Origin of the sequence: Geminicoccus sp. (genome assembly GCF_035556675.1) — a bacterium.
Classification (GTDB): Bacteria; Pseudomonadota; Alphaproteobacteria; order Geminicoccales; family Geminicoccaceae; genus Geminicoccus.
The window spans coordinates 1-50,905 of the sequence record NZ_DATMFZ010000378.1; the positions used below are offsets into that span (position 1 = coordinate 1).

The window sequence follows — 50,905 nt, forward strand, 5'->3', positions numbered from 1 at the left end:
GAAGCCCGCCGTGACCTGTTCGCTTACATCGAGGGCTACTACAATCGAAAGCGTATCCACTCGGCTCTCGGCTATATCACACCCGAGCAGGCCGAACGGAACACTAGCTAACCCCCTGTCCGCCAAATCGGGGGAAGATCATGACAACGCTGGCCGGCATCCTCCCGCACCAAGACCAGATACGGCGCTACCAGCGCCCATTCTTCATCAGACACATCAGAAGGGTAAGGCTTGCGGACATGGCTCATGCCCCCAAGCCTGACCACTACACCCCGTCAGGTCCATAACAGCCTCTAGGTCAGGCTTCAGCACCCGCCTGGAACCACCGCTACCCCGGCCACTCAACCCTTCTTGGACAGTTTCTGAGAAGAGGGCCCGCTCCTTCATGGGTGTCTTGTGCGTTGCCGCCACTCTCGGCTGGCTCAAGAACTACCGGGCCCTAAACGTCGTCGGCCGTGAAGCGGACAAAATGTTCGTAAAGTCCCGCCAGAAGCGTACAATCATTCTGTTGGTTGCCGACCCGGTCATGCCCGATTCTCCTTTCTAGTGCCCCAGATTGAAGGCTGAAGGGGTGCAATGCTGATCTCAATCGTTCGACCATCGTGTCGCGGGCAGACGGTTCAGCATGTGATGCAATAGCAGGATGAAGACTAACATCAGTGATATAGAGATGACCACGGATACGCCGCGGTACAGTGAGTTCTGGATCAAGTCATCTGACGGCTGGAGCTGACCAAACAGGATCGCCAACGCGGTAACGGCAGCGAATCCTTTTCCTGGCCCGGTTCGGCTTCGTGCGTGATCCGCGCTGAACCACAAGAGACCAATAAGGAACACGCAGGCGGTAAGAGGCCAGAAGCCTGAATGCCCAGAGATCGCCAGCTGCGCCAGCGTTGCGTGGACCGAGCCGACAACCGAACCGTGAAGCCGCGCATAGCCAGCGCTCCAAATGCCTTCGTGGCTGAGTCCGAGGAGTATCAGAACCGTCGCCATCTGAGCGCTCAGCGAGTCGCTTGCCTCGAAGATCTGGAAAAAGACGAACGATCCGGTTGCGCCCACGGCACAAAGCAGAACGAGATGATGCCGCTGCGCCGCCGACCGCGGAGGAGGTGCGCGAGGCGTGCGAGGTTCGACATCCGGAAAGACAGCAAAGGACAGGAGGTAAGATGCAACGCTGAAGACGAGGGAGCCGCCTACGGCCCAGAACAACTGTTGCCAGGATACTTCAGGATAGCTTCCATAATGAACCAGGGCGCTGCAAACGCTTAGTGAAATTGCTCCAAACATGAATAGTCTGCGGGGACTGGTCATCAGTCGAAAGCAGACGATGACGAAGGCCAAGTATGACGCCGTCATGAGGACCGGATGCACGGAGAACACTCCGAGCATGATGCCTGCCGCAATCATCCCAGTCGGTGCTGCGACGAGGAACTGCAAGGCAATGTGGCGGTCGAGTGCTGGCGAAAGACCGATCAGGACGAGGGGGTAGACGGCATAGAAGGCCGCATACGGCAGCGAAAGGAGCGTCGCCAAGGTCCAGCCAGCAAAAGCACCGGATGCCATACGGCAGGCGAGGCGCCAGTCGTTTGCGCTCAGTCCGGGAACGGGTTCAGTAGACATAGCGCGCCAGGGCAAACAGAACGATCTGAGCTTTGGCAAACAAGCGGAATACGCTCGGGCTGTCCGGGACGAGCTGGACCGTCGCGCGAGCACCACTGACAAGGTCCGGTGGGGCGTCCAGCTGTACGTTCACGCGCACGCGCTGGGCCCGACGGATCCAGCGATCGGTTTCAACCGGCTGGGCGAGTGTGCCGTCGGCATCGACCTGTCCTTGGGCGATGCCGGCATCAATGGACACAACGCGACCTGCGAACACGCGCCCGGGTAGCGCATCGAAGTTGACCAGCGCTTGATCGCCGATCCTGACCTGCGTCAGTGCTTTCTCCCGGAAATCGGCGGCGATCGTCGGTGTGCGGCCGACAACCGTCAAAACGGGAGTTCCTGCAGCGATGTAATGGCCCGGGCGGAGGCGCATGTTGACAACAATACCATCTTCCGCCGCGACAACCTTCGTCAGCGTGAGATCACGCTGCGCGACGGCTAGTTTGTTGCGAGCTTCCCGCAGGAAAAGATTGTCGGGCCCGTCATCTCCGCGCTTGACAAGGCTGGACCGCAACCGGGCTTCTGCGACTCGGACCAGAGCCAGAGCTTCGTCGCGTGTGGCGGCAGCGGATTCGGCCATGCTGATGGGAACAACTTTGCGTTCACTCAGTTGCGCCTTCCGTTCGGCTTCGCGTATCGCGTCATCCGCCGCCGCTCTTGCGCTGGCAACTGCGGCACGAGCTTCGGCAATGTCGGCATCCCACTGGCGAGTGGTCTGCTCGGCTTCTTCAAGCGCAAGTTGCGCCGCTTCGACGGCCAGCTTGTAACGAGTGGGGTCGAGCTCGAACAGAACTTGACCAGACTCAACCGGCTGGTCATTGGCTACGTTCACCCTGACTACGGTGCCAGAAACTTCCGGTGCAACACGGGTCGTGTCGTAGAGGACCCGCGCCTCCGGTGTGATGGGCATGAATCGATCGGCCACCACAGCATACAGAAGCAGCAGGGCAGCGGCAGATACCGACGCACAAACACTGCGACGGAAGCGTTGCTCGGGAGTAACTGAGGAACGTGTTGGAACGACTGTCATTGCGAAGCTGTCCTAGATCGTCCGGCGTCGCTACGCAGCACGCCGCGTACACCGGTGGCCGCGCATCTCCGTATCGCCCACCGATACAAGGCGCTCTCCGAGCACAGGTACCGACGTATGTACCCGCCGGGCTCCGGCCTTGATGACTAAATGGATTGCTCGAGCACCCATCCGGAAGGTGCGGATCATCGACATGTATGTTCACATGATGTGAACGTCGTTTCGGTTACTTTGCTTCTCCGGGTTGCCTGCCGGTGAGATGGCTTGCCCGCCCGGCAGCAGTCGAAGTCCAGCTCGGCGCCACCGCTTGGCCGGCCCAGAGACTGGTGAAGTCGGTCGAACCGCGCCCTTGTATTCATTGCTCAGCCGGCACGGCGAGGCCAATCCTGCCGGACGGTCCATAGTGCAAGGAGATCCAGCGTTGTGTAACCGCCAATCCCGCTGCCATGCACGGTCTGGCCGTTCCCACGGCACGTGCGGGCCTCGGTCCGCGTCATTTCGCGCAACTGTTCCGTGCGGAGATTGGAATGACGCCGGCGATCTAGGGCAAATCGATCCGTATCTAGGTGGCGAGGCGCATGCTGGGGGCAGGCGGACGTCCGAAGCAAGCGGCCGCCGCCAGCGGCTTTGCTGATGTGGATACGTTCCGGCGTGATTTGGCGCCAACTGGGCGTGACACCAGCCGAATGCCAACACCTTCATGCAGGCCCGATCTCGATTCCCGCCAGGATGGGAAGTGACCGATGGATCGACTCAAGGCGATGGAGACGTTCGTCCGCGTCGTGGACACCGGCAGCTTCTCCAGGGCGGCAAAGGCGCTCGGACTGCCGCGCTCCTCCGTCACGATGACGATGCAGCGCCTGGAGCATCACCTCGGGGTGCGGCTGCTGCATCGCAACACGCGGCAGCTTCGTCTGACCGACGAAGGGGAGCTCTATGTCGAGCGCTGCCGTGCCATCCTGCTCGACGTCCGGAGCGCGGAAGACAGCCTGCGTCCGGACGGGCGCGTCAGCGGGCGCCTGCGGGTCGACATGCCCCCGTCCATCGGGCGCTCCATCATCCTGCCGGCGCTGAGATCGTTTCGCGAGCGCCATCCTGACGTCGAGATGGCGATCGGTATGACCGACCGGCTGATCGACCTCGTTCAGGAGGGCGTCGACTGCGTCATCCGTGCAGGGGCGCTCCGCGATTCCAGCCTCATCGCCCGGCGCGTCGGCAGCTATCGTTGGGTGGTGTGCGCCTCGCCGGACTATCTGGCCCGCCACGGCGAGCCGCGGGACGTTGCGGCGCTCGCCGACCACGTGCTGCTCGGCTATTCGTCGGCGCGCAACGGCCGCCCCGACAGATGGATGATGGACGAGGGAGACGTCTCCCACGCGATCGAGCCGCAAAGGGGCCTGGTGGTCGACGAGACCTTCGCGCTGCTGGATCTGACCGTGGGAGGCTTCGGGCTGACGCGCCTGTCGGACTTCCTCGTGGCCGACCACATCGCACAAGGGCGCCTGCGCGAGGTGCTCGGCCATTGCCGCTCGGATCGGGTGCCGATTTCGGTGCTCTTTCCGCCGTCGCGGCAGGCGTCGCCTCCCGTCCGGGCGTTCATCGACTGGGTGACGGCGCTTTTTGCCAGCCGCGGCTCATGACACACGCGGACTGGTCACGGCTATGGCGCGGCTGACGGAGAGGCCAGCGCCTTCAGATAGGCAATGACGTCATGGCGATCGTCGGCCTTCGGCAGAGGCATGGTCATCCGCGTGCCAGGCACCAGCTTGGCCGGCGCCTCCAGGAACCGGTCGAGCGTGGCTTCATCCCAAGCAAGGCCGCTCGCGGCCAGGGCCGGCGAGTATTTGTAGCCGGCGACCGAGGCAGCCGGCTGCCCGAAGATGCCGGCGAGGCCGGGCCCGACCCGGTTCTGCGTCGTGGCCGTATGGCAGGCGGCGCAACGCTTGAACACGTTCTCTCCCTTGGCGGGGTCGCCATCGGCCCGCGTGGGTTGGATGGTCGAGGCAAGCAGAAGGGTGGCGGCGAGCATGCCGAAGATTGGTCGCATGGAACACCTATGGAATGAGAGGGAGGGACGATGCGCTATCCGCCGAGTGCTTCCGGCGTGATCGGCAGGTGCCGCAGACGCGTCCCGGTGGCCGCAAAGACCGCGTTGGCAACAGCCGGACCGATCCCGGACGTACCGGCTTCCCCGACGCCGAAGGGTTCCGTGCCGCTCTCGATGACGTGCACGGTGATCCGGGGGGCTTCGTCCATGCGCACCGCCTGGTAGCTGTCGAAATTCCCCTGTTCGACGCGTCCGTCTGCGAAGGTGATTTCGCCATAGAGGGCGGCGGAGATGCCGAAGATGGCGCCGCCCTGGATCTGCGCTGCGACGGTATCGGGGTTGATGACCTTGCCGCAGTCGATGACGGAGGTGACCTTTGTCACCCGCGTGAAGCCCTGCCGGTCGACGACCACCTCGGCGACGAGCACCAGGATGGTGCCGCCGAAATCCTGCAGGAGGCTGATGCCGCGGCCTGTCCGTTCGCCCGCTTCGCCTTCGGGCAACGGCGTTCCCCAGCCCGACCTCTCCGCCGCCAGGTCGAGCGCGGCGCGCAGCCGGGGATCATCGGCCAGGTGCATGCGGCGGAACGCCAGCGGATCGATGCCCGCGGTGGCCGCCAGCTCGTCCATGAAGCTCTCGACCACGAAGGCGTTGTGCGTGGTGCCCACGCCGCGCCAGAAGCCGGAGCGGTAGGCCGGGCTTTCCCGGCGCACGTAATCGACGTGGAGGTTCTCGAAGGCGTAGGGCCCGACCGCGCTGGTGACTGCGTCAGGATCGAGGCCGTCGCTGCCGATCGCGGCCGGCAGCCAGCGCGTCAGCGGCGATGGACCGACCACACGGTGCGACCAGCTGGTGACCCGCCCGGAGGCATCGAGACCCGCCTTCAGCAGGTTGAGATAGGCCGGGCGATAGAAGTCGTGCTGGGTGTCCTCCTCGCGGCTCCACACGATCTTCAGCGGATGATCGACCTGCCGGGCGAACAGCACCGCCTGGGTCACGTTGTCGGATTCGGCGCGCCGCCCGAAGGAGCCGCCGAGATACTGGTTGTGGACCACCACCTTATCGACAGGCAGGCCGGCGGCCCTGGCCGCGGCGGCCTGCGCGCGTGTCGCCGCCTGGGTGCCGACCCAGACCTCGCACCTCCCGTCGTGCAGATGGACCGTGCAGTTCAGTGGTTCCATCGGGGCATGGGCGACCATCGGCAGGCGGTAGGAGGCTTCGACGGTGCGCGCCGCGCGCGCGAAGCCGGACATCACGTCGCCGGCGGACGGGCCGGGAACGGCATCTCCCGCCGCGGCCGCCTCCAGATCGGCGAACAGCGCCTTGGTGGAGAACGTGGCGTTCGGACCATCGCCCCAGGCGACCACGAGAGCGTCGAGCCCCTTCTTTGCGGCGGCCCAGTGATCGGCCACGACGGCGACGGCATCGTCGATGCGCAGCACGCCGCGCACGCCGGCGACCGCGCGTGCCTCCGTATCGTCCACCGACACAAGGCGCCCGCCGAGTACCGGCGAAGCCATGACGGCCGCTACCTTCATGCCGGGGAGCTGCACGTCGATGCCGAACCGTGCGGTGCCCCGCACCTTCGCGGCGGCATCCAGCCGCCGGTGCGGCGTGCCGATGAGGCGAAAGCCCTCGCCCTTCAGCGGCACGTCACGCGGCACCGGCAGCGTTGCAGCATGCTCGACGAGATCGCCATAGCCGATCCGTCGTCCGCTGGCGGCGTGCAGCACGGCGCCGTCACGAGCCTGGCACGCGGCAGCATCCACGCCCCACACTGAGGCTGCGGCGGCAATCAGCATCTGGCGCGCGGTGGCGCCCGCCCGTCGCATCGGCTCCCAGGCCGCGCGCATGGAGAGCGAACCGTCGGTCTCCTGGTGGCCCATGATCGGATTGGCGTAGAGCGCGTTGTCGGCGGGCGCATGCTCCACCGTCACGGCGTCGAGGCCGATCTCGAGCTCCTCGGCGATCAGCATCGGCACCGAGGTGTAGGTTCCCTGGCCCATCTCGACATAGGGCACGATCAGCGTCACCGCGCCGTCGCGAGCGATACGCAGAAAGGCGTTGGGCGCGAAGTCCGGCGTCGTGCTGGACGCTGCGCCCGCGTCCAGCGGCACGCCGATCGTCAGTGCGCCCGCGGCCGCCGTTCCGGTTACCACGAAGGCCCGGCGGGAAAGCCTCGGATGCCCGTTCATGGTTGGCCCTCCGTGCCGGACCGGAGCCGCAGGGCCGCGTGCCTGATCGCATCCTTGATGCGGTTGTAGGTGCCGCATCGGCACAGATTGCCCGACATCGCGGCGTCGATGTCGTCGTCGGTAGGACTGGGATTCTCGCTGAGCAGCGCCGTCGCCGACATGATCTGCCCAGGCTGGCAATAGCCGCACTGGACCACTTCCAGGTCGAGCCAGGCCTGCTGGACGTGGCGGCCGGCATCGGATGTGGCCACACCCTCGATGGTGGTGATCTGGGAGGAGCCGATCGACTCGATCGGCAACTGGCAGGCGCGCATCGCCGTGCCGTCCACATGCACGGTGCAGCAGCCGCACAGGCCAGCACCGCAGCCGAACTTCGTGCCGCTCATTCCGAGTATGTCGCGCAGTACCCAGAGCAGGGGCGTGTCCGGATCCGCATCCACCTGGCGGATCGCGCCGTTGACGACGAGATCGAAGGTCATGTTGCTGTTCCGGCATGCATGAGTGTCGCCGCGTGCCTGCCAACGGATGCGCCGCATCGAACCGACGGGCATCTGTGGGTAGGCTCCGGCCTTGATCACTAATTTGTTCGAGCACCCATCCGGAAGGCGCGGATCATCGACATGTATGTTCACATGATGTGAACGTCGCTTCGGTTACTCTGCCTCTCTCCGGGCTGCCTCTCGGTGGGATGGCGTGCCAGCCCGACAGCAGTCGAAGTCCGGATTGGCGCCACCGCTTGGCCGGCCCAGAGACTGGTGAAGTCGGTCGAGCCGCACCCTTGTGTTCATTGCCGCAGCGGGGCAAGCACAGCACCGGCGGTTGGAAAGGCGGGTGCGAGATCGGACATCAGCCCCCCTCGCACCAGCGCGGCCGGCAACAGCTACCTGACCGGCTGGCTCGGCAAGGCGCGCGTCGTTGCCTTCTGGAGGGACGGTGAGGATCCGGACGGCAACCCGGTCGCCGATCCTGCAGGTCTGCGTCGCCAAGCCCGGCGATCGTCCGCAGGAGCGGCCGGTGCGGCTGGCCAGCGCGTTGACGGCGAGGCGGCGCCAGGAGCGGGCAATGCGCGGCGCCGTGACGCTCCAGGTCAGACAAGGAGGTTCAGAGGACACCTGATGGGCATCCTGGCGGCGCCGAGCGTGTTCCTGGGGCTGGCTGTTGTTCAGCCGGGTCGCCGAGCGATGTAGGTGACGAAGTTGGAGCCGGCGAAGAAGGCGCCGTTTTCCGAGGCCTGGAACTGGTCGTCGACGTAAGCCTGTACCTCGTCCGCCGTAGCCACACCGGCCCTTGTCAGGAAGACAGGAAAGGTGCGCAGGGAGCCCAGGAAGAAGTCACCCCTGCCGACCTCGTTGAGCACGTAGGTGCGCCAGTCGACGAGGTCGAGGCCAAGGTGGCGGAAGACGCGCGGCAGGGTCCGCATCACCCGCGGGTTGGCGATCATGGCGCGGATGATCCGCTCGTCCCACAGGCGGCCCTGTTCCGGGTCGAGGGTGCCGAAGGTGTAAGTGGCGTAGTCGCCGTCGAAGACGACCAGCGTGCCGCCCGGCCGCAGCACCCGCCGGGCCTCCGCCATCACCCGGTCCGGCGCATCGACATGGCTGATCACGGTGTGGGCGATGACGAGGTCGAAGCATGCATCGGCGGCATCGATCGCATGCGCGTCACCCACCTTCCAGACAATCCGGTCATCTACTCCCTCTTCCACGGCTTTGCGCTGTCCCACCGCGACGAGCTGCTTGCTGAGTTCCAGAGCGGTGATGACCCCGCCAAAGCCCGGACGCCGGATGATCTCGCGCACCTCGACCCCGGTTCCCGCCCCGATCACGAGCACCTTATCTGTTGCCTTGAGATCGAGCCGGTCGAGATAGTCGTGGAGCATGCTCATGTAGCGCGAGCTGGCGCGGCGTCCCTCCAGCCGAACCGCCATCGCCTCGACCACTTCCGGCTCGAGTTCATGAGTGCGGCCATAGATATCGATGTTCGGCATGATGGCTCCTGCGGATAGCAGACCGCCATCAGTCTTCTGGGCGCAGCGGCGGGTCCTGGTCTGCATGATCCATCGCATTTCCGGAACGCGCCAGTGTGGATTGATCATCGTCTAGGTGCTGCCGGGGCGTCCTGTGGGGCCACGAGGCTGAGGGCAGCTTTGCCCGTTAGCTCCTGATCATTCTTCCCATCTGGGTGGCGATGGGTACACCGGCCGTCGGCCTCGTCTACAGCCCGAAGTTCCATGGGGTGATGGCGCTGTTCGGCGAGCCCAGCGCCTGCACCGACGTCCCCGACTTGGTTCACCTGGAACGAGGCCAGTGCGCTCACGCCCCGTCTCCACGCTGCGGTCTGGGGCCTCTAGCACCCGACGCAGGCGATAGCGGTGATGGTGGCGCGCAACGTTTCGCTCCTGACCATGTTCGACGGCAAGCAGGAGAGCAGCTGCATCTTTCCGCAACGAGAGTTGCCCGCTAGAGAGGCCTGCAGCGCAAGACGGGAAGGTTGGGTGGGCAGGCGACCTTGACGATCGTGCGCTCGTTGCTGTCCGCAGGTGAACTTTGCCGCGCCCGGGGTCTCGGGCCGGAGGCGTTGCGGCATCTGCAGAGTGCCAAGCTGCGGCGCATCGTGGAGCATGCATTCGCGACTGTTCCCTTCTACCGGCGGCTCTGGACGCGCTATGGGCTTCGTCCTGACCATGTGCAAACCGTCGACGACCTCCACCGCCTTCCCGTGGTCGACAAGAGCGAGCTGCAGGCGACGCCCGTGCCGTCGCGCCTGAGCGCCAGCTTCGACCGTTCAAGCTTGCTCGAGCTGCGAACCAGCGGCTCGACCGGGCGGCCGATGACGCTGTTCCGCGACCGGGACTTCGCGAGCCACCAGAGGCTCGTGTTCCTGAGGGCACTGCTGGCGGCGGGCCTGCGCCCCTGGCACCGGCTGTTGCTGGTGACGGGTGAGAATGACAGCAAACGTGCGGGGCCGCCTGGCTGGCGCTACGTGTCGAGCGAGGCACCCGTTGAGACCGTGCTCGCCGCCATGCGGGCGCATCGCCCCCATATGGTCTATGGCTTCCTCACCCCGCTGCGGCATCTGGCCGAGGCGGTCCGCGAGCGTGGCCGCCCGTCTCCGCTGCGGGCAGTCGTAAGCACCGCCGAGACTTTGGACAACGCCACCCGCACCATGCTTGAGGAGGCCTTCGGAGCCGAAGTCTTCGACATCTACGGCTGCACCGAGGTCGGGCCCGTGGCCTGGGAGTGCAGCGCGCACGACGGCTACCACCTCGCGGCCGAGACGACGATCGTCGAGTGCCTTCCACAGGAGGCTGGTGAGCTCTGCGCCGTCGTGCTCACGAGCCTCGATCTGCGCGCGATGCCGCTGATCCGCTATGCCTTGGGCGACCTCGCATCGCTCAAGGTGGGACCACCCTGCCGTTGCGGCTGTCGGCTGCCCAGGCTGGACCGCATCGAGGGCAGGATCGCCGACTGCGTCCGGCTGCGCGACGGACGCGTACGCTCGCCTTATCACCTGACGCTGGCGCTCGAGCAGGTGGAAGGTCTGGTCCGTTACCAGGTCGTGCAGACTGATCTGGAACGGTTCCTGGTGCGGGCCCAGGGCGGGGCGGAGCCGCAGATCGGGCAGCGGATCGCGGCGGCGCTCCGCCGCGAGGTGGGTGCCGCTGCTAACATCGAGGTCCGCTGGGAGGCCAATCTGGAACCGCCGCGCGGCCACAAGTTCCGGGTCGTGGAGTGCCGCCTGCCGACAGGGGCCGTGTATGCATCCTGAACCTCACCTGCGAGCGGCGCCGCGGGCGTCAGTTCCTCGCCGAGGCGATGGTCCGGGAGCGTGCCCCATGTCGGCCGACGTGGGGGCTCGGGTCGAGATCCCGGCACAGGAGCAGCGGCTGGCTGAGCTGCGGGAGCGGCTCGCTTGGGAGCAGGGCACAGCCGAAGCTGAGCGCCAGCGCGACGAGGAGGCACGGCAGGAAGTCGTCAAGGGTCTGGTCGAGGCGCGGGTCGCTGCGGTGGCCAAGGTGGCGGCGGCGATCACGGCTCTAGTTGTCGTCGCTGACATCGATCTCCTGCATCCGTGCCTCAATCTCGGCGCGCAGCGCAGGGGCCTCTCCGTCCGGACAGTCGATGATGGCCAGCTCCAGCCCCGGCGCGATCCGGCCCCTGCGCAGCGCCGAGGCCACGCCAAACAGCAGCTCCGGCCGCGACAGGGCATCGATGCGCAGCACCTCCTGCAGGCGCGGCGGGGCGCGCCGGATTAAATTGGTGGCCCGTCGTCCTTGTGGACCAAGTGGCTCGCTAGCCCGACATGTCGTGACGCTATCAAGGCCGGTCAGAGTGATTCGGGCGGCCTTGTTCGTTGCCGCCATATGCCCGCCATTCTTGCTGGTGACGACATGGTGCCGACACGGCGAGAGCTGCGGGAAGGGGACCTGGGCTAAACCCTTGAGAAAGCTGGTGCCGCCTGGGTGACTCGAACACCCGACCTACGCATTACGAATGCGCCGCTCTACCAACTGAGCTAAGGCGGCCCCGGCACGGCGGTTGGTAGACGGCGGCGGGGGCAGCGTCAATCCTTCTGACGGCCTTCCGACAGGTGCCGGACGCGGTCAGGTGGCCGGCTGGATCCGGTCGGACTCGCTCAGGATCAGCATGGGGCCGGGCGGCTCGGACAGGCCGGCCAGGGCCGACACCTTGGGTGGGGTGGTCCAGCGCAGGGTGTCGAACTGGCCGTTCGGGCCGAACGCCTGCCACTGGGCCAGGACCGCACCGGTGCCCTCGCAGACCCAGGCCGGGTCGGGTGCTGCGTCGACCGCCCGGGTCAGCCATTCCTGGACCCGCTCGGCCGAGGCGCCGGAGGCGCGCTCGACCTCGGCCATCAGGCGGAACACCCGGGCAGTGGGCTCGAGCTGCAGGGCGCGCTCCAGGAGCTCGCGCGCCCGGTTCCAGTCCTGCGCGTTGATCGCCAGCTCGGCCAGCGAGACATGGGCCTCGACATGGTTGGGCTGCAGGTCGAGCAGGCGCTGGCAGCGGCTGAGCTTCTCCGCCGGCGTCTCGTTCGGGACCAGGCCGGCATAGGCCTGCGCGATCAGCGGGTGGGGGCCTGCCCCCCAGCTGCGCTCCAGGATCTTGCGCGCCTCCGCGGACTTGCCCAGCCGGCGCGCCACGTCGGAGGTGACCAGGGCCGCCGGCACGAAGCCAGGCTGTAGGTCGGTGGCCTTGCGGCCCTCGCGGATCGCCTCGCGCAGCTTGTCGTGCTCCACCGCGTCCACCGCCAGCATGTGCAGGAGCACGGCGCGGCGCCTTGTGATCAGCGCCGGCTCGAGCAGGCGCAGGCGCTGCATGTCCTCCAGCATGGTGATGGCGTCGCGCCAGCGCCCGGTGCGGGTGAACAGGTCGAAGGAGGTCTGGATCACCCAGGGAGCGGCGGCATGCTTGCGCCGGGCGAGGCCCAGATAGTCCAGCGCCTCGTCGTAGTTCTGCCGGCGCATGGCACTGGTCAGGAGGCCGCGGATCGCCAGCAGCTCGGTGGCCGGGTCGTCCAGCATCTCCTTGTACTGCTCCTCGGCCACGTCCTCGCGCCCTTCCAGGAGTGCTGTCTGCGCGGTGAGCACCCGTACCGCCGGGTTGGTCGGGATCAGCTTCATCGCTTGGCGGGCATGGCCGCGCAGCCCGGAAGGATCGCCGGCCGCCGCCGCGACCAGCCCCATGGACAGCTCCTGCCAGCCGCGCAGCTCGCGCGAGCGCCGGCGCCAGCCGCGATAGCGGCCGGGCGCATGGGTCAGCCAGCGATAGAGCTCGATCAGGATCGCCAGCACCAGTGCCGCGATGGCGATCCCCAGCACGAGCATGCCCAGCCGCATCTCGATCACGGCGTCGCCGATGTCGATCGTGGCGCTGCCGGGATGGTCGGCCAGCCAGGCGGCACCCGATGCGATCAGGAGGGCGACGACGAGAAAGATGAGCAGGCGGACCATGGGACGCTTTTTCTTCGGTGCGACGGAGGCGGCAAGGGGAAGGGCTGCCCGGATGGGCTGGTCAGCTCGGCCGCACCAGCAGCTCGCCCAGATGTTGGCGCAGCAGTTCCGCGGCCGCCTCGGCGTCGGCACGCGCCTTCGCCCGCTGCAGCCAGGCCGCCACCTCCGGCTGGTCCTTGTCGCCGCGCGCCTCGACCGCCGCGATGGCGCCGGCGAGGTCGCCGGCGGCCAGCTTCTGCTGGGCGCCGTTGTCCTGGCCGTCCTCGCCGCCGTTCATCACCGTGCCGTCGCGCCGCTTGACCGTGACCAGGCCCAGAATGTTGCTGCGGGTCTGCTCCACCCAGTCGTCCGAGCTGGCGGTGACCGCCACCCGGTCCAGTTCGCCCAGCTGCTCCAGGAGGGCAGCCCGGGTCGGCACGCCGGTGGCAGCGCTCGGGCGCAGCTTGTCGGCCGCCTGGGCGATGGTCGGGTCGGTGGCCGCGGTCTTCTCCAGCACCGCCTGGGCGGTCGGGAAGGCGGAGCCATCCGCCAGCGCGTCGTTCAGCTCGCTCAGCGCCAGCGCGGTCGCGGCGCCGCGCCCGTCCTGGGCCAGCCGCTCGTCCACCCGCTGCTCCAGGGCACCGATCTTGTCGCCGACCGCGGCGATGCCGAGCTGCGCCTTGCTCGCCAGGTCGCTGGCACCTGCCTCCAGCGCCGCGATCTGGCTGGCCTGACTGGCCAAGGTCGACTGCAGGGAGGACAGGGTCGCCTCGGCCTGATTCAGGTCGGCGAACTTGGCGCTCATCGCGGTCTCGGCCGCGGTCATCCGGTCGGCCAGCGCCTGGGCGCGCTCGGTGGCGCGTCGGTCGGCCTCGGCCTGGGCGGTGGTCAGCGTGTCGACCCGCCGCAAGGTGGCGTCCGTGGTGCTGGTCGCCTCGCTCACCCGCGCGGCCAGCTGCTCGCCGAACGCCCGCAGGTCCTGGACATCCTTGGTCGCGTTCTCGACCTGCGCCTGGAGCGGCCCCAGATCCGGCACCTCGGGCACCGGGCGCGCCTCCAGTTCCGCGACCTTGCTGGCCAGCTCCTGCTGGGCGCTCTGCAGCGTGCCGACGGTACCTTCCTGCTGCTGGGCCTGGCCGGTCGCCTGGTCCAGCCTGCCGCCAAGCTCGGCCACGCTCGCCTGCACCGCATCGATCTGCTGGGTCAGCTCCTGCGCCCGGTCGTCCAGGCCGGCCATGGTGTCAGTGCGCTGCTCCAGCGCCACGATGCGCTGCTCCACCTCATCCGATGGCCGCAGCTCCGCCACGGCGGCGTCGATCCGGCCCTGCACATAGTCCGGCAGGAACAGGAAGCCGCCCACCAGCACCAGCGCGCCGCCGATCACGCCGCCCACCAGCGCCGCCGTCAGCCGCCGGTAGCCGCCGGGCCTGGAGGCTGCCGCTCCGGGCTTCATCTCCTCGGCGGTGCTGTCGATCACGTCGGCCATGTTTCTTCCCGGGGCGTCGATAGTCGAAAGGCTGCTCGATCATGCGATGAACGGGCACTGGATGCATGCCGTTCCTGCCTCGAGGCGGCGGGGACGCCGCTCAAGGCAGGATGGGGCTATCACTCGGGGGCTGGGGCTTCAAGCAGGTCGAGCAGGGCCGCTTCCTCGGGCCGCGTGGCTACCCGGACACGCCGCAGCCGCCCGGCGGGCAGGGCGGCCGCGACATTGGCCGAAAGGCACAGCGCCTCGGTGCGGGACAGGTCCAGGTCCTGGCTGAGTGCCGCGAACAGGCTGGCGGTGCGCGGCGAGAACAGGAGCACGGCCTGGACCGCCCCTTGGGCCAGCGCCTGCCGGGTCTCCGCCATGAGGCCGGCTGCCGGCAAGGCGCGGTAGACGATCCGCTGGATCAGGGTGAAGCCGGCTGCCTCCAGCCCGGCCTTCAGCTCCGGGCGATGTTCCGCGCCGGCCAGGTGCAGGAGTGCCCCGTCCACCGGCCTGAGCGTGGCCGTGAGCTGCCGGGCCATGCCCACGGCATCTCCGGGCCCGGCGAACACGGGTGCCGTGGTCAGCGTGCAGGCCGCACGCGCAGTGGCCTCGCCCACACAATGGACCGGCAGCGGGCGCGGCAGGGCTGCCAGTGCCGGTGCGGCATGACGGCTGGTCAGCAGCACCGCCTGGACCCCCGCCAGGTCGGGCAGGCTGACCGGCAGTGGCCGGATCTCCAGCAGCGGGTCGATCAGGGTCCGCCAGCCTTCGGCCTGCAGGAGCGCTGCCAGCCGCACCGAATCCGCGCGCGGCCGGGTCAGCAGCAGGCAGGGACCGTTCATGCCTGCTGCCGGGCCAGGAGCTCCTGGCCGACCTCGTCGCCGAGCGTGAGGGGGTCGCTGCCTTCCGCACCCGCCCGCGCCACCCTTCTCCCGTCCGGCGAAGCGACCAGCCCGTCCAGCCGCAGCCGCCCGTCGGCCAGCTGCCGGGCCAGCCCCGCGATCGGCGTGCGGCAGGAGCCGTCCAGCACCTGGAGCATCGCCCGCTCGGCACGGATGCAGGCATGGGTGAGGGGATCATCCAGCTTCGCCAGCAGTTCCGCCACCCGCTGGTCGTCCAGGCGCGCCTCGATGCCGATCGCACCCTGGGCCACCGCCGGCAGCATGACGTCCGGCTCGAGCGGCACGGACGGGACGTCGTGCATCCCCATCCGGTCCAGCCCGGCCTTGGCCAGGAAGGTCGCGGCCACGTCGCCGCGCGCGAGCTTGGCCAGCCGGGTCTGCACGTTGCCGCGCAACGGCACGACCTGGAGGTCCGGGCGATGCGCCAGGAGCTGGGCCTGGCGGCGCAGGGAGGCCGTGCCGACCACCGCATCCGGCGGGATGCTTTCCAGGCCGCCATAGGGGCCGATCAGCAGGTCGCGCACGTCCGCGCGCGGCAGGACGGCCAGGATCGCCAGCCCGTCCGGCAGGACGGTCGGCATGTCCTTCATCGAGTGGACGGCGAGGTCGATCTCCTTGGCGTAGAGCGCCTCCTCGATCTCCTTGGTGAACAGGCCCTTGCCACCGAGCTCGGCCAGCGTGCGATCCTGGATCTTGTCGCCGGTGGTCTTGATCACCTTGATGGTGACGGCGTCCTCGATCGCCAGGTCCGGCCAGGCCTGGAACAGGGCAGCGCGCACGATCTCCGCCTGAGCGAGCGCCAGAGGCGAACCGCGCGTGCCGATATTGAGCCGGATCGGGCTGGTCATGATCTCTTCTAGGACGTAACGGACGGCGCCTGAAGGCGTGGCTGGAGTGCTTCTCTTTGGCAAGGGTCGTTCTCGGGATCGAGACATCGTGCGACGAGACCGGTGTGGCGCTGGTGGACGAGAACCGGCGGATCCTGGCCGAGGCCGTGCGCACCCAGGTCGAGGAGCATGCGCTCTATGGCGGGGTGGTGCCGGAGATCGCGGCGCGCGCCCATGTCGAGAGCCTGGACCGGCTGGTCCGCAAGGTGATGGACGAGGCCGGCCTGGGCTTTGGCGAGCTGGCCGCGGTGGCCGCCACCGCCGGGCCCGGCCTGATCGGCGGCCTGCTGGTGGGTCTCACCACCGCCAAGGCGATCTGCCTGGTCCACGGTCTGCCCCTGGTGGCGGTCAACCATCTGGAAGCCCATGCGCTCACCGCCAGGCTCACCGACGACGTGGCCTTCCCCTACCTCCTGCTGCTGGTCTCGGGCGGCCACTGCCAGCTGGTCGAGGTGAACGGGGTCGGCAGCTACCGGCGCCTCGGCAGCACGGTGGACGACGCGCTGGGCGAGGCGTTCGACAAGGTCGCCAAGATGCTGGGCCTGGGCTTTCCGGGCGGGCCGGCGGTGGAGCGGGCGGCAGAGGCCGGCGATCCCGGGCGGTTCGACTTCCCCCGGCCGATGCTGGGCCGGCCGGGCTGCGCCTTCTCGTTCAGCGGCCTCAAGACCGCGGTGCGCCAGACGATCCTGGCGCTGGGGCCCGAGGCGCGTGCAGCCGTGCCCGACATCTGCGCCAGCTTCCAGGCCGCGGTCGCGGCCAGCGTCGCCGATCGCACCCGGCATGCGCTGAAGCTGTTCCGCGCGCATCATCCGGGGACCCGGCCGACCCTGGTGGTGGCCGGTGGCGTGGCCGCGAATGCCGCCTTGCGCGCAGCCCTCCAGGCATTGGCCGCACGGACCGACAGCCGGCTGGTCGTCCCGCCGCCCCGGCTGTGCACCGACAACGGCACCATGATCGCCTGGGCGGGCATCGAGCGGCTGCGCCTGGGCCAGACCGACCCGCTGGATACGAGGGCGCGGGCCCGCTGGCCGCTCGATCCCGATGCCGAGCCGGCGCTGGGGGGAGGGGTGAAGGGGGCCAAGGCCTAACCGGCGGCGCCACGCTCCGCTGCCGGTCGTGGCATCACTCCAGCGCCTCGAACTGCTGCCGCAGCCGGTTCTTCCACAGCGCCCGGCCGCCGCGCTCCCACATCTCGTCATTGTTGCCGCGGATGTCGACGCTGCCGCCAGCCACGGGCTGGCCGGTGGCGACCTCCTGGCCGCGGGCATTGATGTTGAGGATCAGGTTCGAGACCTTCTGCACCGTGCCGGTGACGACGATGTCGGCGCCCAGCTCCCGCGCCAGCTCGATGGCGCACTTGGCGCAACTGTTGAGCGAGCGCTCGTTGGCCACCGCTTGGACCGGCGTCACGTCGATCAGGGTGAAGCCGGGCAGGCCCGCGATCGCGTCGCGCAGCTGCGGCGCCAGCCGGTTAAGCCTGACGGTCTCGGCGGGGTCGACCCCTTCGATCTCGCCATCCAGGCTCGTGTCGATCAGCTCGAAGTCGAACACCGCGACCGTGCGCTCGGCCGCTCCCGCCGGCAGCGCCAGCAGGAGGAGCAGGGCAGCCGGCAACCATCTCATTCATGTCTCCAAGGGCTCACGCCGCCGCCAGGCGCTCCTGCCTGGGGGTCTTGCCGTACATCTGCCGGTAGCAGGTCGAGAAATGCGAGGCGGACACGAAGCCGCAGGCGCAGGCGACGTTCATGATCGGCAGGTCGGTCTGGTAGAGCAGGTGGCGGGCGCGCTCCAGGCGCAGCTCCAGATAATACTGGGCCGGCGTGCGGCCGAGATGCTTCTTGAACAGCCGCTCCAGCTGCCGGCGCGACATGCCGACATATTTGGCGAGCTGGTCCTGGCCCAGCGGCTCCTCGACATTCGCCTCCATCAGCTCGATCGCCAGGATCAGCTTGGGATGATGGACGCCCAGCCGCACCCGGATCGGCATGCGCTGGCGGTCGTCCGCACTGCGCACCCGGTCCAGGATGCACTGCTCGGACACGCGCGCCGCCAGCTCGTCGCCATGCGCCGTGGTGATCTTCTGCAGCATCAGGTCGAGCGCCGCCGTGCCACCGGCACAGGTGAAGCGGTTGCGGTCGATCTCGAACAGGTCGGCGGTGACGTTGATGTCGGGGAAGGCCTCGACGAAGCCCGGGATGTTCTCCCAGTGGATGGTGCAGCGATAGCCTTCCAGCAGCCCGGCCCGGCCCAGGATGTGGGCGCCGGCACAGATCGAGCCGATCTGGGCGCCGCGCCGGTCGGCCCAGCGCAGCCAGGCCAGCACCTCCTTGTCCTGGTAGCGCTCGGAATGCAGCCCGCCGCAGACCACGATGGTGGGCGGCTGGCTGGCCGGGATCTCGAACTTGCCCATGGGCAGGTCGACCGCCGTCTCGATGCCCACGGAGGAGGCCACCGGCTGGCCGTCCTTGCTCAGGATCACCCAGCGGTACAGCTCTTTTCCCGACATCCGGTTGGCGATCCGCAACGGCTCCAGCGCTGCCGCGAACGCGATCATCGTGAAGCTCGGAACCAGCAGAAACGCCACGATCTCCGGTTGACTCCGGGTCTGCTCGCTCATCCTGACCCTTCTGGCGCAAGGGGAAGTCCGGCCGATCTCCCACGGTGGCAGTTTCGTGTTTGCGACACAAGCTTGCCTCGTACCGGAAGGTCACTTGAAGCCCGCCGGACCACCTGGATGCGACATCCTGCCGCGGACTTGCCAGCCGGTGTCGCTTTCGCGGCAACCACCGGCCGCGGTGCCGCTAGACGGAGGCCGATGCCTGCCGCTACTCCTCCGCGCTTAGCGGCCCCTTCACCGGCCGGACCACCAGCATGACCCGAGCATGACCCGCTTCTCGATCTTCTCGCTGGCGCGGAACGCCCTGTCCGGCCACGCCAACTGGCCGGCCTACTGGCGCAGCCCCGAGCCCAAGCGGGGTTATGACGTCGTGATCATCGGCGGCGGCGGCCATGGCCTGGCCACCGCCTACTACCTCGCCAAGGTCCACAAGGTGACCAATGTCGCGGTGCTGGAGCGCGGCTGGCTGGGCGGCGGCAATACCGGGCGCAACACCACGATCTGCCGCTCCAACTATCTCTACGACGAGAGCGCCGGCCTCTACGACCATGCGATGCAGCTCTGGGAAGGGCTCTCGGCCGAGCTGAACTACAACGTGATGTTCAGCCAGCGCGGCGTGCTCATGCTGGCGCACAACACCCACGACCTGCAGATCGCGCGGCGCACCGTCCATGCCAACCGGCTGAACGGCGTGGACAACGAGCTGCTGACCGCGGAGGAGGCCAAGGCCTTCTGCCCGCAGCTCAACCTGTCGAAGGACATCCGCTACCCCGTGATCGGCGCCGCCCTGCAGCGGCGCGGTGGCACCGCCCGGCACGATGCGGTCGCCTGGGGCTATGCACGTGGTGCGGATCGCCTGGGCGTCGACATCATCCAGAACTGCGAGGTGACCGGCATCCGGGTCGAGGGCGGCCGGGCCGTGGGTGTCGAGACCAGTCGCGGCTACATCGCGGCTGGCCGGATCGGCTGCGTGGCGGCCGGTCATTCCTCGGTGGTGGCGGGCATGGCCGGGATCGAGCTGCCGCTGGAGAGCTTCCCGCTCCAGGCGCTGGTGTCCGAGCCGGTCAAGCCGGCCTTCCCCTGCGTGGTGATGAGCAACACGATCCACGCCTATATCAGCCAGTCGGACAAGGGCGAGCTGGTGATCGGGGCCGGCACCGACCAGTACATCTCCTATGCCCAGCGCGGCGGGATGCAGATCATCGAGCATACGCTGGAGGCGATCCTGGAGCTGTTCCCGATCTTCTCCCGGATGCGGATGCTGCGCTCCTGGGCCGGCATCGTCGACGTCACGCCCGACCGCTCGCCGATCATCGGCAAGACCCCGGTCGGCAACTTCTTCATCAACTGCGGCTGGGGGACCGGCGGCTTCAAGGCCACGCCCGGCTCCGGCCACGTCTTCGCCCACACCCTGGCGCATGGCGAGCCGCACCCGATCAATGCGCCCTTCACCCTGGACCGGTTCGTCAACGGCCGGCTGATCGACGAGGCGGCGGCGGCGGCGGTGGCGCATTGATGCTTGGTCGTGCTCGCCTCTCATCGTCATGGCCGGCCTTGAGCCGGCCATCCAGTCCTTCACCGGACGATATCGTCCCAAAGGTCCCGCCAGTCGGGATTGATCTTCTCGATCAGTGCCAGCTTCCAGTCGCGCCGCCAGCGCTTCAGGCTGGTTCCCCGCTGGATCGCCGCAGCCATCTCGTCATGGACTTCGTACCAGACCAGCGACTTCACGCCGTACCTTTCGGTGAAGCCTGCAACTGCTCCAGTGCGGTGCTCGTGAACACGACGGACCAGATCTCCGGTCACGCCAATGTAGAGCGTGCCGTTGCGCTGGCTGGCCATGATGTAGACGAATGCCGCCATGCCTCACCATCCGGAAAACTGGATGGCCGGGTCAAGCCCGGCCATGACGATTATGGGTGGGGGCACCCCGTAGTTTCTTCGTCATCGCTGCCCCTGAGCCCGCCATCCAGCATCCCCAAGAGCCCCACCCCATGCTCCTGATCACCTGCCCCCATTGCGGCCCGCGCGCCGAGACCGAGTTCCGCAACGGCGGCGAGGCCGGCATCGTGCGGCCGGCCGACCCGGCGGCGCTGAGCGACGGCGCCTGGGCCGGCTATGTCTTCACCCGGCAGAACCCCAAGGGCCGCTTCCACGAGCGCTGGTGCCATGTGCAGGGCTGCGGGCGCTGGTTCACCGCGGTACGCGACACGGTGACCGATCGGTTCTCCAGCTTTCACGCGGTGGGCGAGCAGCCGGACGGGGCGGGCCGATGAGCCAGAAGGCGCGCATCGCGCAGGGCGGACGGGTCGACCGGAGCCGCACCATCCGCTTCACCTTCGACGGCAAGCGCTACGAAGGCCATCCCGGCGACACGCTGGCCTCGGCGCTGCTCGCCAACGGCGTCCATCTGGTCGGCCGGTCGTTCAAGTACCATCGGCCGCGCGGCTTCCTGTCGGCAGGCGCGGAGGAGCCGAACGGGCTGGTCCAGCTGGAGATGGGGGGCGGGCGCACCGACCCGAACTTCAAGGCAACCCAGGTCGAGCTGTTCGACGGGCTGGTGGCCGAGAGCCAGAACCGCAAGGGCTCGCTGCGCTACGACCGCAGCGCCGTGAACGACCGGCTCGCCAACTTCCTGCCGGCGGGCTTCTACTACAAGACCTTCAAGTGGCCGGCGGCCTTCTGGACCAAGGTGTACGAGCCGCGCATCCGGGCGGCGGCCGGCCTCGGCAAGGCGCCGACCGCCCCCGATCCCGACCGTTACCTGCACCGCCATGTCTGGACCGACGTGCTGGTGGTGGGGGCCGGCCCGGCCGGGCTGGCCGCAGCGCTGGCGGCGGCACGCACCGGGGCCAGGGTGATCCTGTGCGACGAGCAGCCGGAGGTAGGCGGCTCACTGTTGAGCGAGAGCGGCCGGGGCATCACGGTCGACGAGGTGGCGCCCGAAGCCTGGCTGGAGCGGGCGAGGGCCGAGCTCGCCCAGCACCCGGAGCTGACCGTGCTCACCCGCACGACCTGCTTTGGCTATTACGACCACAACTATCTGGGCCTGCTGGAAAAGGTCACCGACCACCTGGCCGACCCGCCGCCGGACCTGCCGCGCCAGCGTCTGTGGCGGGTGCGGGCGAAACAGGTGGTGCTGGCGACCGGCGCCATCGAGCGCCCGCTGGTGTTCCCGGACAACGACCGGCCGGGCATCATGCTGGCGGGCGCCGCGCGCACCTATCTGAACCGGTTCGGCGTGCTGGTCGGCCGCGAGGTCGTGGTCTGCACCAGCGACGACAGCGCCTATGACGCCGCCCTGGACCTCCATGAGGCGGGGGCGAAGGTCACGGTGGTCGACCAGCGCCATACGCCGATCGGCGAGCGGGTGGTGCAGGCGCAGACCGCCGGGATCACCATCCTGCGGGGTCAGGGCCCCGTGGGCAGCCAGGGCCGGTTCCGGGTTGCGCAACTCCATGTCCAGGCGCTGGACGAGGCCGGGCGGCCGATTATCGGCCGGGTCCAGGCCCTTGCCTGCGACGCCGTGCTGATGTGCGGCGGCTGGAACCCGACCGTGCATCTGTTCAGCCAGAGCCGCGGCAAGCTGCGCTGGGACGAGGGCCTGGCCGCCTTCGTGCCTGGCGAAGGCTCGCAGGAGGAGCGCTCGGCCGGTGCCTGCCGGGGCTCATGGACGCTGGCCGCGGCCCTGGACGAGGGGCTCGCCACCGGTACGGAAGCAGCCGCGGCGGCCGGCTTCGAGGCCCATCCCACGCCGGTACCTGCCGTGCGGGAGCCGGTTGCCGGCCCGCACCAGCCGGTCTGGCTGCTGGAGGGCGACCGGGCCGGGCAGCGCGCCTGGGTCGACTTCCAGAACGACGTGACGGCCAAGGACCTGAAGCTCGCCAACCGCGAGGGCTTCCGCTCGATCGAGCACGTCAAGCGCTACACCACCAACGGCATGGCGACCGACCAGGGCAAGACCAGCAACGTCACTGGCCTCGCCATCGTGGCGGAGAACCTGTCCCGGCCGATCCCGGAGGTCGGCACCACCACCTTCCGCCCGCCCTACACGCCCACGACCTTCGGCGCCTTCGCCGGGCCCAGCAGAGGTGACCTGTTCGACCCGGTCCGGCGCACGCCGATGCACGGCTGGGCCGAGCGGCAGGGTGCGGTGTTCGAGGACGTGGGCCTGTGGAAGCGGGCCTGGTACTTCCCGAAGGTGGGCGAGGACATGCACGCGGCGGTGGACCGCGAGTGCCGGGCGGTGCGCAGTGCCGTCGGCATGTTCGACGCCACCACGCTCGGCAAGATCGACATCCAGGGCCGGGACAGCGCGGAATTCCTGAACCGCATCTACACCAATGCCTGGAGCAAGCTCGGCATCGGCAAGTGCCGCTACGGCCTGATGCTGCGCGAGGACGGCATGGTGTTCGACGACGGCGTGACCACGCGGATCGGCGAACATCATTTCCACATGACCACCACGACTGGCGGGGCTGCCGGCGTGCTGTCCTGGCTGGAGAGCTGGCTGCAGACCGAGTGGCCGGAGCTCCAGGTCTACCTGACCTCCGTCACCGAGCAGTGGGCGGTGATCGCCTTGCAGGGGCCCAAGGCCCGCGACGTGCTCCAGGCGGTGCTGACCCGGGGCGACATCTCCAGGGAAGCCCTGCCGCATCTGTCGATGACCGAGGCGGAGGTCGCAGGCATCCCGGCCAGGATCTTCCGGATCAGCTTCACGGGCGAGCTCGGCTTCGAGGTGAACGTGCCGGCCTCCTATGGCGAGATCGTCACCGACGCGCTGTACCGCGCCGGCCAGCCGTTCGGCATCACCCCGTACGGCACCGAGGCGATGCACGTGCTGCGCGCCGAGAAAGGCTACATCATCGTCGGCCAGGAGACGGACGGCACCGTGACGCCGCAGGACCTGGGCATGGACTGGGCCGTGTCGAAGCAGAAGGATTTCCTGGGCAAGCGCTCGCTCAGCCGGCCCGACATGCTGCGTCCCGACCGCAAGCAGCTGGTGGGGCTCCTGCCGGCCGACCCGAAGCTGGTGCTGGGCGAGGGGGCGCAGATCGTCGAGAGCCCGAAGCCGAAGCTGCCGGCGAAGATGATCGGCCACGTCACCTCCAGCTACCATTCGGCCCATCTCGGCCGCTCCTTCGCGCTGGCCCTGCTCTCGGGCGGGCGGGCGCGCCACGGCCAGCGCCTGTGGGTCAGCCACGGCGACGGCACGGCGGAGGTCGAGGTGACGGCACCGGTATTCATCGATCCCGAGGGAGGCCGGCTCCATGCCTGAGCGGAACGCGGCGAGAGGGCCCGAGCGCATTGCCGGCACCACCCATCTCGACCTGAAGAACCGGCCGTCGACCAAGGGGGCGCCGCTCCGCATGCAGGAGCGCCCGTTCAAGGCCAAGGTCGGCCTGCGTGGCGGCGAGGACGTGGCCCGGGCGGTCGAACCCGTCCTGGGCTTCGCCCTGCCGCGCAGGGTGGGCGAGACCGGGTCGGGCTCGGGCGCGCATGCCTTCTGGATCGGGCCGGACGACTGGATCATCGTCTATGAGCCCGGTCGCGAGGCGCAGATCGCCCAGGCGCTGCGCGAGGCCTGCCGGGGCCTGCACCATGCTGTGATCGACCTGACGGAGCGGATGACCACGATCTGCCTGGAAGGCCAGCGCCTGCGCGACGTGCTGGCGGCCGGCTGCCCGCTCGACCTGCACCCCCGCGCGTTCCGGCCCGGCATGGTGCTGCAGAGCCATCTGGGCAAGGCCAACGTCATCCTGCACTACGTGGCAGGCAATGCCGAGCGGCCGTTCGTCGACCTGTACACCAACCGGTCCTTCGCGGACTATGTTTGGAAGTATCTGGAAAACGCCGCCCGCGAGTTCGGCTATGAGATCGTCGCGTGACCGGTCCAGGCAAGGGAGCGAGTTGAGGATGCAGACCCAGGCGCGGCTCGTCATCGTCGGCGCCGGCATCGTCGGCTGTGCCACGGCCTACCATCTGGCGAAGATGGGCTATACGGACGTGCTGGTGATCGACCAGGGCGACCTGCCGCACACCGGCGGCTCCACCAGCCATGCGCCGGGCGGGGTGTTCCAGACCAACCCGTCGCGGATGATGGCGACCTTCGCCAAGTACACGGTCGACCTGCTGAACGAGCTCGACCTGGACGGCCAGCCCTGCTTCCTCAAGGTGGGCGGGCTGGAGGTATCGACCAGCGAGGAGCGCGACACCTATATAGGGTGGCGCCACGGCATCGCCCGCTCCTGGGGCATCCCTGCCGAGATTATCGGCCCGGAGCAGTGCCGCGAGCTCTCGCCGCTGATGGACACGAGCAAGGTCCGCCTGGGCTTCTGGACGCCCACCGACGGCATCGCCAAGCCGCTGCGCGCCACCGAGGCGATGATCCGCTACGCAAGAGGCCGCGGGATCGCCTTCCAGGGGCGCGTCCAGGTCCTGGACGTGCTGACCGAAGAGGGCCGGGTGGTCGGGCTCGAGACCAGCCAGGGCCGGATCGCCTGCGAGCAGGTCCTGGTCTGCTGCGGCATCTGGGGCCCGCGGATCGGCCGGATGGCCGGGGTGCCGATCCCGCTCATGCCCTGCGAGCACCAGTACGCCTGGACCAACGACCTGCCGGAGCTGGCCGGTGTGACGGAGGAGGCGACCCACGTCCTGCTCCGCCACCAGGACAAGTCGATGTATTTCCGCCAGCACGGCAGCCAGTACGGCATCGGCAACTACCGGCATGCACCGCGGCTGGTGGAAGCGGACGACATCCGCCCCTTCGGCCAGACACCGGTCATGCCGTCGATGAACCCGTTCACGCCGGAGGACTTCAGGGAGGCGGAAGCGGCCACGCGCGAGCTCTTGCCGGCGGTGATGAAGGCCGGGGTGCGCGACGCGTTCAACGGCATGTTCAGCTTCACCCCCGACGGCGGCCCGGTGCTGGGCGAGAGCCTGCTGGTCAAGGGCTTCTGGGTCGCCGAGGCGGTCTGGATCACCCATGGCGGCGGAGTGGGCAAGACCATGGCGGAGTGGATCGCCACGGGCGAGCCGGAATGGGACGTCCACGAGGGCGACATCAACCGCTTCGCCTCCCACCAGCAGACCTCGAAATACGTGCGCCGGCGCGGCTGGCAGCAGTACAAGGAGGTCTACGACGTCGTTCACCCGCTGCAGCAGATGGAGGAGCCCAGGGGCCTGCGCCGCTCACCCTTCTATCCGCAGCAGAAGCAGGCAGACGCAGTGTTCTTCGACGCGGCCGGCTTCGAGCGGCCGCAATGGTACGAGAGCAACAAGAAGCTGCTGGAAGGCCGCAACTTCCCCACCCGCGACGAGTGGGGCAGCCGCTACTGGTCGCCGATCCAGGGGGCGGAGCACGCGCAGGTGCGCAAGGCCGCCGGCCTGTTCGACCTGACCGCCTTCACCAAGATCCGGGTGAGCGGCAAGGGTGCCGCCGCCTTTTTGCAGAAGCTCGCCGCCAACGACATCGACAAGCCGGTCGGTAAGGTCACCTACACGGCGATGCTGAACGGGCGGGGCGGGATCATGTGCGATCTGACGGTCGCCCGGCTGGCGCCCGACACGTTCCTGGTGCTGACCGGCGGCGGCGTGGGCATGCATGACCTGGGCTGGATCCGCTCCCATGCCCCGGCAGATGGCAGCGTCGCGATCGAGGACGTCACCTCGCAATATTGCGCGGTGGGGCTGTGGGGGCCGAAGGCGCGCGAGATCCTCCAGTCGCTGACCGAGGACGACGTCTCGCACCAGGGCCTGCCCTATTACGGCTGGAAGCAGGTGCTGGTCGGCTACGTCCCGGCCATGGCGCTGCGCCTGTCCTATGTCGGCGAGCTGGGCTTCGAGATCTACGCCCCCACCGAATTCGGCGCCGAGCTATGGGAGTTGCTGATGCAGGCCGGGGAGCCGCACGGCCTGATCCCGGCCGGTGCCGGGGCGATGGATTCCATGCGGCTCGAGAAGGGCTACCGGCTCTGGGGTGCCGACATCCTGCCGGACACCAACCCGCTGGAAGCCGGCCTCGCCTGGGCGGTGCGCTTCAAGAAGGGCGACTTCATCGGCCGGGCGCGGCTGCTCGAGCTGAAGATGCAGCCCATGGCGCGCCGGCTGTGCTGCCTGACGATCGACGACCCGGAGGCGACCCTGCTCGGCAAGGAGCCGATCTATGCCGACGGGCAGCTGGCGGGCTACGTCACCTCGGCGAACTACGGCTACTCGGTCGGCAAGTGGATCGCCTATGGCTACCTGCCGATGGGCAAGAGCGAGCCCGGCACGCGGCTGGAGATCGACTATCTGGGCCGGCGCTTTGCGGCAGTGGTCGCCAGCGAGCCGCTGTTCGATCCGGACGGCGCCCGGCTGAAGTCATAGGGCCGGTGGAACGATCCCGGCTGTTGCCGCCTTTAGCGGCCAGGCACCAGCCATGGGACGAACATCGATGTGGAACTTCAACCTGCGCAAGCTGCTGATGGTGGCCTTGCTTGCCGCGGCGGCAGGCCCGCTGGCGGCCTGCACCGACACCTCCAGCACCTCCTCCAACGACGATCTGGAGAACTGGGGTCCGCATGGCGGCCCGCAGGGCATGGGTGGGGCGGGCCCGGCCGCCCATCCGGGCGACTGAGGTCAGGGCCAGGCTAGAGCTTGCAGACCGGGCCGTTCTTGCTGCGCAGGAACGCCTTGGTCTGCGTCCACCATGGCGACTTCGGGTTCCAGGTGGCGCGGGACGCCTTGATCCCGGTCAGGGCGTCGGTCCGCGTACCCCAGATGCACAGGCTGTCGGCCAGCTGGTAGGCGGTTTCCAGCTGCTCGCGGAAGAAGTCGCCCGGCAGCAGCGTGTGGCGCAGCGCGGCCGGCGAGGTGCGCTCGTGATATTGCGGCCAGAGCCAGGGCATCACCGGCTTCTTGTACTGGCGCGCCTCGGCGATGATCACCTTGGCGAACTTGGCCCAGTGGACCCGGTTCGGCTGGTAGGTGTGGAACATCGGCATGATCCAGTCGCACTTGGCTGCGATCGGTGCCGCGATCCTGTTCTCGTTCTGCCGCTGCTTGAGGCGTATGCCGCCGGCCACATAGTCGTGGTAGCGCGGTCGCGGCAGGATCCCGTAGAGCGACAGTTTGGTGGAGGAGGGTACGCGCGCGCGTACGTACTCGATCAACCGGATGTACTTCTCGCGCTGCGGAATGGAGGCCGGGTTCCAGAGCTCGACGTCCAGGGTCACCATGGTCTGCTTGTTGGCCTTGATCTGGGCCACGACCTTGGCGACCTTCTGGGGGTCCATCTCGCCATTGGTGAGAAGCGAGTTCTGGTAGTAGATGGGCATCCGCCGCAGGCCGCAGCTCGCGAGGCTGCTAGGGCCCTTCTCCCAGCGCATGCACTCCCAGAACACGAAGTTCTTCTTGAGAGGCGTGGTCGCGGCCTGTGCCAGACCAGCGTCCGGCAGGAGGCCGGTCAGCAGCGGCGAAGCCGAGAATGCTGCCAAGCCGGCCAAAAGATCGCGTCGATGCATCGTGCTCCCCAGCAAGGATGAAATATGCCGACACCGGTCGAGCTGGGTCGGCCTGACCGGGTGCGACGCAGTTATGCGAGGAAAGTCGTGTTCTTGTCGGTGGACGTGGCATTATTACGGCAATCGTTGAATGCTTTGCAAGCGGCAGAAGACTATGTTGAATGCATTTGGAAATAGTTGGTTATTTATCTCGTCGACGCCAGTTGATTTGCATTATTGGTGATTTATATTCATGAGGCTGCCGAATTTATCAGCTGAATTTTGGAAACAACGTTCTGAAGCGGGCGGCGCGACTTGCCCCTGCGCCACAGAGAGGGCCGGATTGCTGTGCGACTTCGGAAACGGCCTGGAAGAAGGGGCCGACCCGCCAGCCGGAATCTCGCGTCGTTCCCTTTCGGTCGCGTTGCTCAGGCCTCGAAGGCCAGGGTCGTGTCCCGCAGCCGGGTGATGTCGCGCGTGGGCGGCGCACCGAACAGGCGGCGATACTCGCGGCTGAACTGGGAGGGGCTGTCATAGCCGACCTCGTGGCCGACATCCGCGGCATCGCGCGCCTGGGCCAGCAGCAGCCGCCGCGCCTCCTGCAGCCGCAACTGCTTTTGATACTGTAGCGGGCTCATGGCAGTGACCGCCTTGAAGTGCTGGTGGAGAGCGGAGGGGCTCATCCGCGCCTCGCGCGCCACCGCCTCGATGCTGAAGGGGGCGGTGAAGTTGCGCTTGATCCAGCTGATCGCCCGGTTGACCTGCTGCAGCCGGCTCTCCACCACCGCTATCTGCCGCAGCATCGCGGTCTGCTCGCCGCGCAGCAGCCGGTAGAGGATCTCCCGCTCGATCAAAGGCGCGAGGACCGGGATGTCCACGGGCTGGTCCAGGAGGCGCAGGAGCCGCACCAGGGCGCCCAGCAGGTTGGCGTCCAGCGTGCTCAGCAGCAGGCCTGGCCCCGGGTCGGGGGCAGGCGACGGGCCCGGCCCGAGCTCCAGCAGCAAAGCTGCGAGCATGGCCGGGTCCAGATGGAGCTGCAGGGCCAGATAGGGCCGGTCCGGCTCCGCCTGGATCACCTGGCCGACGATCGGCAGGTCGACCGACACCACCAGGAACTGGCCGGGAGCGTAGCGCAGCACCCGCTCGCCCAGCATCACCTGCTTGGCCCCCTGCGCCACGACACACAGGGAGGGCTGGTAGACCACGTGCACCGGCTCGGTCCGCTGCCGACTGCGAATCAGCGCCAGCCGCGGGATGGCGCATGGGTGAATGCCTTCGTCGGCCACATGCCGCCCGATCAGCCCTGCCAGTTCCTCAAGCCCATCCATGTCCGGACCTTCCCTGGCCGCCAGGCCATGCGCTCGGCCGGCCTCATGCGTCCCATTGCCGGCACCGGTCCAGCCCTTCTGGAGGATCGTGCAAGAATCCCGCAGCTCTCGTCTACCGGCACCGGCCCGACCTGCGCGAGATTCGGTCCTGCCGGCGGCGATCGTCCAACCGCTCCGGCCCAGGCCCTTCAACGGAGACCATCATGCAGGGAACGAAAAGGACGCTCGCCATGGCCGCCACCGCCGCCAGCCTCGCCGCCACGACCGGCCCCGCCGGCGCTGCCGAAACCGCGGATGCACGGGCACAGCGCGGCCAGGCGGTGGTGGACGCACTCAGCGGCGGGGCCGGGCAGCCGGTCCTGGACGGGCTGCGCCGCGACTTCCCGCCGCTCGGCGAGGCGACCCTGACCTATGCCTTGGGCGAGATTGTCGGCCGCACCGTGCTGGACCCGCAGACCCGCCAGCTCGCAACCGTGGCGATGCTGGCCGCCCAGGACCTCCAGCCGCAGCTGAAGATCCATGCCGGCTACGCCCTCAACCTCGGCACGGCACCGGCGGAGCTCAACGAGGTCGTCTACCTGGCCACGGTCTATGCCGGTTTTCCGCGCGCGCTGAACGCCGCGGCGACGCTGCGGGCACTCTATGGCGAGCGCGGCATCGCACTGCCCGTGGCCGATGCCGAATGACCCGAGCTGAGGAGACCGCCATGTCCGCCATCGAGAACAAGGTCGTCCTGATCACCGGCGCCAGCAGCGGGATCGGCGAGGCCACCGCGCGCGAGCTGGCCACAGCCGGTGCCGTCGTGGTGGCCGGCGCCCGCCGCGTCGACCGGCTGGAGCAGCTTGCTGCCACCATCGCCGCTGCTGGCGGCACCGTGCTGGCCAAAGAGGTCGACGTCACCGACCCGCGCCAGGTTCTGGCCTTCGTCGCCGCCGCCACCGAGCGGTTCGGCCGGGTCGACGTGCTGGTCAACAATGCCGGGATCATGCCGCTCTCACCGATGGCGGCACTCAAGGTCGACGAGTGGAACCGGATGGTCGACGTCAACATCAAGGGCGTGCTGAACGGCATCGCCGCGGTGCTGCCGGTGATGCAGCGCCAGGGCAGCGGCCAGATCGTCAACGTCTCCTCGATCGGCGGCCACCAGGTCTATCCGACCGCCGCGGTCTATTGCGCCACCAAGTTCGCGGTCCGGGCGATCTCCGAGGGCCTGCGCCAGGAATCCAGGGACATCCGGGTCACCACCATCTCGCCGGGCGTGGTCCGCTCCGAACTGGCCGACACGATCACCGACGAGACCGCCCGTGCCGGCATGGCCGAGTTCCGCGCCATCGCGCTCGAGCCCGGCGCCATCGCCCGCGCGATCCGCTTCGTGGTGGAGCAGCCGGACGATGTCGACGTGAGCGAGATCATCGTCCGCCCGACCGCGAGCCCGCACTGAGCCGACCCGCTGACTTTGACAGGAAGTGATGCCTGCTGCATGCCGACTGATACGGGAGACAGCGGCATGCGCGACGCGGACATCGAGCAACTCTGCCAGTGGCTGACCGGCGCCGGCCTGGAGGGCATGGCCGAGGCCGCACTGCTGCAGCAACTGTGCGAGCGCTGCGCGGCACACGGCCTGCGTCTGGCCGGCGTCCTGGTCATCATCGACACGCTCCATCCGATCCACGAAGGCCGCGCCTTCGTCTGGCGGCGCGACCGGGCGGAGTCGGTGGAGGTCGTCGAGTACGGGCGCACCGATCGCGGCGACGACGCCACCGAGCGCTGGCAGCGCAGCGCCTCCTTTCGCATGGTCGCCGACGACGCTACCGAGATCCGCAGCCGGCTCCTGGCCGGCGAGGGGCTGAACTTCACCGAAGTGGAGGCTCTGGCGGAATATGCCCTGACGGACTTCCTCGCCCTGCGCCATTGCTTCGCGGCCGACGCGGTGATCGGCGAGATGGATTCGGTCTATGTGAACTGGCTGACCGATGCACCGGGCGGCTTCGATGACGCCGATCTCGCAGCACTGCGGCGCCTGACCCTGCCCCTGGCGCTGGCGATCAAGTCGGCGGCGCTGGCCCGCATCGTCGCTACCCTGGCCGAGGTCTATCTCGGCACCGACGCCGCGCAGCTCGTGCTGCAGGGGCGGATCCGGCGCGGTGTCGCCGAGCGGATCCACGCGGTCCTGTGGTTCTCCGACCTGCGTGGCTACACCACGATCACCGATACGGCCCCACCGGACGAGATCATCCCGCTCCTGAACGATTATGCCGACCAGGTGATCTCGGCCATCTGCGAGGCCGGCGGCGACGTGCTCAAGCTGATCGGCGATGGCACGCTGGCCGTCTTCAAGGCGGCCGACCCTGCCGAGGCCTGCCGGGCGGCACTGCAGGCGGAACGTACGCTGCGCAGCCGCCTCCGCGCGCTCGATGCTGAGCGCGGCGCTGCGGGACGCCCGGTCACCTCGGTCTATCTGGGGCTGCATGTCGGCGAGGTGTTCTTCGGCAATATCGGCAGCGAGAGCCGGCTCGACTTCACCGTGGTCGGCCCGGCGGTGAACGAGGTCGCGCGGATCGCTTCGATGTGCCGTTCGGTGGACCGGCACATGCTGCTTTCCTCCGAGTTCGTCGCCGCCACGCCGGCGGAGGAGCGTGCCGACCTGGTGTCGCTCGGACGGTTCGCCCTGCGAGGGGTCGGCCGCCCCCGCGAACTGTTCACGCTCGACCCCGAACTCGTCGCCGCCGGCGCGGCTACGGAGGGTTGACGACGGGCGGCCCCCCACTATCCCGTGGCGGTCATGATGAAGCTTGCGGAACGACCGGCGATGGCGGGGGACGATGCGGTCCAGGAGGCGTTCCGTGCCGGGGTGCGCGGGGCGCCGGTGGGGCTGGCCGCCTATGGGCTCGCCGAGGATCATGCGAGCTTTGCCGGCGGCCCGAACGAATCGGTGATGGCGGAAACCAGACGGCTGCCCGGGCTGACCGATGCCGCGGGCGCCTATGGCACCGGGCGGGTGCTGCGCCGCCTTGCCCAGCTGCTCGACCGGGTGGGAGCCCCGGCCTCGATCGGCCGGCAGTTCCGCGACAACCTCGCCGCCGCGGTGGTCACCCACCGGATGCGGCGCACCCGTCGCCCCTGGAGCGAGGACGACACGGTGCAGATGGTCCTGGAGATGTGGGACCGGGTGTTCGGCGAGTCCGATGCGGCTCGCAGCCGCCTGGCCGATCTGCTCACTGCGGATGACCCTCGCAAGGGAACGCCCAAGAAGCGCACCCTGTTCAACCTCGCATGGAAGCGCTGAGCCCTGCCGGCAACCGGATGGAGTGCCCGATGCGTCTGACGGATTTCAAGGTCATCACCTTCGACGTGGTCGGTACGCTGATCGATTTCGAGGCCGGCGTCCTGAACTACCTGCGCCCGCTCGCCCAGCAAGCGGCGCTCGATGTGGGCGACGACGTCCTCCTGGAGGCCTATGGCCGAGGCGAGGTCGTGGCGCAGGGTGAGCAGCCCGACGCGTCGTTCCCGCCGCTCCTGGAGCGGATCTACGAGGTCGCGGCCGGTGTCCTCGGTCTGCCCGCCGGCGAGGGGGAAGGGGCGGGGCTGCACGATTCGATCCCGGACTGGCCGGCCTTCCCGGATTCGGTGGCGGCACTGCAGCGCCTGCGCCGCCGCTTCCGCCTGGTGGCCCTGACCAACTCGGACCGCTGGGCGATGTCCTGTTTCGCGAAGACGCTGGGCGAGCCGTTCGACGAGCAGATCACCGCCGAGGATGTCGGCGCCAGCAAGCCCGACCCGCGCGTGTTCCACTACATGCTGGAACGGCAGAAGGCGGCCGGCTTCAGCCAGGACGACATCCTGCACACCGCCCAGAGCCAGTACCACGACATCGGCGTGGCCCATCTTCTGGGGCTGCGCACCTGCTGGATCGAGCGGCGCATGGGCCAGAACGGCTCCGGCGGCACGCCGGCCGTGGAGAAGGCCACCCGGCCGGACTGGCATTTCCCGACGCTGCAGGAGCTTGCCGACGCGGTGGATGCCGAGGCGGCGTGACGGCTCCTCAGTCTATCCAGACTACACCCGGCGGCCCTGGGGCAATGGTGGGATCGTAGCCGGGTATCCGGTAACGCAGGAAGTGGCCGGTCCGCAGAACTTGGCGCTTTCTCGCATGCGGCCGTTCTACTTATTGATCGAAGACCAGGGGCGCGTGATGCGCCTGAACATTTCGAGAACAGCGCATGATCAATCGAGCAGTCGACGAGCGGGTCCTGATCGAGATGCGGGTGGCCAATGACGGCCCGAGCGTCGCGGTGGCCTATCTGCTCTGGTTCTTCCTCGGCATCTTCGCCGCGCACCGCTTCTACCTGGGCCGGCCGGGCACGGCGATCCTGCAGATCCTGAGCATGTTCGTGCTGGTCGGTCTGGTCTGGCTGGTCGTCGACCTGTTCCTGATTCCGGGCATGGTCAGGGACAAGCAGGAGGAACTCCGCCGCAGCCTGGGGATGCACGCCCGCTGAGGAGGGTCGGGACCGTCCTCAGAACTGGCTGAGCACCTGCTTGAGCGGCTCGGTCGCCGGGTTCATCACGCTGCCCTGCAGGATCTCGCTCACGGCGACGTCGCGGCCATAGAGTTCCTTGTTCCAGGACGGCATCGGCACGGTGACCGTCCCGTCCACCGCGAACCCGCCGAACAGGCCGGCATTGAGCGCGAACAGGTAGATGTCCTCGCCGAAATTGGGCGTGGTGCCGGCGCCGACGCCGGCACCGATCGGACCCAGCGCACCGCTGGCATCGGCGCCCATCTTGAAGGATGTGGACGCGACCAGCCGGTCGAGCGCCGGCTTGTTCATGATCGTATAGATCGCGTCGGAGGCCTGGCCGCCCAGCTGCAGCCCGACGCTGGCACCGTAGATGCCGTAGACCGCGGGATCCGACCATACCCCCGTCGTGGTATCGCGGGCCAGGAGCAGGCCGCGGCCGGCCGAGCCGCCCAGGATGAAGCCGAGCTTCACCTGATTGGGCACGATCAACACGCCATAGGCGTTCTGCACATAGAGGCTGACCGAGGGGAAGATCTCTCGATCGTTCTGGAACTCGAGCAGGGCGACCCGCGTCCGTTCCACCAGGATCTCGGCATCGTTGGTGGCGGCCAGGGCCGAGCGCCCGGCGCAGAGCAGGGGTAAGGCCGACGTGGCTGCCAATAACCCTCTGCGACGCATGCGCTGCTCCAAGGAAAAACCCATATCCCTCGACGGTTGCGTACGGCATCGCAAGTGCGGTGGCAAGGTGGCGGCACGGTGCTCCAACGCGTTGCGCTGAACATGTTGCATCGCACAAGAACCTCGGCACACTGGGCCCGGCAGTGGCAGGGGAACGGGTGGGCATGTTGGAGATCGAGGCGGACCATGGCAGCATCGGCGCGGCCCCGGCGGCGCCGGCGGAGGATCGTGCCGCGGCCGCCCTGGCAGTGGCCCGCGAGCGTCTGAGCGCGCACCGCACCCGGGTCGACACGGACCCGTTCACCAGCCCGATCCGGCTGATGGCGCTCGACCTCAAGCGCGCCATGGACCACGGCGAGATCGACATGTCGATCTCGGACGCGATGATCGGGCGGCTGTCGACTGCGGCGTTCATCGGCCGGGCCGAGCAACTGTCCGCCTATCTCGGCGAGGTGGACATGAGCGCGAACGCCGCGAGCATCGAGCGGCTGCTCCGCCAGCTGGCCGAAGCGGACGGCGATCGCGTGGGGGCCGAGGAGTTCGGCCGGAGGGTCAGCCGGGTACTCTACGGCTTCGTGTTCACTGCGCACCCGACCTTCAGCCTGTCCAACAAGCTCCAGCAGGCCCTGGTCGAGTTGGCGCTGGCCCGGGACGAGGCGGCGCGGGCACCGGTCCTCCACGAGGTCGAGCGGCTGCCGCACGGACCCGAGGCGCAGCTCGATCTGGCCGAGGAGTTCCGCCAGTCGGTATTCGCGATCAGCCAGGTGCGCGCCGCGCTGATGCGGGTCTATGCCATCGTCCAGGCGGTCGCCGAGGAGCTTTATCCCGACCAGTGGCGCGGCATCGTGCCCAGGCTCGCCTCGGTCGCGAGCTGGGTCGGCTACGACATGGACGGGCGCTCGGACATCCCCTGGACCGCGACGCTCGCTCATCGCCTGATGATCCAGGAACGGCAGCTCTCCGCTTGGCACGAGGAGATCCGTGCGCTCACCCGGATCCTGGATGGTGACGAGACGCTGGCGGCCGCCCTGGAACTGGTCGAGGCGCGCCTCGTACTCACCGCCGAGGCGTCCCGCTCGCTGATCGACCTCCTCCAGGCGGCCAGGCTCGACGACGGGGAATGGTGGGAGCGGCTGGCCCGGGTCAGCCGCCGCTCACTGGGCAAGGGTGCCGGCCGGATCACCGGCGGCAAGGAGCTGGCGGCCCTGGTGCAGCGCGTGCTGGACAAGGTCGAGGACCAGGATGCCGCGCGCCGGCTCTGGCTGCTCCACGCCGACATGGCGGCGCACGGGCTGGGCCTGGCCCGCACCCACATGCGCGTCAACGCCATCCAGCTGCACAACGCGATCCGCAAGACCATCGGCATGGAGCATGCCGCGGACGACCCCTCCTATCGCCAGTCCTATGTCGAGGCGGTCGCCCGGCTGATCGACGAGGTCCAGCCGGTTTCGATCCATCTGGGCACGATCAGCGGCGAGAAGGCGACCGCCAAGCGGATCTTCATGCTGGTGGAGCACATGCTCCGTCTGGCCGACCGCGACGAGCCGATCCGCTTTTTGATCGCCGAGTGCGAGACCTCGTTCACGCTGCTGGCGGCCCTCTACTTCGCCAAGATGTTCGGCGTGGATGAGCAGATCGACATCTCGCCGTTGTTCGAGACCCGCATCGCGCTTACGCGCGGGGTGGAGATCATCGCGGGCGCGCTCGAGGTGCCGGTCTATCGCGACTACATCAAGAAGCGCGGCCGCCTGTGCGTGCAGACCGGCTTCTCGGATGCCGGCCGGTTCCTGGGCCAGACCGCCGCCTGTTATCTGATCGAGCAGATCCGCCTGGAGCTGCCTCCCCTGCTGGTGAAGCACGGCCTGACCGAGGTCGAGCTGGTGATCTTCGATACCCATGGCGAGAGCATCGGCCGGGGAGCCCATCCGGGCGGCTTTCGTGACCGGCTCGCCTATTACGACACGGCGGAGAGCCGGCGACGGTTCCGCGATGCCGGGATCACGGTGCGCGAGGAGAGCAGCTACCAGGGCAGCGACGGCTACCAGTATTTCCTGACCGAGGAGACCGCGTTCGCCGTGGTCACCCGCGTGCTGGAGCACTGCCTGGAGCCGGTGGAAACCGCACCGGACCCGTTCTACGCCGAGCGCGTCTATGTCGGCGAGTTCTTCGCCTCGATCGAGCAGTTCAACGCCGAGGTCATCCAGAACCGCGACTATGCAGCGCTGCTGGGCGCCTGGGGCACCAACATGCTCTGGCAGACCGGCTCGCGGCCGGCCAAGCGCCAGTATGACGGTGCGTCCGGCCGGGTGAGCCTGGACCATCCCTCGCAGCTGCGCGCGATCCCGCACAACTCGATCCTGCAGCAGCTGGGCATGCTGGCCAACACGATCGGCGGGGTGGGCAGGGCGATCGCCAAGGATCCCGAAACCTTCCACCGCCTCTATGGCGAGAGCCCGCGCTTTCGGCGGATGCTCGGCATGGTCGAGCATGCCTTCAAGTGGACCGACCTGGAGGTGGTGAAGGCCTATATCGACCTCTACGACCCCTCGACTTGGCTGGCGCGTGCGCAGAGCCATGACGAGGATGCGCGGATCGAGGAACTGCGCGAGCTGGCCGGCGTGTTCGAGCAGATGCGGCTGCACGAGCGGCTGGTCCGCATCCACCGCGTCTTCCTGCGCGACTACATGGACCTGGCGCGCGCCCTGAAGGAGCATCGCCGCCGGACCCGCGATGCCGGTGCCGTGCCGATCGTGGTCGACCTGGAGGCCAGGGACAACATCCACCTCCTCCATGCCCTGCGCCTCGCCCTGATGCAGCGCCTGGACGTGCTGGCGGTGCATGTGCCGGACTTCTCCGACCGGCACAATTTCAGCCGATCCAGCCTGATCGCGAGGCTCACCCAGCTCGACGTGGAGCCGGTGATCGAGATCCTGCGCGACATCTTCCCGATGACCGAGCCCAGGATCCAGCCCTACGATTTCGGCGTGGCGGCGACCTACCGCAGCGAGGAGAACCAGAGCTACGGCCAGGAGCATGCGCTGCTGTTCGACCCGATCCTGCGCCTCTACGGCCAGATCCGCCGGATCGGCAGCGCCGTCGTCCACCATCTGGGGGCGGTCGGCTGAGGCAGAGGCTCAGCCGGGTGCCGGCGGTACCGGCACGGTGACGTCGCCGAACAGGCACTGCTTGTCGACCACGCAATAGGCGTACTCGACCCGCAACGCCGTGGCCTCACCCGGCCGGACCTGGATCACCGGCGGCAGGGTGAAATATTCCTGCCCATGGTCGACCAGTGCCGCCGGCTCCGCGACCGCCATGCCGGCCGGGTCGACCGGCACCACGGTGACACCCGGATCGGCCACGAGCTTCGCCTGGCCGTTCGGCTGCAGCATCACGGCGATGCTCCCGTCCGGCTGGCGGGAGGTGGCGACCCGGACGATCTCCGCGGGTGCCGCCAGCCCCAGATCGCGCAGGATGGCGTCCGCGCCCCCGCCTGCGCCCTGGCCGGCCATGCCCGCGGCCGGCAGGCCGAGGAGCAGGACGGTCAGGACGCGTGCGAGCATCCCCAGTGCCTTCAGAGGATCGACTGGCCGGTCTTCTTCCAGTCGGCGACGAACGCCGCCAGGCCCTTGTCGGTGAGCGGATGGTTCAGGAGGCTCTTGATGACGCTGGCCGGCGCGGTGACCACATGCGCGCCGAGCCTGGCGGCGGACACGACATGGGCCGGGCCGCGCACCGAGGCGACCAGCACCTCGGTCGTGAAGTAGTCGTAGTTCTGGTAGATCTCGACGATCTCGGCGATCAGGCCCATGCCGTCGGCGCCGATGTCGTCGAGCCTCCCTACGAAGGGCGAGACGAAGGTCGCACCCGCCTTGGCCGCCAGGATCGCCTGGGCCGGCGAGAAGCAGAGCGTGACGTTGGTCTTGATGCCCTGGCCGGTCAGCCGCTTGCAGACGAACAGCCCGTCCTTGGTCAGCGGCAGCTTCACGCAGACATTGGGCGCGATCTTGGCGAGCTTCTCGCCCTCCTTGAGCATCGTCTCGGCATCGGTCGCGGTGACCTCGGCGCTCACTGGCCCGTCGACCACGTCGCAGATCTCCGCGATCAGGTCGAGGAACTGTTTGCCCGACTTGGCGACCAGGGAAGGATTGGTGGTCACGCCGTCCAGCAGGCCGGTCGCGGCCAGCTCCCGGATCTCGCTGACCTCGGCCGTGTCGACGAAGAACTTCATGAAACGCGCTCCAACAGGCGGCCGAACGGCCGCCTTCCCAATGTACCGTGAATCCGGCTGGGTGCGAACCCCGACAGGAACTGCCGGACCGCGATCGGCCCCTAGTGGGTCACCCGGTCGCGATGCCGGTAGAGGCCGTTCTGCAGCTCGCCGAACATCTGCCGGACCTGCGGGTGCTCGATCGGCTCGTCGGTCGAATCCGGCAGGAGGTTGCCCTCGGACACGTAGGCCACATAGTAGCTGTCCGAATTCTCCGCGAACAGGTGGTAGAAGGGCTGGTCCTTGCGCGGGCGGAGGTCCTCCGGAATCGACTGGTACCATTCCTCGGTGTTGGCGAACTCCGGGTCCACGTCGAAGATGACGCCGCGGAACGGGAAGATCCTGTGTCTCACCACCTGGCCGATACGGTATTTGGCATGTCGGTCCGACATGGGCTGTTCCTCGAATGGTCGGTGCGCCGCGATGCGGTGCTGGGGCGGCCGGCCTTTGCACAAGATTGAGGTCTGCCAAAACTAGTGAGCTTCAGCCGCCAGTTCCAGAGGCGGCTGTGCCGCTGGCTCACCATCCCGGCATCAATCAGCCCGGATCGCGCAGGTTGACGATCAGCGACGAAGTGTCGAACCGGTTGCCGCCCTTCATCTGCACTTGGCGATAGAACTGGTCCACCAGTGCCGTGACGGGAAGGGGTGCGCCATTGCGCTTGGCCTCCTCCAGGCAGATGCCCAGGTCCTTGCGCATCCAGTCGACCGCGAAGCCGAAGTCGAACTTGTTCTCCGCCATGGTCTTCCAGCGGTTCTCCATCTGCCAGGACTGCGCCGCCCCCTTGCTGATGGTCGCCAGCACCTTGTCCGTGTCGAGCCCGGCCTTCTGCGCGAAGTTGACCGCCTCGGACAGCGCCTGGACCAGGCCGGCGATGCAGATCTGGTTGACCATCTTGGCGAGCTGGCCGGCACCCGCCGGACCCATATGGGTGATGGTGCGGCCATAGGCCTGCATGCCGGGCTCGGCCTTGCTGAACGCCGCCGCCTCGCCGCCCACCATGATGGTCAGCACGCCGTTGACGGCACCCGCCTGGCCGCCGGAGACCGGCGCATCGAGAAAGCCGCGCCCGGCCTTGCGGCAGGCCTCGTCCAGCTCGCGCGCGAGGTCGGCCGAGGCAGTGGTGTGGTCGACCAGAAGCGCGCCGTCGCCCAGGCCCGCCAGGGCGCCATCCTCGCCATAGACCACCGAGCGCACGTCGTCGTCGTTGCCAAGGCACATGAACACCGCCTCGGCACCTTCCGCCGCCGCTCGGGCCGACGGTGCCGCCTTGCCGCCATGCTCCTTCGCCCAGGCCTCGGCCTTGGCCGCGGTCCGGTTCCAGACCGTGACGTCGTGCCCCTTCTTCGCCAGATGACCGGCCATCGGGCCACCCATCACGCCCAGACCGAGGAATGCATAGGTGGCCATGACGATCGTCTCCCTTCAGTTCCTGCACCGGTGCCGGCGTGCCGGCCGCGCGTTCGCGGCGATCCATGCCATGATCCGCCCGATCGTGCACCCCGTTGCGGCATCGGTTTCCGGCCGCCACATTCCGGGCTTCCGACCTGTTGAAGAGTGAATCATGGCCGACGGCAGCACCCGCAGCATCATCCGGCGTGAGGATTATCAGGAGCCGGACTGGTGGACCCGGCGGATCGAGCTGAATGTCGACCTCCAGCCGGAGGCCACGGTCGTCGTTTCCAGGCTGACGCTGGAGCGCAACGCGCAGGGCAGCGGCTCGGCGGACCTGGAGCTGGATGGCGAGGCCCTGGTCTTCCTGGGTGCCAGGCTGGACGGCGTGCCGCTCGCGCAAGAGCGGATCGTCCCGACGCCTGCCGGGCTGGTGGTCAAGGACCTGCCTGAGCGCTGCGTCCTGGAGATCACCCAGCGCTGCGACCCGAAGCACAACACGGCACTCTCCGGCCTCTATCTCAGCAACGGCATCTTCTGCACCCAGTGCGAGGCACAAGGGTTCCGGCGCATCGCCTATTCCCAGGACCGGCCGGACGTGATGAGCGTCTACCGGGTGCGGATCACCGGCGAGCGCCGGACCTGCCCCGTGCTGCTGTCCAACGGCAACCCGGTCGAGGCGGGCGATCTCCCGGACGGGCGGCACTACGCCGTCTGGGAGGACCCGTTCCCCAAGCCCTCCTATCTGTTCGCGCTGGTAGCGGGCGACCTGGCGCTGCTGCAGGACAGCTTCACCACGAAGTCCGGCCGCCATGTCGACCTGCGCATCTATTCCGAGCACGCCGTGATCGGCCAGTGCCGCCACGCCATGGAATCGCTGAAGAAGTCGATGAAGTGGGACGAGGACGTCTATGGCCTGGAATACGACCTCGACCTGTTCATGATCGTCGCCGTGTCGCACTTCAACATGGGGGCGATGGAGAACAAGGGCCTCAACATCTTCAACACCTCGGCCACGCTGGCGCGCGCCGACACCGCCACCGACGCCGACTTCATGCAGGTCGAGCGGATCGTCGCCCACGAGTATTTCCACAACTGGACCGGCAACCGGGTCACCTGCCGCGACTGGTTCCAGCTGACCCTGAAGGAAGGCCTCACCGTCTTCCGCGACCAGCAGTTCACCGCGGACATGCATTCGGCCGCGGTGAAGCGGATCGGCGACGTCCAGCTCCTGCGGGAAGGCCAGTTCCCCGAGGATGCCGGGCCGATGTCGCACCCGATCCGGCCGGACTCCTATGTGGAGATCAACAATTTCTACACGCGCACGGTCTACGAGAAGGGGGCGGAGGTCATCCGGATGATCCACACCCTGATCGGGCCAGAAGCGTACCGCGCCGGCATCGACCTGTACTTCCAGCGCCATGATGGCCAGGCGGTGACCTGCGAGGACTTCGTGCGCGCCATGGAGGATGCGTCCGGCAAGGATCTCGGCCTGTTCCGCCGCTGGTACAGCCAGGCGGGCACGCCGGAACTGACCGTGCAGCGCAGCTTCGATCCCGGCACCGGCACGCTGGTCCTGGACATCGCCCAGTCGACGCCGCCCACGCACGGCCAGCCAGACAAGCAGCCGCTGCACGTCCCGATCCGCATGGGCCTGCTCGGCCGGGACGGCGCGCCGCTGCCGCTCATGCTGGAAGGCGAGAACGAGCCGAAGGGCACGGAGCGCGTGCTGGAGCTGACGGAGGCCCGCCAGCGCTTCGTGTTCAAGGGGCTGGACGCGGAGCCGGTCCCCTCGCTGCTCCGCAACTACTCGGCGCCGGTGCGCCTCCATCTGGACTATCAGGACGACGAGCTGGCCCTGCTGCTGGGCCAGGACGAGGACGCGTTCAACCGCTGGGAAGCCGGCCAGCAGCTGGCCCTGCGCCTGATCCTGCGCGGCGTCGATGCCGGCGGGCGGGCCGAGGCGTCGCCGGCCTTGCTGGACGCGTTCCGCAAGGTGCTGGCGGGCGCGCCGGCCGACCCGGCCTTTGCCGCCCGGGCGGTGCAGCTGCCCTCCTTCACCTATGTCGGCCAGCAGCGCAGGGTGATCGACGTTGCGGGCATCCGCGGTGCCCTGCGCAGCCTGCAGCAGGATCTCAGCCGGGAACTGCGCACGGAATGGGCCGAAACCTACGAGCGCTTCTCCGACCGGGCGCCGTTCAGCAACGACACCGCGTCGGCGGGCCGGCGCGCCATCAAGAACCAGGCCCTGTACTGGTCGGTGCAGGCGGCGGATGCGGAAGCAGTGGCGCGGGCCAGGCGACAGTTCGAATCCGCCGACAACATGACCGACAGCTTTGCCGCGCTGCGTGCGCTCCTGGAGAGCGGCGACGGCTTTGCCGAGAGCGCGCTCGCCAGCTTCTATGCCCGCTGGCAGTCCGAGCCGCTGGTGGTCAACAAGTGGTTCGCCCTGCAGGCCTCGATCGATGACGAGGCGGTGCTGGCCAAGGTCGAGCGGCTGCGCCACCACCCGGCCTTCACGCTCGGCAACCCGAACCGGGTCTATTCCCTGGTCGGCGTGTTCGCCAACAACCCGGCCGGCTTCCACCGGGCGGACGGTGCGGGCTACCGGTTCGTGATGGACCGGATCCTGGAGCTGGATCCGAAGAATCCCCAGGTCGCCTCGCGCCTGATGCGCCCGCTCGGCCGCTTCAAGGCCTACGACCAGGCGCGCCAGGCACTGATGCGCGCCGAGCTGGAGCGTGCCCTGGCCCAGCCGAACCTGTCCCGCGACTGCTACGAGATCGCCAGCAAGAGCCTGGAGTGAAGCTTGGCGCCGGTTCTGTTGCGGGTCGCGCGCTGGTGGCTGCCGATGGGAGATCGGGCGGATGCAGGTGGCAGGGGTCGATGGGTTTGCCCGAGGCTGGGTGGTCGTACTGCGTTCAGGCATGAACGTGGAATTGCGTGTCTGCGCTGACTTCGCTTCAGTCCTGGCGATGACCCAGGCCTGCAGGACGGTCGCGATCGACATGCCGATCGGCTTTCTGGACCAGGGCCAGCCTGGAGGACGGGCATGCGAGCGGGCGGCCCGGCAATTCGTGGACCGCCCACGGACGAGCTCGGTCTTCTCCTCGCCCATCCGGGATGCACTCGCCGCTGCGAACTTCCCGTCCGCCCTGGCAATCAATCGTGGTGCTGGCGGGATCGGGATTTCCAAGCAGGCGTTCTGCCTGTTTCCCAAGATGATCGAGATCGACAGGGCATTGCAGCCGGCGATGCAGGAGCGCCTCAAGGAGGTCCATCCGGAAGTCTGCTTCGTGGCGCTCCGTCGGATGGTTGCACCCAACGTGCCGGCGTTCACTCCTCTCCAGAAGAAAACCGCGCCAGTCGGGCAGCAGCAGCGCGAGCGCCTGCTGGAACTGGCAGGCTACCGCAATTCGGCAGAGCTGATTACGCTCGGGCGCAAGCATGGCGCTGCGCCCGATGATGTGCTCGATGCCGCCGTTGCTGCCTGGACGGCGATGAGGGTTGCCGCCGGCGACGCCTGCTCGCTGCCGGATCACCCGCCTCACGACCGTCGAGGTCTGGAGATGGCGATCTGGTACTAGACGGGAATTCACGACGATCGTGCAAGGAAGGGGTCCAGACGCCTGGGCCAGGCAGTAGCTCCGCAGGCTGTCGTATTTCGGGCCTCTTGACGCTCAGCAGAAGACCTTGCGCCACGCGAGCGCGATGCTCGACGTGATCGACGACGCCTTCCACTGGGCGCATCTGACCCGGCCTTCGACGGCGTCACCCGCCTCACAGCGGAGAACTTGATCCTGACGTCGTGAGGCAGGCACGGCCAGCCACCTACTCCTCGTAGCGGGTCGTGGGATCGCGATCCCGCTCGTAGCGCCGCGTGAGCGGGAACGGCGGCAGCCAGGCCTCGCGGCGGATGATCCAGCTCTCGTAGGTCGGCGTCAGCTGGTCGGGGGCATCCAGGGCGCCCAGGTTCACCTCGACCTCGTCCCCGGTGCGCCCGAACACGGTGGAGCCGCAGCGGGGACAGAAGAACCGGCCGGAATACTCCCGGATCTCGCCCTCGATCGTCACCGCATCCGCCGGGAAGACCGCGGAGGCGTGGAACAGGGCGCCGTGATGCTTGCGGCAGTCGAGGCAGTGGCAGATGCCGACCCGGTAGGGACGCCCGGATGCCACCAGCCTGACGCTGCCGCACAGGCAGCCGCCCGTGTATCGGTCCATGCTTCGTCTCCTCCAGGAACAAGCGATCGGAGTGGCTAGCCCGGACCCTGCCGTGCTGGCAATGCGCGCCGGGGCCCGCAGGTTCCGGCTGGATGGCTTTCCAAGCGTCATTCCTGGAGGCCGGGCGAGATCGCTCATCCTCCAGAACGCGCAGCCATGCTAGAATGCGCGATCCCGCCTCAGCGTCGGCGCTGCTCGGCACCGCGCGCTGTGATTTTACCAAACGAACCCGAGAAACCGGCCAAAAACAAGATGTTAGCTTGTTTCGACAGCCACTCCCCCTCATCAGGGCTCATCGCTGAGAGATCGTCCCAGCTCGTTCCCTCCGGCAGCTTGACCCGCACGCCATCCTGCACCGGCCGTTGGAAAAGCGAACGCGAGATGGCCGGACGGCGTTCACGCTGCCTTCCCGAGGCACATCCTTGAGGTCGACGACGCCGCGGCGCCACGTCGCCGTCGCCTTCAGCGCGGCGATGTTCCGAGCAGTAGAACGGTCCCACGCTCCGAAATCGGCTTTTCCTCGCGCGCTGCTCGCGGCTGGTGGCCGGATCGGCTACAGGGAGGCCGGCAGCGCCCCGCTGGGACGCGATCAGGATGACTGAAGCGGCTGAAGCCGATCGGACGAGAGGAAGAGTGGCCATGAACGAGATCGGGCATCTGATCGGCGGCAAGCGCGTCGCCGGGACCTCAGGGCGGTTCGGCAACGTCTACGACCCGGCCGTGGGCGAGGTGACGGGCAAGGTGGCGTTCGCCGCCGAGACCGAGGTCGATCAGGCGGTGGCCAATGCCAAGTCCGCGTTCCAGGGCTGGTCGACCACCCCGGTCACCCGCCGTGCCCGGGTCATGTTCCGCCTCAAGGAACTGATCGAACGCGACATGGAGAAGCTGGCCCGTCTGGTCAGCGCCGAGCACGGCAAGACGGTCGATGATGCCAAGGGGTCGATCACCCGCGGCCTGGAGGTCGTCGAGTTCGCCTGCGGCATCCCCCAGCTGCTCAAGGGTGAGATCAACGTCCAGGTCGCCACCGGCGTCGACATCGCGTCGGTCCGCTACCCGGTGGGCGTGTGCGCCGGCATCACGCCGTTCAACTTCCCGGCCATGGTGCCGCTGTGGATGGCGCCGATGGCGATCGCTACCGGCAACGTCTTCATCCACAAGCCCTCGGAGAAGGTGCCGTCTGCCGCCCTGCACCTGGCCGAGCTGGCGCTGGAGGCGGGTCTGCCCGAGGGGGTGTGGAACGTCGTCAACGGCGACAAGGTGGTGGTCGACCGGCTGCTCTCGCACCCGGACGTGGCGGCGGTGAGCTTCGTGGGATCCACGCCGATCGCCGAGTACGTGTTCAAGACCGGCACGGCCAACGGCAAGCGCGTCCAGGCGCTGGGCGGCGCCAAGAACCACATGATCATCATGCCCGACGCCGACATGGATCAGGCGGTCGATGCGCTGATGGGAGCGGGCTACGGCTCGGCCGGCGAGCGATGCATGGCGGTCTCGGTGGCGGTCCCGGTGGGCGAGCGGACCGCAGACGTGCTGATCGAGAAGCTGGCCCCCAAGGTCCGCCAGCTGGAGATCGGCCCCGGGACCCAGGCAGGTGCCGAGATGGGGCCGCTGGTGACCAGGGAGCACCTGGCCAAGGTGCGCGGCTATGTCGATCTTGGCGTGGAGGAAGGTGCCGAGCTGGTCGTGGACGGCCGCGACTTCAAGATGCAGGGCTACGAGAACGGCTTCTTCATCGGCGGCTGCCTGTTCGATCGGGTGACCACCGACATGCGGATCTACCAGGAGGAGATCTTCGGGCCGGTCCTCTCGGTGGTCCGCCAGCCGGACTTCGACAGCGCGCTCAAGATCATCAACGACCACGAGTTCGGCAACGGCACCGCGATCTTCACCCGCGACGGCGACGCGGCGCGCACCTTCGTCAACAACGTGAATGTCGGCATGGTGGGCGTTAACGTGCCGATCCCGGTGCCGCTGGCCTTCCACAGCTTCGGCGGCTGGAAGCGCTCCCTGTTCGGCGATCACCACGCCTACGGGCCCGAGGGCGTGCGCTTCTACACCAAGGTCAAGGCAACCACGTCGCGCTGGCCGACCGGTATCCGCGCCGGTGCCGAGTTCGTCATGCCGACCATGCGCTGACCTGGGGCCGAGGCGCTGATCTGGGGGAGGGAGGGGCGGAGCGCCCCTCCCGTCCGGATCAGGAGCGGACCAGGTCCACGTCGTAGATCACATAGTGCTTGCGCACCGGCTCCAGCGTCTCCCAGGTGCCCTTGAAGCCCTTGGGGATCACGAAGCTGTCGCCGACCGTGTATTCCTTTGCCTCGCCGGCCTCGTTGGTCAGCCGCACCCGCCCCGCCAGGATGACGCAGACCTCGTCGTAGCGCTGGGTGGCGTCCAGCTTGCCGCCGGCATGGCACCAGGTACCGGCCAAAAAACGGCGGTCGCTGGAGCCATGAGCCTCCTGTCCGACAGAACCGGATTCCGGCATGGGCAAGGACGGGTCGAGACGGAGCGACTGAAGACTTGACATGAATTTCCTCGAAGACTGTACCGCATGGCCTGTCTACGGTGACGCAGGCATGCGCATGGGTCACATGCACCTGATGCTTGTCCCTGTGCAATGGCCCGATCCGCGTTATCTAAGCCGCAGCCGGGCCGCCGCTATGTGGGGTGGCGCGGGTTCCGGGACCTTCTTCCCGGATCTGGAGGAAGATCTGAAGCGCCTGTGCAAGGGCGAGCGAGGATAGATGACACGCATCCGCACCGCGGTTTTTCCTGTAGCCGGCCAGGGCACCCGCATGCTGCCCGCCACCAAGGTCCTGCCCAAGGAAATGCTCCCGGTCGTCGACAAGCCGGTCATCCAGTACGCCTTCGAGGAGGCGGCCGCTGCCGGGGTCGAGCGCTTCGTGTTCGTCACCGGGCGCGGCAAGGTCCTGATCGAGGACCATTTCGACCGCGCCTACGAGCTGTTCGACACGCTGCAGCGCAAGGAGAAGACCGCGCAGCTGGAGGAGCTGGAGGCGGCGGTGCCGGTCGCCGGCGAGGTGATCTATACCCGTCAGCAGCAGCCGCTGGGCCTGGGCCATGCGGTCTGGTGCGCCCGGCACGTGGTGGGTGACGAGGCGTTCGCCGTGCTGCTGGTGGACGAGCTGCTCCTGAACGACCCGCCGCCGCTGGTCGATCTGTGCCGCCTGTTCGAGAAGACCCAGGGCAACCTGATCTCCGTGGTCGAGGTGCCGGCCGAGCAGACCAGCCGCTACGGCATCATCGCCACCGGCAAGCAGGATGGCGAGCTGATCGAGGTGACCGGCATGGTCGAGAAGCCCAAGCCCGAGGACGCGCCGTCACGGCTCTCGATCATCGGCCGCTACATCCTGCTGCCGCAGGTCTTCGACCACCTGGCCAAGGGCGAGCGGGGGGCCGGCAACGAGATCCAGCTCACCGACGCCATGCAGAAGCTGATCGGAAATTCGCCCTTCCACGCTGCGGTATATCGCGGCGGCCGGTATGACTGTGGCGACAAACTCGGCTACGTCGAGGCCGTGGTCGCCGCAGCGTTGCGACGGCCCGACCTGGCCGGCGGCGTGCGCGAGATCCTGTCCCGCTATCGCTGAGCCTGCTTCCTCGACCTGCGAAACGCCCTTGTATTTCTGGAGACGTGCATGCGCATTGCGATGATCGGCGTGGGCTATGTCGGCCTCGTGTCCGGTGCATGCTTTGCCGAGTTCGGCCATGACGTGACCTGCATCGATGTCGATCCCAAGAAGATCGCGATGCTGGAGGCGGGAGGCATCCCGATCTACGAGCCGGGGCTGGATGCGCTGGTCGAGAAGAACGTCAAGGCGGGGCGGCTGACCTTCACGACCTCGCTGGAAGAGGGCGTGCAGGACAAGGAGGCGATCTTCATCGCGGTGGGCACGCCGACCCGCCGCGGCGACGGCCATGCCGACCTCACCTATGTGTTCGCCGCCGGCGAGGCGATCGCCAAGGCGCTGAAGGCGCCGACCGTGGTGGTGACCAAGTCGACCGTCCCGGTGGGCACCGGCCGCAAGCTCAAGGAGCTGTTCCGCAAGGTCCGCCCGGACCTGCAGGTCGAGATCGCGTCCAACCCGGAGTTCCTGCGCGAGGGCTCGGCGATCGAGGACTTCATGCGCCCGGACCGGGTGGTGTGTGGCGTGGACAGCGAGCTGGCGCGCGAGGCGATGGTCGGCTGCTACCGGCCGCTCAATACGATCGAGGTGCCGATCCTGTTCACCAGCCTCGAGACCTCCGAGCTGATCAAGTACGCGACCAACAGCTTCCTCGCGACCAAGATCACCTTCATCAACGAGATGGCCGACCTGTGCGAGCGGGTGGGTGCGGACGTGAACGAGGTGGCGCGCGGCATGGGGCTGGACGGCCGGATCGGCCGCAAGTTCCTCCATGCGGGCCCGGGCTATGGCGGCTCGTGCTTTCCCAAGGACACGCTGGCGCTGGTGCGCACCGCCGAGCAGAACGGGGTGGACCTGCGGATCGTCGAGAGCACGATCTCGGTCAACGAGATGCGCAAGCGCAAGATGGTGCGCAAGATCACCGACGCCATGGGCGGCTCGGTGGCCGGCAAGACCATCGCGGTGCTGGGCGTGACCTTCAAGCCGAACACCGACGACATGCGTGACGCGCCGTCGCTGGTGGTGCTGCCGTCGCTGAAAGGCGAGGGGGCGGAGATCCGCGCCTATGACCCAGAGGGCAAGAAGGAGGCGGAGAAGCTCCTGCCGGAGGTGGTCTGGGCGCAGGACCCCTATGACGCGGTGACCGGGGCGGACGCGATCGTGGTGCTCACCGAGTGGAACGAGTTCCGCGGCCTGGACCTGGACCGGGTGCGCGAGCTGGTGAACGCGCCGCGCATCATCGACCTGCGCAACATCTTCAACCCCGCCGAGGTCGCCCAGCGCGGCTTCAGCTATGTCAGCATCGGACGGCCGAGCGTCGGCGCGGCCTAGAGCCGCGCCCAGCCTTCAACGCCCTCTCGGAGCATTTCAGGAGCCCTTCATGGCCGGTCACAAGCTGCACCCATCCATCCTGCGCGAGTACGACATCCGCGGCATCGTCGGCGAGACCCTGTTCCCCGACGATGCCCTGGCGATCGGCCGGGCGTTCGGGACCGTGGTGCGCCGCAAGGGCGGCCAGCGGGTGGCGGTGGGCTATGACGGCCGGCTGAGCTCGCCGGACCTGGTGGCGGCCGTGATCCGCGGCATCACCTCGGCCGGCGTCGACGTGGCCGCAGTAGGCCTGGGCCCGACCCCGATGCTCTACTTCGCCGTGCATCATCTCGATACCGATGGCGGGCTGCAGATCACCGGGTCGCACAACCCGCCGACCCATAACGGCTTCAAGATGATGCTCGGCAAGCACTCGTTCTTCGGCGAGGGCATCCGGGAGCTCGGCCGGCTGATCGCGGCCGGCGACTTCGAGACCGGCAAGGGCAAGATCGAAGACGTCTCGGTCTTCGACGACTATGTCGCGCGGCTCGCCAAGGACTATCAGGGTACCAGGCCGGTCCATGCGGTCTGGGACGCCGGCAACGGCGCCGCCGGCCCGGCCATGACCGCGCTGGTGGCAAAGCTGCCGGGCACCCATGAATGCCTGTTCGCCGAGGTGGACGGCCGCTTCCCCAACCACCATCCTGACCCGACCGTCCCGGAGAACCTGGTGACGCTGATCGAGCGGGTGAAGTCGTCGGGTGCCGAGATCGGCATCGGCTTCGACGGGGACGGCGACCGGATCGGCGTGATCGATTCCACCGGCCGGATCGTCTGGGGCGACCAGATCCTGCAGATCCTGGCAGCCGACATCCTGCCGGAGCTGCCGGGGGCGGCGGTGATCGCCGACATCAAGTCGTCCAAGGGCCTGTTCGACGAGATCACCCGGCTGGGCGGCCGGCCGATCATGTGGAAGACCGGCCACTCGCTCATCAAGGACAAGATGATCGAGGAGGACGCACCGCTGTCCGGCGAGATGAGCGGCCACATCTTCTACAAGCACAAGTTCTACGGCCATGATGACGCGCTCTACGTCGCCGTGCGCCTCCTGGACATCCTGTCGCGCAGCGGCCGGACGCTGAAGGACTGGCGCGACGCGATGCCCAACGTGATCGCCACGCCCGAGATCCGCTTCGACTGCGAGGAAGAGGTCAAGTTCCCGGCGATCCAGCACGTCAAGACGAAGCTGGCGAGCCAGGGCGCCAAGGTGAACGACATCGACGGCGTGC

General features: G+C 68.1%; 49 protein-coding genes, 1 tRNA gene and 1 pseudogene. 26 read left to right on the top strand and 25 right to left on the bottom strand.

The features are described 5' to 3' along the window. Positions 1-111: IS3 family transposase (locus VNS22_RS26720; protein WP_325738096.1), on the top strand; the 111-nt coding region annotated here is incomplete at its 5' end. An 11-nt stretch (positions 112-122) separates the two neighbouring features. On the opposite strand, the pseudogene VNS22_RS26725 reads toward VNS22_RS26720, so the two are convergent. From VNS22_RS26725 to VNS22_RS26735, 3 genes and pseudogenes are all read right to left on the bottom strand, one after another. After that, a pseudogene (locus VNS22_RS26725) lies at positions 123-248 on the bottom strand (transposase); the annotation flags it as partial. Between the two features lie 337 nt (positions 249-585). After that, complete coding sequence (locus VNS22_RS26730; protein WP_325738007.1) at positions 586-1,620, bottom strand: DUF2955 domain-containing protein; 1,035 nt, start codon at positions 1,618-1,620, stop codon at positions 586-588. Then, the gene (locus VNS22_RS26735; protein ID WP_325738009.1) at positions 1,610-2,572 is read right to left on the bottom strand and encodes an HlyD family secretion protein; all 963 of its coding nucleotides are present in this window, start codon (positions 2,570-2,572) and stop codon (positions 1,610-1,612) included. The genes VNS22_RS26730 and VNS22_RS26735 overlap by 11 nt, the downstream gene beginning before the upstream one ends. An 863-nt stretch (positions 2,573-3,435) precedes the next feature. Here VNS22_RS26735 and VNS22_RS26740 point away from each other — a divergent pair. Continuing rightward, on the top strand, positions 3,436-4,332 hold the full coding sequence (locus tag VNS22_RS26740) for a LysR family transcriptional regulator (protein WP_325738010.1): 897 nt from the start codon (positions 3,436-3,438) through the stop codon (positions 4,330-4,332). Positions 4,333-4,352: 20 nt separating this feature from the next. Here the strand turns inward: VNS22_RS26740 and VNS22_RS26745 are convergent, their stop codons facing one another. The 4 genes from VNS22_RS26745 to VNS22_RS26760 all read right to left on the bottom strand — a co-directional run bounded on the left by VNS22_RS26745 (position 4,353) and on the right by VNS22_RS26760 (position 9,029). Beyond that, the gene (locus tag VNS22_RS26745) at positions 4,353-4,721 is read right to left on the bottom strand and encodes a cytochrome c family protein (RefSeq protein ID WP_325738011.1); all 369 of its coding nucleotides are present in this window, start codon (positions 4,719-4,721) and stop codon (positions 4,353-4,355) included. 53 nt (positions 4,722-4,774) lie between these two features. Continuing rightward, positions 4,775-6,934 (bottom strand): xanthine dehydrogenase family protein molybdopterin-binding subunit, encoded by a 2,160-nt coding sequence (locus VNS22_RS26750; protein ID WP_325738013.1) that lies wholly within the window; start codon positions 6,932-6,934, stop codon positions 4,775-4,777. Beyond that, positions 6,931-7,413 (bottom strand): (2Fe-2S)-binding protein, encoded by a 483-nt coding sequence (locus VNS22_RS26755; RefSeq protein WP_349261901.1) that lies wholly within the window; start codon positions 7,411-7,413, stop codon positions 6,931-6,933. Before VNS22_RS26755 ends, VNS22_RS26750 begins: the two co-directional genes overlap by 4 nt. A 683-nt stretch (positions 7,414-8,096) precedes the next feature. Continuing rightward, on the bottom strand, positions 8,097-9,029 hold the full coding sequence (locus VNS22_RS26760; RefSeq protein WP_325738016.1) for a methyltransferase domain-containing protein: 933 nt from the start codon (positions 9,027-9,029) through the stop codon (positions 8,097-8,099). A gap of 413 nt (positions 9,030-9,442) precedes the next feature. Between VNS22_RS26760 and VNS22_RS26765 the strand changes: the two genes are divergently transcribed. Both VNS22_RS26765 and VNS22_RS26770 read left to right on the top strand, forming a co-directional pair. Then, a complete protein-coding gene (locus VNS22_RS26765) occupies positions 9,443-10,702 on the top strand; it encodes a hypothetical protein (RefSeq protein WP_325738018.1) in 1,260 nt (419 codons plus the stop codon). Between the two features lie 67 nt (positions 10,703-10,769). Then, positions 10,770-11,189, top strand: a complete 420-nt coding sequence (locus VNS22_RS26770; protein WP_325738020.1) for a hypothetical protein — start codon at positions 10,770-10,772, stop codon at positions 11,187-11,189. 194 nt (positions 11,190-11,383) lie between these two features. On the opposite strand, the gene VNS22_RS26775 is transcribed toward VNS22_RS26770, so the two are convergent. The 5 genes from VNS22_RS26775 to hemC form a co-directional block, all read right to left on the bottom strand. Next, positions 11,384-11,459: transfer RNA gene (locus VNS22_RS26775), tRNA-Thr, on the bottom strand. Between the two features lie 78 nt (positions 11,460-11,537). Then, entirely contained in the window at positions 11,538-12,905 is a 1,368-nt protein-coding gene (locus VNS22_RS26780) for a heme biosynthesis protein HemY (RefSeq protein ID WP_325738022.1), read from the bottom strand. A gap of 61 nt (positions 12,906-12,966) precedes the next feature. Further along, positions 12,967-14,370, bottom strand: coding sequence for a hypothetical protein (locus VNS22_RS26785; protein WP_325738024.1), 1,404 nt, complete (start codon positions 14,368-14,370; stop codon positions 12,967-12,969). A 119-nt stretch (positions 14,371-14,489) separates the two neighbouring features. Further along, complete coding sequence (locus tag VNS22_RS26790) at positions 14,490-15,197, bottom strand: uroporphyrinogen-III synthase (protein ID WP_325738026.1); 708 nt, start codon at positions 15,195-15,197, stop codon at positions 14,490-14,492. Beyond that, positions 15,194-16,105, bottom strand: coding sequence for a hydroxymethylbilane synthase (gene hemC / locus VNS22_RS26795; protein WP_325738028.1), 912 nt, complete (start codon positions 16,103-16,105; stop codon positions 15,194-15,196). Before hemC ends, VNS22_RS26790 begins: the two co-directional genes overlap by 4 nt. A gap of 56 nt (positions 16,106-16,161) precedes the next feature. On the opposite strand from hemC, the gene tsaD reads away from it, so the two are divergent. Then, positions 16,162-17,232, top strand: a complete 1,071-nt coding sequence (gene tsaD, locus VNS22_RS26800) for a tRNA (adenosine(37)-N6)-threonylcarbamoyltransferase complex transferase subunit TsaD (protein ID WP_325738030.1) — start codon at positions 16,162-16,164, stop codon at positions 17,230-17,232. 34 nt (positions 17,233-17,266) lie between these two features. Here tsaD and VNS22_RS26805 read toward each other — a convergent pair whose 3' ends face one another. Together VNS22_RS26805 and VNS22_RS26810 are read right to left on the bottom strand one after the other, a co-directional pair. Then, positions 17,267-17,767: a DUF3280 domain-containing protein gene (locus tag VNS22_RS26805; protein WP_325738032.1), complete on the bottom strand. Its 501-nt coding sequence runs from the start codon at positions 17,765-17,767 to the stop codon at positions 17,267-17,269. A gap of 16 nt (positions 17,768-17,783) precedes the next feature. After that, on the bottom strand, positions 17,784-18,761 hold the full coding sequence (locus VNS22_RS26810; protein ID WP_191060917.1) for a GlxA family transcriptional regulator: 978 nt from the start codon (positions 18,759-18,761) through the stop codon (positions 17,784-17,786). A gap of 265 nt (positions 18,762-19,026) precedes the next feature. Between VNS22_RS26810 and VNS22_RS26815 the strand changes: the two genes are divergently transcribed. After that, positions 19,027-20,277, top strand: coding sequence for a sarcosine oxidase subunit beta family protein (locus VNS22_RS26815; RefSeq protein WP_325738037.1), 1,251 nt, complete (start codon positions 19,027-19,029; stop codon positions 20,275-20,277). A 59-nt stretch (positions 20,278-20,336) separates the two neighbouring features. On the opposite strand, the gene VNS22_RS26820 is transcribed toward VNS22_RS26815, so the two are convergent. Next, entirely contained in the window at positions 20,337-20,624 is a 288-nt protein-coding gene (locus VNS22_RS26820; protein WP_325738039.1) for a GIY-YIG nuclease family protein, read from the bottom strand. A gap of 131 nt (positions 20,625-20,755) precedes the next feature. Here VNS22_RS26820 and VNS22_RS26825 point away from each other — a divergent pair, with 131 nt between their 5' ends. The 5 genes from VNS22_RS26825 to VNS22_RS26845 all read left to right on the top strand — a co-directional run bounded on the left by VNS22_RS26825 (position 20,756) and on the right by VNS22_RS26845 (position 27,378). Further along, positions 20,756-21,037 carry a sarcosine oxidase subunit delta gene (locus VNS22_RS26825; protein ID WP_325738041.1) on the top strand — a complete coding sequence of 94 codons (282 nt, stop codon included), beginning with the start codon at positions 20,756-20,758 and terminating at the stop codon, positions 21,035-21,037. Next, entirely contained in the window at positions 21,034-24,039 is a 3,006-nt protein-coding gene (locus tag VNS22_RS26830; RefSeq protein ID WP_325738043.1) for a sarcosine oxidase subunit alpha, read from the top strand. The genes VNS22_RS26825 and VNS22_RS26830 overlap by 4 nt, the downstream gene beginning before the upstream one ends. Beyond that, positions 24,032-24,649 (top strand): sarcosine oxidase subunit gamma, encoded by a 618-nt coding sequence (locus tag VNS22_RS26835; RefSeq protein WP_325738045.1) that lies wholly within the window; start codon positions 24,032-24,034, stop codon positions 24,647-24,649. The genes VNS22_RS26830 and VNS22_RS26835 overlap by 8 nt, the downstream gene beginning before the upstream one ends. A 28-nt stretch (positions 24,650-24,677) precedes the next feature. Then, on the top strand, positions 24,678-27,128 hold the full coding sequence (locus tag VNS22_RS26840; RefSeq protein ID WP_325738046.1) for an FAD-dependent oxidoreductase: 2,451 nt from the start codon (positions 24,678-24,680) through the stop codon (positions 27,126-27,128). A gap of 67 nt (positions 27,129-27,195) precedes the next feature. Beyond that, positions 27,196-27,378, top strand: a complete 183-nt coding sequence (locus VNS22_RS26845) for a hypothetical protein (RefSeq protein ID WP_325738048.1) — start codon at positions 27,196-27,198, stop codon at positions 27,376-27,378. 13 nt (positions 27,379-27,391) lie between these two features. Here VNS22_RS26845 and VNS22_RS26850 read toward each other — a convergent pair whose 3' ends face one another. Both VNS22_RS26850 and VNS22_RS26855 read right to left on the bottom strand, forming a co-directional pair. Beyond that, complete coding sequence (locus VNS22_RS26850; protein WP_325738049.1) at positions 27,392-28,264, bottom strand: hypothetical protein; 873 nt, start codon at positions 28,262-28,264, stop codon at positions 27,392-27,394. 407 nt (positions 28,265-28,671) lie between these two features. Then, positions 28,672-29,571: an AraC family transcriptional regulator gene (locus tag VNS22_RS26855; protein ID WP_325738051.1), complete on the bottom strand. Its 900-nt coding sequence runs from the start codon at positions 29,569-29,571 to the stop codon at positions 28,672-28,674. A gap of 203 nt (positions 29,572-29,774) precedes the next feature. On the opposite strand from VNS22_RS26855, the gene VNS22_RS26860 reads away from it, so the two are divergent. The 6 genes from VNS22_RS26860 to VNS22_RS26885 all read left to right on the top strand — a co-directional run bounded on the left by VNS22_RS26860 (position 29,775) and on the right by VNS22_RS26885 (position 34,070). Continuing rightward, a complete protein-coding gene (locus tag VNS22_RS26860; RefSeq protein ID WP_325738053.1) occupies positions 29,775-30,257 on the top strand; it encodes a carboxymuconolactone decarboxylase family protein in 483 nt (160 codons plus the stop codon). A gap of 20 nt (positions 30,258-30,277) precedes the next feature. Beyond that, on the top strand, positions 30,278-31,012 hold the full coding sequence (locus VNS22_RS26865) for an SDR family oxidoreductase (protein ID WP_325738055.1): 735 nt from the start codon (positions 30,278-30,280) through the stop codon (positions 31,010-31,012). Positions 31,013-31,078: 66 nt separating this feature from the next. After that, positions 31,079-32,320, top strand: coding sequence for an adenylate/guanylate cyclase domain-containing protein (locus tag VNS22_RS26870; RefSeq protein WP_325738057.1), 1,242 nt, complete (start codon positions 31,079-31,081; stop codon positions 32,318-32,320). A gap of 60 nt (positions 32,321-32,380) precedes the next feature. Continuing rightward, entirely contained in the window at positions 32,381-32,857 is a 477-nt protein-coding gene (locus VNS22_RS26875) for a hypothetical protein (RefSeq protein ID WP_325738059.1), read from the top strand. A gap of 29 nt (positions 32,858-32,886) precedes the next feature. After that, positions 32,887-33,606, top strand: a complete 720-nt coding sequence (locus VNS22_RS26880; protein WP_325738060.1) for an HAD-IA family hydrolase — start codon at positions 32,887-32,889, stop codon at positions 33,604-33,606. A gap of 185 nt (positions 33,607-33,791) precedes the next feature. After that, entirely contained in the window at positions 33,792-34,070 is a 279-nt protein-coding gene (locus VNS22_RS26885; protein ID WP_325738062.1) for a TM2 domain-containing protein, read from the top strand. Between the two features lie 18 nt (positions 34,071-34,088). Here the strand turns inward: VNS22_RS26885 and VNS22_RS26890 are convergent, their stop codons facing one another. Further along, positions 34,089-34,754 carry a lipid-binding SYLF domain-containing protein gene (locus VNS22_RS26890; protein WP_325738064.1) on the bottom strand — a complete coding sequence of 222 codons (666 nt, stop codon included), beginning with the start codon at positions 34,752-34,754 and terminating at the stop codon, positions 34,089-34,091. 182 nt (positions 34,755-34,936) lie between these two features. On the opposite strand from VNS22_RS26890, the gene VNS22_RS26895 reads away from it, so the two are divergent. Next, positions 34,937-37,897, top strand: coding sequence for a phosphoenolpyruvate carboxylase (locus VNS22_RS26895; RefSeq protein ID WP_325738066.1), 2,961 nt, complete (start codon positions 34,937-34,939; stop codon positions 37,895-37,897). A 9-nt stretch (positions 37,898-37,906) separates the two neighbouring features. Here VNS22_RS26895 and VNS22_RS26900 read toward each other — a convergent pair whose 3' ends face one another. From VNS22_RS26900 to VNS22_RS26915, 4 genes are all read right to left on the bottom strand, one after another. Further along, the gene (locus tag VNS22_RS26900) at positions 37,907-38,335 is read right to left on the bottom strand and encodes a hypothetical protein (protein ID WP_325738068.1); all 429 of its coding nucleotides are present in this window, start codon (positions 38,333-38,335) and stop codon (positions 37,907-37,909) included. A gap of 11 nt (positions 38,336-38,346) precedes the next feature. Further along, positions 38,347-39,003: a fructose-6-phosphate aldolase gene (gene fsa, locus VNS22_RS26905; protein ID WP_325738070.1), complete on the bottom strand. Its 657-nt coding sequence runs from the start codon at positions 39,001-39,003 to the stop codon at positions 38,347-38,349. Between the two features lie 101 nt (positions 39,004-39,104). Further along, positions 39,105-39,434, bottom strand: coding sequence for a heat shock protein HspQ (gene hspQ / locus VNS22_RS26910; RefSeq protein ID WP_159713225.1), 330 nt, complete (start codon positions 39,432-39,434; stop codon positions 39,105-39,107). Between the two features lie 145 nt (positions 39,435-39,579). After that, complete coding sequence (locus tag VNS22_RS26915) at positions 39,580-40,452, bottom strand: NAD(P)-dependent oxidoreductase (protein ID WP_325738074.1); 873 nt, start codon at positions 40,450-40,452, stop codon at positions 39,580-39,582. On the opposite strand from VNS22_RS26915, the gene VNS22_RS26920 reads away from it, so the two are divergent. The 3 genes from VNS22_RS26920 to VNS22_RS26930 all read left to right on the top strand — a co-directional run bounded on the left by VNS22_RS26920 (position 40,445) and on the right by VNS22_RS26930 (position 44,021). Further along, positions 40,445-40,603, top strand: a complete 159-nt coding sequence (locus tag VNS22_RS26920; protein WP_325738076.1) for a hypothetical protein — start codon at positions 40,445-40,447, stop codon at positions 40,601-40,603. The genes VNS22_RS26915 and VNS22_RS26920 overlap by 8 nt on opposite strands. A 3-nt stretch (positions 40,604-40,606) precedes the next feature. Next, a complete protein-coding gene (gene pepN, locus VNS22_RS26925) occupies positions 40,607-43,240 on the top strand; it encodes an aminopeptidase N (protein ID WP_325738077.1) in 2,634 nt (877 codons plus the stop codon). Between the two features lie 61 nt (positions 43,241-43,301). Next, entirely contained in the window at positions 43,302-44,021 is a 720-nt protein-coding gene (locus VNS22_RS26930; RefSeq protein ID WP_325738079.1) for a DUF429 domain-containing protein, read from the top strand. 244 nt (positions 44,022-44,265) lie between these two features. On the opposite strand, the gene VNS22_RS26935 is transcribed toward VNS22_RS26930, so the two are convergent. Both VNS22_RS26935 and VNS22_RS26940 read right to left on the bottom strand, forming a co-directional pair. Continuing rightward, entirely contained in the window at positions 44,266-44,658 is a 393-nt protein-coding gene (locus VNS22_RS26935) for a GFA family protein (protein WP_325738081.1), read from the bottom strand. A gap of 179 nt (positions 44,659-44,837) precedes the next feature. Continuing rightward, a complete protein-coding gene (locus VNS22_RS26940) occupies positions 44,838-45,002 on the bottom strand; it encodes a hypothetical protein (protein ID WP_325738083.1) in 165 nt (54 codons plus the stop codon). A 295-nt stretch (positions 45,003-45,297) separates the two neighbouring features. On the opposite strand from VNS22_RS26940, the gene VNS22_RS26945 reads away from it, so the two are divergent. Further along, positions 45,298-46,794 (top strand): CoA-acylating methylmalonate-semialdehyde dehydrogenase, encoded by a 1,497-nt coding sequence (locus tag VNS22_RS26945; RefSeq protein ID WP_325738085.1) that lies wholly within the window; start codon positions 45,298-45,300, stop codon positions 46,792-46,794. Between the two features lie 58 nt (positions 46,795-46,852). On the opposite strand, the gene VNS22_RS26950 is transcribed toward VNS22_RS26945, so the two are convergent. Beyond that, a complete protein-coding gene (locus tag VNS22_RS26950; RefSeq protein ID WP_325738087.1) occupies positions 46,853-47,185 on the bottom strand; it encodes a cupin domain-containing protein in 333 nt (110 codons plus the stop codon). On the opposite strand from VNS22_RS26950, the gene VNS22_RS26955 reads away from it, so the two are divergent. From VNS22_RS26955 to pgmG, 4 genes are all read left to right on the top strand, one after another. After that, complete coding sequence (locus VNS22_RS26955; protein ID WP_325738089.1) at positions 47,184-47,402, top strand: hypothetical protein; 219 nt, start codon at positions 47,184-47,186, stop codon at positions 47,400-47,402. The two genes, VNS22_RS26950 and VNS22_RS26955, sit on opposite strands and share 2 nt — an antisense overlap. Further along, a complete protein-coding gene (galU, locus tag VNS22_RS26960; protein ID WP_325738091.1) occupies positions 47,403-48,269 on the top strand; it encodes a UTP--glucose-1-phosphate uridylyltransferase GalU in 867 nt (288 codons plus the stop codon). 48 nt (positions 48,270-48,317) lie between these two features. After that, positions 48,318-49,637 (top strand): UDP-glucose/GDP-mannose dehydrogenase family protein, encoded by a 1,320-nt coding sequence (locus tag VNS22_RS26965; RefSeq protein ID WP_325738092.1) that lies wholly within the window; start codon positions 48,318-48,320, stop codon positions 49,635-49,637. Positions 49,638-49,686: 49 nt separating this feature from the next. After that, a partial coding sequence (pgmG, locus tag VNS22_RS26970; protein ID WP_325738094.1) for a phosphoglucomutase/phosphomannomutase PgmG occupies positions 49,687-50,905 on the top strand: 1,219 nt, incomplete at its 3' end.

Bases quoted from the DNA above. Each gene is read 5' to 3' on its own strand.
- VNS22_RS26730 (WP_325738007.1), bottom strand. From the start codon at position 1,620: ATGTCTACTGAACCCGTTCCCGGACTGAGCGCAAACGACTGGCGCCTC.
- VNS22_RS26735 (WP_325738009.1), bottom strand. From the start codon at position 2,572: ATGCCCATCACACCGGAGGCGCGGGTCCTCTACGACACGACCCGTGTT.
- VNS22_RS26740 (WP_325738010.1), top strand. From the start codon at position 3,436: ATGGATCGACTCAAGGCGATGGAGACGTTCGTCCGCGTCGTGGACACC.
- VNS22_RS26745 (WP_325738011.1), bottom strand. From the start codon at position 4,721: ATGCTCGCCGCCACCCTTCTGCTTGCCTCGACCATCCAACCCACGCGG.
- VNS22_RS26750 (WP_325738013.1), bottom strand. From the start codon at position 6,934: ATGAACGGGCATCCGAGGCTTTCCCGCCGGGCCTTCGTGGTAACCGGA.
- VNS22_RS26755 (WP_349261901.1), bottom strand. From the start codon at position 7,413: ATGACCTTCGATCTCGTCGTCAACGGCGCGATCCGCCAGGTGGATGCG.
- VNS22_RS26760 (WP_325738016.1), bottom strand. From the start codon at position 9,029: ATGATCAATCCACACTGGCGCGTTCCGGAAATGCGATGGATCATGCAG.
- VNS22_RS26770 (WP_325738020.1), top strand. From the start codon at position 10,770: ATGTCGGCCGACGTGGGGGCTCGGGTCGAGATCCCGGCACAGGAGCAG.
- VNS22_RS26780 (WP_325738022.1), bottom strand. From the start codon at position 12,905: ATGGTCCGCCTGCTCATCTTTCTCGTCGTCGCCCTCCTGATCGCATCG.
- VNS22_RS26785 (WP_325738024.1), bottom strand. From the start codon at position 14,370: ATGGCCGACGTGATCGACAGCACCGCCGAGGAGATGAAGCCCGGAGCG.
- VNS22_RS26790 (WP_325738026.1), bottom strand. From the start codon at position 15,197: ATGAACGGTCCCTGCCTGCTGCTGACCCGGCCGCGCGCGGATTCGGTG.
- hemC (WP_325738028.1), bottom strand. From the start codon at position 16,105: ATGACCAGCCCGATCCGGCTCAATATCGGCACGCGCGGTTCGCCTCTG.
- VNS22_RS26805 (WP_325738032.1), bottom strand. From the start codon at position 17,767: ATGAGATGGTTGCCGGCTGCCCTGCTCCTCCTGCTGGCGCTGCCGGCG.
- VNS22_RS26810 (WP_191060917.1), bottom strand. From the start codon at position 18,761: ATGAGCGAGCAGACCCGGAGTCAACCGGAGATCGTGGCGTTTCTGCTG.
- VNS22_RS26815 (WP_325738037.1), top strand. From the start codon at position 19,027: ATGACCCGCTTCTCGATCTTCTCGCTGGCGCGGAACGCCCTGTCCGGC.
- VNS22_RS26820 (WP_325738039.1), bottom strand. From the start codon at position 20,624: ATGGCGGCATTCGTCTACATCATGGCCAGCCAGCGCAACGGCACGCTC.
- VNS22_RS26825 (WP_325738041.1), top strand. From the start codon at position 20,756: ATGCTCCTGATCACCTGCCCCCATTGCGGCCCGCGCGCCGAGACCGAG.
- VNS22_RS26830 (WP_325738043.1), top strand. From the start codon at position 21,034: ATGAGCCAGAAGGCGCGCATCGCGCAGGGCGGACGGGTCGACCGGAGC.
- VNS22_RS26835 (WP_325738045.1), top strand. From the start codon at position 24,032: ATGCCTGAGCGGAACGCGGCGAGAGGGCCCGAGCGCATTGCCGGCACC.
- VNS22_RS26840 (WP_325738046.1), top strand. From the start codon at position 24,678: ATGCAGACCCAGGCGCGGCTCGTCATCGTCGGCGCCGGCATCGTCGGC.
- VNS22_RS26845 (WP_325738048.1), top strand. From the start codon at position 27,196: ATGTGGAACTTCAACCTGCGCAAGCTGCTGATGGTGGCCTTGCTTGCC.
- VNS22_RS26850 (WP_325738049.1), bottom strand. From the start codon at position 28,264: ATGCATCGACGCGATCTTTTGGCCGGCTTGGCAGCATTCTCGGCTTCG.
- VNS22_RS26855 (WP_325738051.1), bottom strand. From the start codon at position 29,571: ATGGATGGGCTTGAGGAACTGGCAGGGCTGATCGGGCGGCATGTGGCC.
- VNS22_RS26860 (WP_325738053.1), top strand. From the start codon at position 29,775: ATGCAGGGAACGAAAAGGACGCTCGCCATGGCCGCCACCGCCGCCAGC.
- VNS22_RS26865 (WP_325738055.1), top strand. From the start codon at position 30,278: ATGTCCGCCATCGAGAACAAGGTCGTCCTGATCACCGGCGCCAGCAGC.
- VNS22_RS26870 (WP_325738057.1), top strand. From the start codon at position 31,079: ATGCGCGACGCGGACATCGAGCAACTCTGCCAGTGGCTGACCGGCGCC.
- VNS22_RS26875 (WP_325738059.1), top strand. From the start codon at position 32,381: ATGGCGGGGGACGATGCGGTCCAGGAGGCGTTCCGTGCCGGGGTGCGC.
- VNS22_RS26880 (WP_325738060.1), top strand. From the start codon at position 32,887: ATGCGTCTGACGGATTTCAAGGTCATCACCTTCGACGTGGTCGGTACG.
- VNS22_RS26885 (WP_325738062.1), top strand. From the start codon at position 33,792: ATGATCAATCGAGCAGTCGACGAGCGGGTCCTGATCGAGATGCGGGTG.
- VNS22_RS26895 (WP_325738066.1), top strand. From the start codon at position 34,937: ATGTTGGAGATCGAGGCGGACCATGGCAGCATCGGCGCGGCCCCGGCG.
- VNS22_RS26900 (WP_325738068.1), bottom strand. From the start codon at position 38,335: ATGCTCGCACGCGTCCTGACCGTCCTGCTCCTCGGCCTGCCGGCCGCG.
- fsa (WP_325738070.1), bottom strand. From the start codon at position 39,003: ATGAAGTTCTTCGTCGACACGGCCGAGGTCAGCGAGATCCGGGAGCTG.
- hspQ (WP_159713225.1), bottom strand. From the start codon at position 39,434: ATGTCGGACCGACATGCCAAATACCGTATCGGCCAGGTGGTGAGACAC.
- VNS22_RS26915 (WP_325738074.1), bottom strand. From the start codon at position 40,452: ATGGCCACCTATGCATTCCTCGGTCTGGGCGTGATGGGTGGCCCGATG.
- pepN (WP_325738077.1), top strand. From the start codon at position 40,607: ATGGCCGACGGCAGCACCCGCAGCATCATCCGGCGTGAGGATTATCAG.
- VNS22_RS26930 (WP_325738079.1), top strand. From the start codon at position 43,302: ATGCAGGTGGCAGGGGTCGATGGGTTTGCCCGAGGCTGGGTGGTCGTA.
- VNS22_RS26935 (WP_325738081.1), bottom strand. From the start codon at position 44,658: ATGGACCGATACACGGGCGGCTGCCTGTGCGGCAGCGTCAGGCTGGTG.
- VNS22_RS26945 (WP_325738085.1), top strand. From the start codon at position 45,298: ATGAACGAGATCGGGCATCTGATCGGCGGCAAGCGCGTCGCCGGGACC.
- VNS22_RS26955 (WP_325738089.1), top strand. From the start codon at position 47,184: ATGAATTTCCTCGAAGACTGTACCGCATGGCCTGTCTACGGTGACGCA.
- VNS22_RS26950 (WP_325738087.1), bottom strand. From the start codon at position 47,185: ATGTCAAGTCTTCAGTCGCTCCGTCTCGACCCGTCCTTGCCCATGCCG.
- galU (WP_325738091.1), top strand. From the start codon at position 47,403: ATGACACGCATCCGCACCGCGGTTTTTCCTGTAGCCGGCCAGGGCACC.
- VNS22_RS26965 (WP_325738092.1), top strand. From the start codon at position 48,318: ATGCGCATTGCGATGATCGGCGTGGGCTATGTCGGCCTCGTGTCCGGT.